The following is a 57,671-nucleotide window of genomic DNA, read 5'->3' as shown; positions in this document are numbered from 1 at the left end:
CTGAGCGATCCCGGCCCGCAAAATCCCATCATCGCCGGCCAGTTCCCATCATCGCAATTGCCGCCAGCGACCGATGTCGGCGGCATGGCGCTGCCATGGGCGACGTTCAACAATGCACCGCGGCGCATCCAGAACGGCGGCTGGGCACGGCAGGTGACGCAAGCAGACTTTGCGATCTCGACCACGATCTCCGGCGTCAATATGCGGCTCACCGCCGGTGGCATCCGCGAGATGCATTGGCACCAGGCCGGCGAATGGGCGATCATGACTTACGGGTCGTGCCGGGTGACCGTGCTCGACAATCAGGGCCGGCCTTATGTCGCCGACGTCAGCGCGGGCGATCTCTGGTACTTCCCCTCCGGCGCGCCGCATTCGCTGCAGGGCCTCGGCCCCGATGGCTGCGAATTCGTGATCTGCTTCGATGACGGTCAGGCCAACGAGTTCAATACGCTGCTGCTGTCGGACTGGATCGCGCATACGCCGCCGGAAATCCTTGCCAAGAATTTCGGTGTGCCAGTCGAAAGCTTCGCGAAAATCCCGCTGCAGAATCTCTGGATCTTCCAGGGCACGGTTCCCGGTTCGCTCGCGGCCGATCAGGCCTCGTCCTATCGCGATGCGGATGTTGCGCTCTATCCGTTCACCTATTCGCTGGGATCGTCCAAGCCGGTCAAATCGACACGCAACGGCGAGATCCGGATTGCCGATACCAGCAACTTCACCGCTTCGGCGACGATTGCGGTGGCGCTGGTGACGGTGAAGCCCGGCGGCATGCGCGAGATGCACTGGCACCCGAATGCCGACGAGTGGCAGTATTATCTTGCGGGCCGCGCGCGGATGACGCTGTTCAATTCCGGCCCGAACGCCACCACCATCGACTTCACGCCGGGCGATGTCGGCTACGTCAAACGCAACTTCGGCCACTATATCGAGAACACCGGCGACACCGACCTGCAATTCATCGAGGTGTTCCGCGCGGCGCATTACGAGGAAGTGTCACTGTCCGACTGGCTAACACACACACCGCCGGCTCTCGTCGCACAACATCTCAACGTCGCGCCTGAGGTAATCGCCAAATGGCCGCGTCAGGCACCGGGCATCATGCCGGTATGAGCCGCAACATGCACGGGAGGCCACAGAGCTTCCCGTGCCTTTCGGCGATCAACCGCCCGACTGTCCGTCGACAGCGACATCGACACCTTCATAGTTCTTGCCGCGAAGACTGACCTTGTCGCCATCGAATGACAGCGTCCATTTCCGCGGGCGGCCGTCCTCGCCGAGGGTCCTGCGCTCGATTTCGAACGCATGTTCGTCGAGCCACCTTCCCTTCACGGCAATAACCCCAAATGCCATTGGCGTCCCTCTGCGATACAGTCCGTCGAGCCCGAGAGGGCCACTGATTTTCTCCGCCCCTCTCGTGGGATCGCGACTATAGATTTCGAAATCATAGTGCGGATGGGAGCCCACGAATGTCAGCGACAGCGACTTCACACCGAGAGGATTAGGCGAAAAGGTGTAGGTCTTGCCTGATACCGCGGAGGCAATCGGAGGTGCTTCCTTAACTTCCACCTGTGCCTCGGTTGAAATGGCGCGAACAACGCTTGCGAGTCGCGCAGTGCCTGCAGGGTCCGGCTGTATTGCCGTCTCGGACCTGACAGCCTTTGGGATGGCGTCCACGATGTCGGTCACCGGGCAATTGTCTCGGCCGGTCGTCACGGCAACGAGGTCCAGTGCTGGATAGACCATCACAAGCTGACAGTGCAGCCCGCTCGCCCAATAGACATTGCGGTCAGGTCGCGCCCAGAAGAAGTTCGAATAGCGAAACTCCGGCGCAAAGGAGAGCTTCATGTCCACCGTGGCGTGGCTCACTCTGTCGATCCAGGCGGGCGACACCAGCGGTTTGCCCTCCCACGTCCCGTTGTGCAGATATAGATAGCCGAATTTCGCCATGTCGCGCGGATGCAGCGCCAAGCCGTATCCGCCGGTCGAGATGCCCTGCGGATCGCGCCGCCATTTCCACGCCGTGATGCCCAACGGACCGAACAGCTTCGCTTTCGCGTAATCCTCCGCGCTCATGTCGGTCACTTTGGCAAGGATGGCCGATAGCAGATGTGCATTTCCACTATCGTAATTGAAGCCGTCTCCCGGCGAAGCCGCCATCGGACGATCGAGAATGTACTGGATCCAGTCCCGGCTCCGCTCCATGCCGGCCGTCGACTCCAATGAACGGTTGACACCGGCCCGGCCATCCCGCGCCAGTCCGGACGTCATGTCCAACAGACTTTGAAGCGTGATCGTCTTCTTGTTGTCATCAAGGTTAGCAGCACTGCGCTCGCCGAAGAATGCCAACATCCGCTGGTCTGTGCCCTTCAGAAGACCATCCTGCAACGCCATCGATGTCAGCGTGCCGATGACGGCCTTAGTGACGGAATTGACCACGTGCGGCAGATCGGCAGTGTAAGGCGCGTAATAGGCATCCAGAACGATCTTGCCATGACGCACGATCAGCAGGCTGTCGAAGTCGTTGCGGCTTCCGAGCTCCAGCAGCGCGGCGAGCGCTGCCGAATCGACGCCCTGCTCTTCCGGCGTGGATGTCTGCCAGCCCTGGGTCGGCCACACGACGGCCCGTCCCTCCTCTGCGATGACGCCCGCACTGCAAAACGCGGCGGCGAACATGCCCAGGCCGAGCACAAACTTCAGAACGGGAATTCGTGAAGATCGCATGACAGCCTCGCTGTGAGTTTTAACGCTGCGCGAGGACCATATCTCCAGCTACAGATTGTTCAACCGAATTGCAGCTTCATTCCGCCCGCGGACTTGCAGGTGCACAATCGCCTACACGGCAACAGGAACAAGCTTCGCGACGGCGCTGAGCAAATCGGTCTGGGTGATCAGCCCCTGAATCATGCGGTCCTGATCAACGATGATGACGGCGTGTGTTCGTCCATCGGTCAGCGTCGGCAGCAAGGTCACCGCGGGCGTCTGCATCGTCGCCGTCGCTGCGGGCGACATGGATTTTCCGACATCGCCCGATTCTTTCATCAGCTCGCGGAGACCGACCGTTCCGACGAGCTGTCCCTGCTTGCCCAGAACGGGGAGCGTGCGGACATTGTGCAGGAGCAGCCGCGAGCGGGCCAGCTCGGCACTATCCCGCAATCCGACCGTGACGACATCGCGCGACATGATGTCTCCGCACAGGATCGTACCGTGCGAACGCAGCATGGCTTGCAGTTCGACCTGCCGCATCAATGTTTCGAGATCGTCGGGGCTGATATCGAAGGTCTCGCTGAGCGCTTCCAGCGCCTTGTCGATATCCTCGGCGCGAAAGCCAACCCGGAGCTCCGGGCTGATGTCCGATGTCTGATGCGGATTTGCTGATGGCACCGGCGCCCTGTGCGGATAGGTCCGCCGCGAGATCTTGTGGAACAGATAGCCCAGCCCGACCAGAAGCACCGAGTTCAGGCCAACGGGCACGAATGGAAACAGATATCCCGATGCGGTCACGATGGGCCCGCCGATGATGGCCGTCAGCGCCGTGGCGCCGCCGGGCGGATGCAGGCAGCGCGCAAAGGACATCGCGGCGATGGCGAGTGATACGCCGAATCCGATCGCCAGAATCTGATCGGGAATGAGATGCGCGACAGCAACGCCGATCAGAGCCGAGATGGTGTTACCGCCGATGATCGCCCATGGCTGGGCCAGCGGACTGGTGGGAACCGCGAAGAGCAGGACAGCGGAAGCGCCCAGCGGCGCCACGATCAGCGGCAGGCTGGAGCTGTCGCCCAGCACAGATCGGCAGATCAATCCCGTGAGCACGATGCCCAGCAGTGCACCCAGGCAAGCAATCATGCGCTCGCCGAGCCGCGCGCCCGCCAGGATGGGAACGAACAGCCGAATACCTGACCTGCGAGGAGCAACGTCGCTCGAAACGTCCTTTGGGTCTTTTCTTTTTGTCATTGAATCGGGACCAACGCGCAGCTCTGCCAGAATGGCGGGCGCCCTTTTGATCACTATGCGCAAGCGCCTGCAATGTTGAATACGACACGCAGGCCTGACGATCGCGATCTGGCAGAGCTAGCCCTGCTCGGCTACAACGGCACGGCCATTCGCCCGAACGCGCCCCATCAGGAGGGCGCGACGGCGATCTCAAGGGAGGACCCATGGCCCGCATCGACTACAGCGATCCCGCCACAGCCAGCGAACGCACCCGCGAGATCCTCGGCAAGAACCGCAATGCCAACATCTTCCGCATGATGGCGCATTCGCCCAGCTACCTCGAACAATATTGCCGACTCGGCGGCGCCATCCGCAACAAGGGCGAGCTCGATCCCGTCATCCGCGAACTGGCGATCACCCGCACCGGCATTCTCTGCGAGGCGCCCTATGAAGTCGCCGCGCACAAGCGCATCGGCGGCTATGTGGGCGTGTCAGACGAACAGAACGCCGCGCTGGACGACTGGCAGGCCGCGACTTGTTTCGACGACACGCAGCGCGCGGCGCTGGCGTTCACCGATGAGATCGTCGCGCTGCATCGCCCAACCGACGCGACCTTCAAGGCGATCGCAGCCAGGCTGACGCCGGGCGCGTTGGTGGAATTGCAGTTGTCAGTCGGCTTCTACATCATGACCTCGAAATTCCTCGAAAGTTTTGCTATCGACATGCAGCCCGTGACCGAGGTCGTCTGAATTCACCACCGCTTGAGCACTCCATGTCGAAAACCACCCGCGCGACGCAGACGCTGAGCAAGCTCGGCGCCGCGTTCACCCTGCATACCTACGACTACGACCCTGACGCCGAGAGCATCGGTCTGCAGGCAGCGGAAGCGCTTGGCATTGCGCCGCAGCGCATGCTGAAGACGCTGATGGCCGAGGTCGACGGCAAGCCGGTTTGCGTCGTGGTGCCCTCCGACAAAGAGGTCAGCATGAAGAAGCTGGCCACGGCCTTTCGCGGCAAGAGCGCGAAGATGATGCGCCCGGCCGATGCCGAACGGACGACCGGCTATCACGTCGGCGGTATCAGCCCGTTCGGACAAAAGAAGCGCGTGCCCGTCGCCATGGAGCAGGCGGCATTGTCGGAAAATACGATCTATCTCAATGGCGGCCAGCGCGGGCTGCAGATCGAGATTGCGCCGGAGGCCGCACGGGCAGCGCTGGATGCGATGGCAGCCACACTGACGGACTGATGCGCATCACCGCGGTTTGAAGTCCCGGTAGGACGGAGTGATCACGACGCGCTGTCGCAGGCGGGAACGGCGATGTAAGCTGCGCATTATCGATTTCAGACCTCAAGGGAGAATCGACATGCGCTCAATCCTGGCAGCAGCTGCACTTCTGATCGTGATGGGCGCCACGCCCTCCATGGCCCGCGAATATCCATGGTGCTCGCGCACCTCGGCCACCGGCTTCAATCCGAGCTGTACGTTCACCTCCTATAACCAGTGCATGGCCACCGTGAGCGGCCAGCGCGGCGACTGCATGCAGAACCCGATGCTGGCCTATGGCGACCAGCGCCGCGGCCAGAGCCGCGCGATGCGCGGTCAGCCCGACGACTGGGACAATGGATGGAACAACGGCTGGAACAACAACTGGGATCGGCGCTGGTAGCCTCGTATGCCAGCGGCGGATTAGCCGAAGGCATAATCTGCCGTTGGCGTTGCGGCGGATTACGCTTCGCTGATCCGCCCTGCTTTCTCAGTCACTTCCGGCAATACGCCCATGCCGCAATCGCGATCGGCAGCCCGACGCCGAACCACGCAAAATAGCGGCCGGGATCGCCGGCGAGCAGCGCCGATAGCAAGCCTGCCAGCGATAAGACGCCGACAACGATCGGCGCGCCGAACACGCGCCACCAGCTAGCTCTGTGCTGCGGCACCTCGCTCATGACGATGGCCCGATCGCTGCCGTCACGCCGGCAGACAGCCGCGCCCCGCGCCTGACCTTGCTGCGCTTCACTGCCCACAGATACAGCCCGCTGCCGAGCACGATGATCGTGAAGACGGTGAGCAGCGCCCAGATGATCTTCAGCGGCATGCCGCCATAGTCGCCGAAATGCAGCGGCTGCGAGACCAGCACGGCCTTCAGATAGGTCGGCAGCTCACTGGTGTCGGACACCTCGCCGGTCTCGCCATCGAGCAGCACGGGTTTCACCAACCGCGATGTCAAAGGCGTGTCGCCGCGCAGAAAAACGGCGAAGTGATGCGTCGATGTGAACGGCGTGCCGGGGAATGCGATGAAGGCTGGATCCATGCCGGGCGTCGTCTTCATGGCATTGCCGACGACCTTGTCCAGCGACGCGAGCTGCGTCGGCGTGGGCTTGCCGGCATAGGGTGCGGCCATGGCCGCCAGCTCATTACGCTGCCAGATGCCGAGCATGACTTCGGCATAGGCATTGATAACGCCGGTGCCGCCGACCACCAGCGTCCATACGATGGTCACCACGCCGAGCAGATTGTGCCAGTCGAGCCACAACACCCGGCGCGATTTCTGTTTGCGGATCGCCGCGAAATTCAGACGGCGCGTGAACGGCCAATACAGCACCACGCCGGAGATGATGGCGATCATGAAGAGGAAGCCCATGACACCCATGAACCACTTGCCGGGGAGACCGAGATACATGTCGGTATGTAGCCGCAACATCACCAGCATCGGGCCGGTGCCGAGCAGACCCACCGGCTTCGCCGTATAGGCATCGAATGCCTTCACCACCGTGGTCTGCGGATCGGAGGTCACCGACGTGTTGGTGAAGGTCGAGACCATCCCGGGCTCGTCCTTGTCCCAGGCCATATAGAGCAACACACTGCCGGGATGATCCGTGATCGCGGCGCGGCCGATGGCATCGAGACTGAGCTTCGCCGCGCCCGGCACATGCACATCCATCTTCGGCGCATAGCCGAGCGCCTCGTCGATCTCATGATGAAAGATCAACGGCAGGCCCGTGAGGCACAGCAGCAGCAGAAAGACGGTCGAGACAAGGCTGGTCCATTTGTGGATCAGCGACCAGATGCGGGCAGTACGCGCTTTCAGGGGATCGATCCTTCTTCAACTACTGAAAATGTCGTCCCCCGCGAGCCGGAGACGACATGAGCAGATCATTTCGACGTGGCGACCGTGCGGCGAGCGTGACGTACAGCGACCTATTGTCGTGCTGTCTCGCTCGCCCGTACCGTTACCACTTGTAGCCGATGCTGCCGGTCACGCGGCGGCGATCGCCGTAGAAGCAGGACGTAGGGCCCGCGCAGCTCGCCACATAGATTTCATCGGTCACATTGTTGGCATTAACGGCGAAGCGCCAGTTCTGCCAATCGTAGTGGACCGCGAGATCACCCAGAATTCGCGATGGCACGGCGAGCGTGTTGGCCTGGTCGGCAAAGGATCCGCCGACATAACGCACACCGCCGCCGAAGCCGAAGCCGCGCAGCCAGCCATCCTGGAAAGTATAGTCCGCCCAGCCGGATGCAAGTTGCTGCGGCGTGTTGGTCGGCGTCTTGCCGATCAGCGTCGGATCGAAGTCCTTGCTGACGAACAGATGGTAGTGGGTGAACGACCCGAGCACCTTGAAGCCGGGCGCCAGATTGGCCACAGCCTCGAGTTCAATACCGCGCGACGTCACTTCGCCGCTCTGGGTCGGAATCAGCACGTTGGTGGGATCGGTCGTGAGCGCATTCTGCCGCTTCAGGTCGAAATAGGCGAAGCCGAAGTGACCGTCAAAGCCGACCGGCTGGAACTTGACACCGACCTCGGTCTGTTGACCCGTTTCCGGCAGCAGTAGCTGTCCCGAACCATTGACCCCGATGACCGGATTGAAGCTCGTTGCATAGGAGATGTAGGGCGCGAGGCCGTTGTCGAAATTGTAGATCAGGCCGGCACGCCCGCTGAACGCGCTGGCACTGCGTCCAAGCGGTGCGGTGCCGGCAATGCGGCTGACATCATTGGTATCGACCCAGTCATTACGGCCGGAGAGCACCAGCGTGAAGCGATCGAGCTTGATCTGGTCCTGTAAGTATACGCCGAGCTGCTGCTGGGTCAGCTGCGAGTCGCGGTACGGCGCGGCAGTGAGCGTCGCACCGGTATATACTGGATTGAGGACGTTGATCGGACCGCTGGTGAAGGCGAAGGCCTGACGATCACTGATCTGATAATATTTCAGATCGAGGCCGTACAACGTGGTGTGGCTGAGGATGCCGGTGTTGAATCGGTATTCGACCTGGCTATCCATCTGCGCTTGGTTGGCGATACCGCGTGTGCCGAATGGAAAACGAGCGAGATCCCCCGTGGTCTGATTGGCGTAACCGCTGCCGGTGACACCGGTGTAGTTCACATCCACATGGGCGAAGCGCGCGTTCTGCCGGAAGGTGACGCTATCCGACAGCTTGCGCTCGAACTGGTAACCGAGCATTTCCTGCTCGCGCTTGAACTTGTCGAAATTCGGTTCGCCGCCGAAGAAGCTGGTCGGGATGCGACCGAAGGGAGCTCCGGTGACGGTTCCGACGTAAGGCAGGAACTGCGCTGCACGCGTCTCGTTATACGAGGCCGAAGCGAGGATCGTCAGCGTGGTGTCAACATCCGGCTTCCAGGTCACCGACGGCGCGATGAAGTAGTTGTTGTTCGGCGTAAAGTCGGTCTGCGTTCCGCCGTTCTGCACTTGGCCAACGACGCGAGTGTAGAGTTCGCCATTGCCCGGCGCCAGCTTGATCGGTGTGTTGATGTCGAAACCAATATAGGCATTGCCAAAGTTATCGACGCCGGTCTCGATGTAGCGGATCGGATCGGCCTGCGGCGTCTTGCTGACGACATTGACAATGCCGCTCGGGCTGGAGCCGCCATACAGGATCGCCGACGGGCCGCGCAGGATTTCGACGCGCTCCATGTTGGAGGGCTGCAGCTTCCAGCTCGCATAGGACGTGTAGAACAGCTGCATGCCATCGAGAAACACGCTGTTGTCGTCGGACTTGAAGCCGCGGATCAGAAACCAGTCGTTGCGGAAGTCGGAGCCGAAGGTGCCGGCCAACACGCCCGGCGCATAGCGCAGGACGTCGTCGAAGCTACGGGGCTTCTGATCGCGGATTTGTTCCGCACCGATCACCGAGATCGCCTGCGGCGTTTCATTGATCGGCGTATTGGTCTTGGTGCCGGTCGAGCTGCGATTGGCGACATAGCCCTGGATCGGACCGCGCGGGCTTTCCACGAATACATTGGTCTGGCGCGGAGCAACCGGACGCGGCGCGACTGCCGTGCGGACACGCGGCGCGCGGCTCGGCGCAGCTGTGGCACGGCGACGCTGCTGGTTGGGCTGATTGACGACCACAGGCGGCAGCGGCTGCGCGCCGCTCTGCGTGGAACTGGACTGCGCCAGCGAAGTATCGAGCGTGACGACGCTGAGCGCACAGACCGACGACAGAAGCGCGAGACGCGACAGACGAATGGTGTTGTTCAAGGTGATCCCCAAAATCTCATCCACATCGACATATGCGATGATGGATGCCTCATATGATGGATCGGGGTTAGAGGGACGGCAGCGTCACCGCCAATAGAAGCGTTCCAAACAACAAGCATTCTGCGGCAGTGTGACATCACTGCCGCAGATTTTAATGGTTCTAAACTCAGCGGGTATTTTTCTCAGCAAGATGCAGCCAAGGCGCGACGATTATTTCTGCCCGGAAATAATTGGGACGCCTTCGCGCATGCCATTTTTTCTTTCGCGGTGGATAGTTACGCGGCACGCACCGAGCGTAGGAAGTTGCCGACCTCATGCTTCAGTCGCGTGCTCTCGCTCGACAGCGACTGCGCTGCGGACAGGACCTGCGACGAGGCGGAACCTGCTTCTTCGACACCGCGCTGCACGTCGGTGATGTTCGAACTCACCTGCATGGTGCCTGCTGCGGCCTGCTGCACGTTGCGCGAAATCTCCTGCGTGGTAGCGCCCTGCTCTTCAACGGCCGATGCGATGGCCGACGCGATCTCCGACATCTGACCGATAGTCATGGAGATCTCCTTGATAGCCGACACCGAATCCTCGGTCGCCTTCTGGATGCCGCTGACCTGCTGGCTGATCTCGCCAGTGGCCTTCGCGGTCTGCTCGGCCAGCGCTTTCACTTCCGCGGCGACCACCGCAAAGCCGCGGCCGGCCTCACCGGCGCGCGCCGCTTCGATGGTCGCATTGAGCGCGAGCAGATTGGTCTGCCCCGCGATATTGTTGATCAGCTCGACGACATCGCCGATGCGCGCCGCGGCCGTCGCCAGTTCGCTGACGCGGTTGTTGGTATTGTCAGCCTGCGCAACAGCCTCGCTGGCAATGCGCGCGGCGCCCTGCACCTGGCGGCTGATCTCGTGCACGGACGACGACATTTCCTCGGTGGCGGATGCGACCGACTGCACATTGGTGGCAGCTTCTTCCGATGCCGCCGACACCGCGATCGCCAAAGCCTGCGAGCGATCCGACGTTGCCGTCAATGTGGTGGCCGAACCTTCCAGTTCCTTCGAGGCGGATGACACGGTCTCGACGATCTGCCCGACGGCGCCTTCGAAATCGGCGGCGAGCTTCATCATATCCGCCTTGCGCTGTTCGGCCGTGCGGCTTTCCGTAGCGATCTGCGCGACCTTCATGCGCTCGACTTCGAGGCCGTTCTCCTTGAATACACTCAGCGCCGCCATGATCTCCCCGATCTCGTCGGCGCGCTTGCTTGCCGGAACGTCGACGGTGAGGTCTCCTTTGGCGAGCTTGTTCATCGTGGCGATGCTTGCCTTCAACGGACGCACCACGCTGCTGCGCGCCACAACATAGCTGACAATGATGGCGAGCAGCATCACGCCGAGCGTCGCATAGATAATGGTCCAGAGCGTGTCGTTGGCGGTTTCGAGAAACTCGACCTTCTTGATGCCCACATAGAGGATGCCGATCACGTTGCGGCTGGCGTCGAAGATCGGATCATAGACAGTCATATACGGCTCGCCGAGGATAGCCACTTCACCACGGAACGCGGTCTTGCCATTGAAGACTGCGTCATAGGCCGGCCCTTTCGCCAGTTGCGTGCCGATAGCGCGGGTGCCATCCGGCTTCATCACATTGGTCGAGATGCGGGTGTCATTCATGAAGATCGTCGCGGTGCCGCCGACCAGCATCTTGATCTTGTCGACCGCTGCAAAATTGCCGTTCAGCGGCTTGCCATCGGCAAGCAGCTTGCCATCCGCGATGCTGTATTTGTCACCGCTCTCGCGCAGCACGTTCCAGGCGACGCGCATATTGGTCTCGACCCGCTCCGTCGCGGATTTGGCGGCGCCCTGTTCGAGCACATATTTGGCGACTAGCGTGATGCAGATGCCGAGGATGAGAATGCCGGAGACCGTCATCAACATGATGCGCGGGCCAAGACCGAGACCCCGGCGACGGCCGGGTTTGGGTTGGGAGGCGGACAATGGCATTGCGATCTCCTGTCGCGCCGACCCCTCGGTCGTGCGCTCAAAGCCGAACGGCTCCAGACACACTCACTGCACAACGTCGACGAGGTATCCGGACCCGCAACTCAAGAAACAAGTTCCATCATTGTGATTCAGTTCTATCGGCTAGCCGTTCGAAAGCAGTTAATGTTCGCCTGGCGGAAAAGGTATAATCGTCTGATTTTGCGTGTTTTTCGGCATCTAAATACCTGAATCGAGGCTCCTTCCTGGCGTCCATTCGACGCATCTACCGATGCGCGCTCCGTTGCCGCGCATGGTGCCCGCGCGCCAGCGTGACTTGTGCCACCCGGCGAACTGCCGCCTATGGAAAGCTGCATTGACCATCGAGCCGATGACCCCTTCCGCTCCGCCGCGACCAACGATCGTCGGCTGGTTCGCCAACCAGCCTTATCTCCTGCTCAGCCTCACCTCGCTGTTCTGGGCCGGGAATATCGTGCTCGGCCGCTATGTCGCCGGCCACGTCCCGCCGGTGACGCTGGCCTGCGTGCGTTGGATCGGGGCCTTTTTCCTGTTGCTGCCCTTCGCCTGGACGCATCTGCGCGCAGACTGGCCGGTCCTCCGCGCCCAGCTTTCTCTCATGACCATGCTGGCGCTGACCGGCTTCGCTGCCAATACGGTACTGGCCTATTGGGGCCTGAAATACACGCAGGCCCTAAATGCGCTGCTGATCCAGTCGTCGGGCCCGCTCTGCGTCGCGCTGTGGACGCTGATCCTGTTCGGCGTGAGACTGACGCTGGCGCAACTGCTCGGCATCGTGGTTTCCATGGCCGGCGTGCTGATCATCATCCTGCGCGGCGATCTCACCGCGCTGGCCAGTATCCAGATCAATAAGGGCGATGCGATGCTGTTCGCAGCGCTCCTGGTGTTCGGCATCTATTCGGCGCTGATGCTGCGGCGACCGGTGACGCACCCGATGTCGCTGATTGCTTTCACCACCGCCGGCGGCGCGATCCTGACCCTGCCGGTCAGCATCTGGGAACTTAACTCGGGCTCGCCGCTGATCTTCGACACCGTGACGCTGCTGACGCTCGCCTATGCCATGATCTTTCCGTCCGCGCTGGCCTATCTGTTCTTCAATCGCGGTATCGCGCTGATCGGCCCGAATCGCGCGGCACCATTTCTGCATCTCATGCCGGTGTTCGGATCGGTATTGGCCATCGCGTTTCTCGGCGAACAGCCGCAACTGTTTCACCTTATCGGTTACGTGCTGGTGCTGTCGGGCGTATTCATCGCATCACGGCGATAGACCGAACATCCGCTCCGGCCAGCCTGACATCGGGAGTAGAAACATCACATGACCGTTTTCTCGCTTGCCCACCTCACCGTGCTATCGCTGGCGCCGCCAGAGATGATCGATGTTGCCGCGCGCTGCGGCTACCGGAGTGTCGGACTGAGACTGATCGCCGTGACCGCGGAAAGCCCTGGCTACCCGCTGATGAACGACAAGGCGATGATGCGGCAAACCAAGGCGCGTCTCGCCGATACCGGACTGCACGTGCTCGATATTGAACTCGTCAAGATCACGCCCGGGATCGACGTCGCGGCGCTTGAGCCGATACTCACCGCCGGCGCGGAGCTCGGAGCCCGCCATGTCATCGTCGCGCCCTATGATCCCGACTTGTCCCGCCTCGCCGACCGACTGGCGGCCATCGCCGATCTTGCGGCGCGATACGGCATCATGCCGGTGATGGAGTTCTTTCCCTGGACCAATGTGTCGAACCTGCACAAGGCGCGCGCCATCGTCGAGACCGCAGGCTGCGCCAATGCGGGTATCCTTGTCGATACGCTGCATTTCGACCGCTCCGACAGCAGCCTCGCCGAACTCGACGACATGCCATCGCGCTTGCTGCCGTTTTTCCATTTTTGCGATGCTCCGGCGGAGAAGCCTGGCACGGTGGAAGGACTGCTGCACACCGCGCGCGCTGAACGGCTGCCACCCGGCGACGGCGGCATCGACCTCTGCGCCATCGCCGCGCACCTGCCGAAGCATATTCCGGTCGCGCTCGAAGTGCCGATGGATGCGCTGACCCGGGAGCGCGGCCCCGAAGAAGTCGCGCGCCGCGCAATCGCCGGCGCGAAGCGCCTGCTGGGAGATTGAGAATCTAGCGAGTAATCTACGCGCACATGCCACCGTCCGGCATAGCACCTGTCTCGCGCGCGTTATGCCAACGTATGAGCGATAACCGGCCCGGCTATCGCTGTAGCTGGTCCAATCAGCAAGGGCGCCAGATTCTGTTCGCTCCATGCGAGCCCGCGTCGGTTCGACTCCTCGGCGCCCGCGAAATTGTTGAAGATGCTGATCGCCGTCACCGTATCGTCGGACGCATAGACCACATAATAGGCCATGAAACCTTCGACATCACTGATGATCGGAATGGCACCTTCCTTGATCCTGCGCGTCAGTTCCTCAGCCATGCCGGTCTTTGCCTTGCTCTGACGAATGGCAGCGTACATGGGACGCTCCTTCACCCGTAAGCTGCCCGCGATCGCACCTGCCGCGATCATGCATCGCACACACTCATCATCGGCGGGACGAGCAGCAGGGTTTCCCGCGCATAGAACCTACGCCATCCCGCGCAGCGACGCCATCTGACGCCTCCCCACCCACTACGCGCCTCCGATCAATATTCCCACCGCCAGAACGATGACGCCGCCAAGCACCACCTGAAAGACGGCCTGCAGGAACGGCGTATCCATATAGCGCGCCCTGATATAGGCGATGGCCCAGAGTTCGAAAAAAACGACAACACCCGCGATGGCCGTCGCGATCCAGAATGCATTCGGCCAGCTGTCCGGCACGAGATAAGGCAGAGTATGGCCGAGACCGCCCAGCGTCGTCATCAGCCCACAGATGCCGCCACGTAGCCACGGCGAGCCGCGTCCGGTCATGGATCCATCGTCCGACAGTGCTTCGGCGAAACCCATGCTAATGCCGGCGCCGATCGACGCGGCGAGGCCAACAAGGAATGTCTGCCAGTTGTGATGTGTTGCAAACGCGGCCGCAAACAGCGGCGCCAGCGTCGATACGGAGCCGTCCATCAAGCCCGCAAGACCTGGCTGGACATACTGCAGGACGAACATCCGGTGGCGGGTGTTGTCCTCCACCGTACGAACGTCGGACGTCAGGATGGCATCCGATAATTTGGCCGCGAGATGCTCGTGTCCTTTTTCCAGCTCGGCCAGATCGCCCAGCAACTTGCGAACGCCGACATCCGTCGCCTGCTCGGCGGCCCTGGCGTAAAAGCGCTCGGCCTCGAACTCCATCCTCTCGGCCTCCTTGCGGATGGTGTCGAGCGACAGGTTACGCGTGAGCCAGATTGGTCGGCGGCGGATGAAGCCCTTGACGTCTTCGCGCCGGATCGGCGGAAGGTTCGGTCCGAAGCGCTCCTCATACATCTGCAACAGCAGATGCCGATGGCCCTTTTCCTCTTCGGCCATCTCGCTGAAGACTTTCGCGGAATCGGGATAGCGCTCTGCCAGATCCTCGGCGAAGCTGAGATAGATCCGGCTGTCCTCTTCCTCGCTGGAGATCGCAACCGCCAGCACCTCGCGTTCGGTAAGCTCCGAAAACGCCTTCATATCAATACCTTGCTTAGTTTAGAATTATTCTAATTTATATAAGAGCTGCCTTGCATTTGTCAAAGAGCTTTGCGCCTGCGCGGCGCTGAACCTGTCGCTGGTCGGGAAGCAGTAGCGGCGACGAGAAGGATCGCGACGAACCGACCGTGCGTGCTCCGGAGGTCGCCCCGGCATTCGCACCGACCCCGACGTGGAGATGCTGCGGAGATCAGCGACCGTCTGCAGGTGCTGTCGCTCACGAACGCGATAAGGTCGACCCGGTGCAGCAGAAGTCGATGCATGGCCTACACCATCGACAGCGCGCTCACCTGAACTGCATACCTTTCCGCTTCCGTGCGTCACCGACCTCCGCTAGTTTGCCCGCAACAAATATGGGCTACCAAAGCCGATTCAGGGAGAAAAGCGGAATGCACGGACTTTCAGTTCTTCGCGGTGTGGCGAGCGCATCGTTTATCGGAGCGCTGCTGTTGGCGACCCCGGATGCCATCGCACAAATCGCGAACTATCCTAACCGGGCGATCACGCTGGTGCTCCCTTTCGCCGCCGGCAGCGGCACCGACACCACGACGCGCCTGATCGCCAAGGAACTCGGCACCGCACTGAACGCCAACACCGTGATCGACAACAAGGCCGGCGCCAATGGCTCGATCGCCGCCAGTTTCGTCGCCCGCGCCCCCGCCGACGGTTACACGCTGTTCGTCACGACCAACACGACGCATTCGGCCAATCCTTTTCTGCTCAAGACCATGAGCTATGATCCGATCAAGGATTTCACGCCGATCGCGCGCACCGGCGACCTGCCCTTCATGCTGGTGATCAATCCTGAGATTCCCGCCAACTCCGTGGAAGAGCTGATCGCGCTCGCCAAGAAAGAGCCGGGCAAGTACTCCTACGCATCGGGCAGTTCGTCGGCGATCGTCTCGGGCGCGACCTTTGCCCGCCTCGCCAAGCTCGATCTCCTGCACGTGCCTTACAAGAGCTCACCACCGGCGCTCACCGATGTCATCGCCGGCCGTGTCAGCATGATGTTCGTGGACGTCCCGACCGGCCTGCCGCATGTCAACGCCAAGGCGTTGAAGTCGCTCGCGGTGACCACGAAATATCGCTCCAAGCTTCTGCCGGATCTGCCGACCATGGACGAGGCCGGCGTGAAGGGCTTCGACATCACCTCATGGCAGGGCTATCTCGGCCCGGCCAACATGCCGAAGGACATCGTCGTCAAGCTCAACGCCGAAATCCGCAAGATCGTCGAACGCCCCGAGATCCAGAAAGACCTTGCCAACCGCGGCATGGAAGCCTTCTCCGGTACGCCGGAAGAATTCGACGCCTTCCTGAAGGATCAGCTCAAGGTGTGGGAGAAGCTGATCACGGATGCAGGGATCGAGAAGCAGTAGGCGCATTTCAGATAGAACCGCACGGCAGGTATGTTCGTCATGCCCGGCGAATGCCGGGTATCCACGTCTCGGCCACAAAGAAGACGTGGATGGCCGGGACATCCAGCGAAGCCGCGCTTCGCGCTTTGCCCGGCCATGACGATGGTTTTGCGTGGGTTGAACGAAGAGGAACCGCGCCTAACCCGCAGACTCGGCGACTGCATGTCGCAGGGTTTTCCCCTCTCGTCATTTTCTTGTCACGGAACTGTCAGCGCAGCGTAACGCCCGCGCCTCAGAACACGCCGCATGGTCACCACAAGGAGACACACCATGCGCAGCACATTCCTCTGCTCCGTCGCTTCCCTCGTCATGCTCACATCCGCCGCTTTCGCCCAGACCGAAGGTGAATTCCCCGCCAAGCTCGCCGGCCATGCCGTGCTGCCGGCGACGTCGACCATCGATGCGCCTGCGGATGCGCCGAACGACCTGAAGACCTCGGGCAAATACACCACCGGCAAGCGCGTCGACGCGCTCGGCACCGTGATGGGCAAGTCCTACGAGCGCGCCACCGGCATCTCGCTGCCGATGAAGGGCCAGCCGCTGCAGGGCCATTCCGGCATCAAGGTGATGCCAGACGGTTCGTTCTGGGTGCTGACCGACAATGGCGCCGGCTCGCGCTACAATTCGGCCGACTACATGATCTATCTCAATCATCACAAGATCGACTGGAAAAACGGCAAGGTCGAGCGTCAGGCCACCGTGTTCCTGCACGATCCCGACAAGAAGGTGCCGTTCCGCATCGTTCATGAAGACACCGCCAAGCGCTACCTGACCGGCGCCGATGTCGACACCGAAGGCTTCCAGATCGTCGGCGACAATTTCTGGATCGGCGAGGAATTCGGACCCTACATCATCAAGGCCGACAAGACCGGCAAGGTTCTGGCTGTGTTCGACACCGTCGCCGACGGCAAGCCGGTGCGTTCGCCCGACCATTGGTCGGTGCAGTCGCCGGGCGCACCGGGCGCCACCTACACCACGGTCAACCTGCGCCGCTCCAAGGGCTATGAAGGCTTCGCCTCCTCCAAGGATGGCAAGTTCCTCTACGGCCTGCTCGAAGGCCCGATCTGGGATGCCGAGAAGAAGGACTGGGAAAAGGTCGACGGCAAGGAAGCTTCGCGCATCCTGGAATTCGACGTCGCCAACGAGAAGTTCACCGGTCGCTACTGGCAGTATGTGTTCGAACAGAACGGCAATGCCATCGGCGACTTCAACATGATCACCGCCGACAACGGCCTGATTATCGAGCGCGACAATGGCGAAGGCACCAAGGACAAGGCCTGCGCCGACGGCAAGCGCGGTGAAGACTGCTTCCCGGATCTCGCCAAGTTCAAGAAGGTCTACAAGATCGAACTGAACGACGCCAATGTCGGCAAGCCCGTTCGCAAGATTGGTTTCATCGACCTGATGAAGATCCAGGACCCGAACAAGCTGGCCCGCAAGCCGCTGAATGACGGCGTGCTGACCTTCCCGTTCTTCACCATCGAGAACGTCGACCAGGTTGATGCCACCCACATCATCGTCGGCAACGACAACAACCTGCCGTTCTCGTCGAGCCGCGAGCCGAACAAGGCCGACGACAACGAGTTCGTGCTGCTCGAAGTCGCCGACTTCCTGAAGGCGAAGTAAGCAACGCGAGCAGGCCCCCGCCTGAAACGACGAAAGCCCTCCCGCAAGGGAGGGCTTTTCTGTTGAGCGCGGCTCTCTGACTTCCCCTCTCCCCCAGCGCAGCGTAGCTGCGCGCAGTGGGAGAGGGTGCCTGAGCGAAGCGAAGGCGGGAGAGGGGTAGCCCCGCGCTCGGCCGCCCCCTCTCCCGTCTCGAACCCGCTTCGCGTGTTCGACCCACCCTCCCCCGCAAGGGGGGGAGGGAAAGAAATTAAGCAGCACGCACCTTGGTCAGGAACTCGTCCACCGCCGTCCGCAACATGCCGGACTGGGTGTCGAGCTCCCTGGCATTCGACAACACCTGCGAGGCCGCCGTCCCGGTCGCTTCTGCTGCGCTGCTGACGCCCCCGATATGTTCGCTGATTTCACTGGAGCCCGCCGCGACCGACTGAATGTTGCGCGCGATTTCCCGCGTGGCCTCGCCCTGCTCCTGGACGGCCGTGGAGATGCTGGTGGTGATCTCGCTCATCTGCGCGATGGTCCCCGTAATGGCGCTGATCGAAAGCACGGCTTCGCTGGTGGACGCCTGCATGGCGGCGACCTGGGCGGAGATCTCTTCGGTAGCCTTGGCGGTCTGGCTCGCCAATGCCTTCACTTCAGAGGCGACGACCGCAAACCCGCGGCCGGACTCGCCGGCGCGCGCCGCTTCGATGGTCGCATTCAGCGCGAGCAGATTGGTCTGGGAGGCGATGCTGTGGATCAACTGAACCACTTCGCCGATCTTCTCCGCGCCGCTGGACAACAGCTGAACGGTCGCATTGGTGCGCTCCGCATCGCCGACTGCCTTGCTCGCAATTTGGCTCGACTGCGAGACCTGCCGCAGGACTTCGCTGACCGAAGCCGACAATTCCTCGGCGGCGGCTGCAACCGTGCTGACATTGTCCGACGACCGCTCCGACGCGGCTCCAACCGTCGATGCACGCGAACTGGCATCGCTGGCGGTCGCCGTCATGGATTGCGCGGTGGTCTGCATCCCTGCCGCTGCCGTCGATACCGAGCGAACAATCCCGTTGACGCTGCGTTCGAAATCATCGGCGATGCTCTCCATGGTCGAACGACGCTCGGCAGACGCGCGCGCCTGCGTCTCGGCTTCGATCTTGTCGAGCCCGCGAATCCGGACCGCGTTGTCCTTGAAGACCTGAACGGTCGATGCCATCGCACCGATCTCATCGCCGCGCCCGGTCCCGGGAATGTCGTCTTCAAGCGCACCATCGGCCAGCGTGCGCATCCGCGCGCCGAGCTGACCGAGCGGGCGGCTGATGCTGCGACCGATCATCCAGGCGATGCCGCCCGCGACCGCACCAATAGCAAGGATCGCCAAACCGAGCGCCCAGACGATCGGCTTCAACCTGGCGTCGAGGTCTTCCAGATAGGCTCCGGCGCCCACATACATGTTCCATCCCGGGATCGCAGCGGCATAAGCAACCTTACGCAGCGGCTCCGTCTGGCCGGGTTTGACGTAGTCGTAGAACATCGTGTGCTCGCCCTTGGCAGCAACACTGTCGCGCCACTCGCGACCGATCGCCTTGCCATTGGTCACCACATCGAGACGGTTCTGACCGATCTGCTTGGCATCCGGCGACAACACCGTCACGCCGTCCATCATGGAGCCGAACAGGTAGCCCGCGCCGTTGTCGTAGGTCATCGTATTTGCACGACGACCGAATTCTGCCATCGCGGCTTCCTTGGTGAGCTGGCCGGCGTCGACTTGTTTTTGCAATCCGATCGCCACGCTGCGCGCGGCATCGACGAAGTGGCGAAGCTCCTCGATCCTTGAGGTCATCATCTCGCGCTGAACGAAATATCCCGCGAGAACGCCAGACGCGCACAGACCAAGCAACATGACACCCACCAGAATACCTAGCTTGGGCGTGATCGTCAGATTACTTATCTTCACAATGAGTTCTCCAAAAAAGGTCGCGGGTGCAAATACCAATTGAGGAGAAGAATACCGAACAGACCTTTTTTTGTTCTTTACAAACCAAACCCGCAAATCATCGAGCCTGTGATACTTGATGATGAGCAACGATTGCAGCGCTACAAGAGCTCGCTCTCCGCGAGAGAAGAGGAAAGGCTCTACGCTGCGCGAACCTTCGCGAGGAATTCATCCACCGCCTTGCGCAGGATGCTCGACTGGCCATCCAGTTCTTTCGCATTCGACAGCACCATGCCTGCCGCCTGCCCCGTTGCTTCCGCCGCTGCGCTGACGCCGCCGATATGAGCGCTGACCTCGCTCGAGCCAGCGGCAACCGACTGGATGTTGCGCGCGATTTCCTGCGTGGCCGAACCTTGCTCTTCCACTGCCGCCGAGATCGTCGTGGTGATCTGGCTCATCTGCGCGATCGTGCCGGTGATGGCGTTGATCGAGTTGACAGCCTCCTGCGTCGACGCCTGCATCGCCGCAACCTGCGCCGAGATTTCCTCGGTCGCCTTGGCTGTCTGGCTCGCCAGCGCCTTCACTTCCGACGCGACGACCGCGAAGCCACGGCCGGATTCACCGGCGCGTGCCGCTTCGATCGTCGCGTTGAGCGCAAGCAGATTGGTCTGCGAGGCGATGTTGTGGATCAGCTGCACGACCTCGCCAATCTTCTCGGCGCCGCTAGAGAGCTGCTGCACCGTCGCATTGGTGCGCTCCGCATCGCCTACGGCCTTGCTGGCGATATCGCTGGAGGCTGCGACCTGACGCAGCACTTCGCTGACCGATGCCGATAGTTCTTCAGCCGCGGCGGCAACCGTGCTGACATTGTCAGATGAACGCGCCGATGCCGCACCGACCGTCGATGCGCGCGAGCTCGCGTCGCTTGCCGTCGCCGTCATCGACTGTGCAGTGCTCTGCATGCCGGCCGCGGCGGTGGAGACGGAACGCACGATGCCGTTGACGCTGCGTTCGAAATCATCGGCGAGGCTTTCCATAGCCGCACGGCGTTCGGCAGCAGCACGGGCCTGCGATTCCACCTCGATCTTGTCGAGCCCGCGAATGCGCACCGCGTTGTCCTTGAACACCTGAACCGTTGCGGCCATGGCGCCGATCTCGTCGCCGCGGTCGACGTCGGGGATCGCTTCATCCAGCGCGCCATCGGCGAGACCGCGCATGCGCGCGCCGAGCCGGCGAAGCGGGATGGTGATGCTGCGGCCAATCATCCAGGCAAGCGCGCCGAGAATGACAATGACCGCGAGTGCCGCGATCATCACGGTGCGCGCACTCTCCCAGAGCTGTACCTGCAAGTCGTCGATATAGACGCCGGTGCCGATGACCCAGCCCCAGGGCTCGAAACCGACGACATAAGAGAGCTTCGGCTGCGGTGCGTCCTTGCCGGGTTTCGGCCAAAGATAATCGACGAAGCCAGCCTTCTGCTTCTTCACGACATCAGCGAATTCGACAAACAGCCGCTTGCCGTTCGGGTCCTTGTTGCCGGAGAGATCGCTGCCGTTCATCTCGGGCTTGATCGGATGCATCACCATGCGCGGCTGCAGGTCGTTGATCCAGAAGTAATCGCCATTGCCGTAGCGCAGTTTGCCGATACGCGCCGCTGCGGTCTTGCGCGCGGCCTCGTCCGACACACCGCTACGCTGGATCGTCGCGTATTCTTCCTGCGCGATGCCGAGCGCCAGCTCCGTGAGATGGGTCAATTCGCTCTGGCGCTGCTGCTTGAGGGAGTCGCCGAGGGTGTTCAGCTGCATCCAGGCCAGCCCGGCGAGGCCAAGAAAGCTCAAGCCAATGATGCTGTAGAGGCGAAGGCCGATCGAAATTTTCAAACGATTCATGGGAAGTATCCCTGTAAGGCGCGCTGAAATAAGCGAGTCACCATCGCAGGGTGTAGTTTCGAGTTCGTGAAGTGGTGTGTAGTTCCGTTTCTGCAACCGCGGTTATAGGTTACCTCGAATGCACCAAAAGTCGCGCTACAGGTAGCTGCGCACCACTATGAACTATCATTGTGCAGATTTAAATTCGGTGGTGCAGCGATACGACGCAGCGGCCGAAACTCAATAGTTCAGGCAAGTCCCAGCCCGGTAGCTCCCCGAGCGCAGCTAAGCCGCGCTCGGGGAAGGATTTGACTCAGGCTGCTCTCACCTTGGCGAGGAATTCATCCACGGCGGTGCGCAGCATGCCGGACTGGCTCTCCAGCTCCTTTGCATTCGACAGCACCTGTGACGCCGCGGAGCCGGTGGCCTCGGCTGCGCTGCTGACGCCGCCGATATGATTGCTGATCTCATTCGCGCCGGCCGACACCGACTGAATGTTGCGCGCGATTTCTTGCGTCGCCGTGCCCTGCTGCTCCACCGCCACAGAGATCGTGTTGGTGATCTGGCTCATCTGGGCGATGGTACCGGTGATGGCGCCGATCGATGCAACGGCCTCGCTGGTCGATGCCTGCATGGCGGCGACCTGCGCCGAAATTTCCTCGGTGGCCTTGGCGGTCTGGCTGGCCAGCGCCTTCACTTCGGATGCCACCACCGCGAAACCGCGACCGGACTCGCCGGCACGTGCGGCTTCGATGGTCGCGTTCAGCGCCAGCAGATTGGTCTGGGAGGCAATGCTGTGGATCAGCTGTACCACTTCACCAATCTTCTCAGCGCCGCTCGACAGGATCTGAACGGTGGCATTGGTGCGCTCGGCATCGCCCACCGCTTTGCTGGCGATCTCACTGGAGGCCGATACCTGACGCAGCACTTCACTGACCGACGCCGACAATTCCTCCGCAGCCGCCGCAACCGTGCTAACATTGTCGGACGAGCGCGTCGAAGCTGCACTGACCGTCGCGGCGCGCGAGCTTGCATCGCTCGCCGTCGCCGTCATCGACTGCGCAGTGCTCTGCATGCCGACAGCGGCGGTGGAGACCGAGCGGACGATACCGGTCACGCTACGCTCGAAATCCGTGGCCATCGCCTCCATGGCAGCGTGACGCTCCGCGGCGATACGGCCCTGCGCATCCGCCTCGACCTGTTCCAGCGAGCGGATACGCAACGCATTGTCCTTGAACACCTGAACCGTCTTGGCCATCGCACCGACTTCATCGCTACGGCCAACGCCGGGAATTTCCTCATCCAGCGCACCATTGGCGAGCGACTCCATGCGCGATCCCAGCATGCCGAGCGGCTTGGTGATGCTACGGCCGATCAGCCACGCGATCGCACCCGCCACTGCGGCAATGGCCAGCATGGCCAGGCCGAGCGCCCAGATGATCGGTTTCAGATGGGCGTCGAGGTCATCGAGATAGGCGCCGGTGGCAATAAACATGTTCCAGCCGGGAAGCGCCGCGGCATAGCCCATCTTGCGCGACGGGACTTGCTCATTGGGCTTCTGGAATTCGTAGGTCAGAATCTTCGTGCCGTTGGCTGCGACGCCGTCGCGGAATTCACGCGTAATGGCAACGCCGCTAACCTTGACGTCGAGCCGGTTGGATCCCGCCTTGAAGCCCGGCAGATGAACCACTTCGCCGTCCATCGTGTAGATGAATAGATAGTTGCCGTTGTCATAGGTCATCGGCTCGATGCGGCGTACCAGCTCGGCGGTCGCGGCTTCCTTGGTGAGCTTGCCTGCTGCGACATCCTTCTGGATGCTGGCCGCTACGTTGGTCCCGATTTCGACGATCGACTTCAGCTGCTCGGTTCGCGCGGAGAGCATCTCGCTCTTGACCATATAGGCGGCCAGAATGCCCGCGGCGCAGAGGCCGATCATGGTGACGGCCACCAGAACGACGAGCTTGTACGTAATACGGATATTGGCGAGCTTCACGGCTGTATTCCCCCGGGCGTGCGATTTTCGATCGCTGATTCCTCGGGGTAAAATGTATCGGGGTAGTGTTCCCAAATCCTTACACGTGCGGGGCGGGGGCAAACCTGCCGCGCCGACCTGAATGTGAACATTTTCCGCAAAACGAAAAAATCCCCGCCTTTCGGACGGGGATTTCGGCAATGTCAGTTCGGGTAAGAGACACTCAGAATGTCAGCGCCTTGGCCTGTTTCACCTGCGGCAGCGCCTGCACCTTGCTCAGCACATCGGCCGGCACAACGCCGTCGATCTCCACCAGCGCGATGGCGTCACCGCCCTGTTCGTTGCGGCCGAGATGGAAGGTTGCGATGTTGACCTTGGCGTCGCCGAGCAGCGAGGCGAACTTTCCGATGAAGCCCGGCTTGTCCTCGTTGGTGACATAGATCATCGACTTCCCGAATTCGGCATCGACGCGGATACCCTTGATATCAACCAGCCGCGGCTTGCCGTCATGATAGACGGTGCCGGACACGGAGCGTTCCTGCCGTTCGGTGATAACCGTAACGGTGATCAGGCTTTCGTAATCGCTCTGCGCCGCGCGCACCACTTCATCGACTACCATGCCGCGCTCCTTGGCAACGGCCGGCGCGGAGACGACGTTGACGTCGCCGAGCATCGGCCGCAGCAACCCGCTCAATGCAGCAGACGTCAGGGCCTTGATCTTCATTTCGGCCACCGCGCCTTCATAGGTGATCTGCACCTTGGCAATGCCGGTCTCGGTGAGCTGCCCCGCGAACGAGCCGAGCTTCTCGGCGAGTTCGATGAACGGCTTCAGCTTCGGTGCTTCTTCCGCGGTGATCGACGGGAAGTTGACCGCGTTGGAGATCGCGCCCGACAGCAGATAATCCGACATCTGCTCGGCGACCTGCAGTGCGACATTCTCCTGCGCTTCGGTGGTCGATGCGCCCAAATGCGGCGTGCAGATCACATTGGGATGGCCGAACAGCACGTTCTTGGTGGCCGGCTCCTCGACGAACACGTCGAAGGCAGCGCCGGCGACATGCTTGCTATTCAGCGCATCGACCAGCGCCTGCTCGTCGACCAGACCGCCGCGGGCGCAGTTGATGATGCGCACGCCGGGCTTCATCTTGGCGATGGCAGCGGCATCGATGATGTTCTTCGTCTTCTCGGTGAGCGGCGTGTGCAGCGTGATGAAGTCGGCACGCTTGAGGAGGTCGTCGAGTTCAACCTTCTCGACGCCAATATCCTTGGCGCGCTCCGGCGACAGGAACGGATCGAAGGCGATGACCTTCATGCGCAGGCCAAGCGCGCGGTCAGCCGCGATGGCGCCGATATTGCCGCAGCCGATCACGCCCAGCGTCTTGCCGGTGATCTCGACGCCCATGAAGCGGTTCTTCTCCCACTTGCCGGCCTGCGTCGACGCATCGGCCTGCGGGATCTCGCGGGCGAGCGAGAGCATCAGTGTGATCGCATGTTCGGCGGTCGTGATCGAATTGCCGAACGGCGTGTTCATCACGATGATGCCCTTGGCGGTCGCCGCGGGAATTTCGACATTGTCGACGCCGATGCCGGCGCGGCCGATCACTTTCAGGCGCGTCGCCCTTTCAAGGATCTTCGCGGTTGCCTTGGTGGCCGAGCGAATGGCGAGGCCGTCATAGTTGCCGATGATCTCGGCGAGCTTGTCCTTGTCCTTGCCGAGGTTCGGCTGGAAGTCGACGTCGATGCCGCGATCCCGAAAGATCTGCACGGCGGCGGGAGAGAGAGCGTCGGAAATGAGAACTTTGGGGGCGGTCATGGATGTGATCCTCGAAATGGGAGCCGGTGTAGGCGCGACAAACGCAGCAGGCTCCTTCTCCCCGTTCTTACGGGGAGAAGGTCGGGATGAGGGGCCGCTTTCGACCCGAGAATGCAGGAGTGAGGAGAGTTGAGTGCCATGCCCCTCACCCGAACATCGCGCTCGCGCGATGTCCGACCTCTCCCCGCCCGCGCACAGCGAAGCTGTGCTAGGCGGGGAGAGGTTAAGAGCAACTACGCCGCCTTGGCGAGCGAAGCCTTGGTCTCGGCAAAGGCCCAGTCGATCCACTGCGTGAGGATCTCCACGTCCTTGGCTTCAACTGTGGCACCGCACCAGATGCGCAGACCAGCCGGCGCATCGCGATAATGCGCGAAGTCGAAACCGGCATTTTCCTTCTCGACGGCTGCGACCAGCTTCTTGGCGAAGTCAGCCTGCGCGTCCGGCGAGAGCGCGGTGATCGCGGGATCGATCACCTTCATGCACACCGACGTGTTGGAGCGGATCGCCGGATCAGCCGCCAGGAAGTCGATCCACGGCGTCTTCGCTTTCCAGTCGGCGAGCGCCTTGGTGTTGGCATCGGCACGCGCAATCAGCGCCTTGAGGCCGCCAACCGACTTGGCCCAGCCGAGCGCATCGAGATAGTCCTCGACACACAGCATCGACGGCGTGTTGATGGTCTCACCGACGAAGATGCCTTCATTCAACTTGCCGCCCTTGGTCATGCGGAAGATCTTCGGCAGCGGCCACGGCGGCGTGTAGCTCTCCAGACGCGCCACAGCGCGCGGCGACAGCACGAGCATGCCATGTGCGGCTTCGCCGCCGAGCGCCTTCTGCCAGGAGAAGGTGACGACATCGAGCTTCGCCCAGTCGAGCGGCTGCGCGAAAGCGGCCGAGGTCGCGTCGCAAATGGTCAGGCCTTCGCGGTCAGCCTTGATCCAGTCGGCATTCGGTACGCGCACGCCGGAAGTGGTACCGTTCCAGGTGAAGACGATGTCCGAGTTCGGATCGGCCTTCGACAGGTCGGGGAGTTCGCCATAGCCGGCATGCAGCTTGGTGACGTCCTTGAGCTTCAGCTCCTTGACGATGTCGGAGACCCAGCCCTCGCCGAAGGATTCCCAGGCGATGGTGGTGACGGGACGCGGCCCGAGCAGCGACCACAGCGCCATCTCGACAGCGCCCGTATCCGATGCCGGCACGATACCGATGCGGTAATCTGCGGGCACTTCAAGCACTTCACGCGTCAGATCGATCGCGAGTTTGAGCTTGTTCTTGCCGATCTTCGCACGGTGCGAACGGCCAAGGGCTGCGTCGGTGAGTTTTTCGGGGGTCCAGCCGGGGCGCTTGGCGCAGGGGCCGGAGGAGAAATGCGGCACGTTGGGCCGCGAAGAAGGCTTCGCTGCAGTCATAATCTATCCTTCCAGATAGCTAGCCTCCCGTTGGGGGGAGGTGTCCCGCTGGCGTGGATATGGGAACCGACCCGGAGCGTCAAGCGACTTCCGGGCTATCACGCGTGATTGATGGCCGGATGACGTCGCCCGTCCCGGCGTACCACCGCCGGTTTTGCTGATGCCTTCAACGAACGGCGCCGCGCGGCGTCCGCCGGACGACATGATGATGACGCGTTCTAGAACCGCAACGTCATGCCTACATGGCTGTCAGCAAAACCGAGCCGCTTGTAGAAGCGCTGGGCATCGACCCGGGTCTGATGCGTCAGCAGCTCGACGAGTTTGCATCCACTCGCCTGTGCCTCGCCAATGGCCCATCGCACCAGCTGTTCGCCGGTGCCCTGGCTGCGCAGCGTCGTCGACACACGAACATCCTCGATGAGCGCTCGCGAGGCGCCCTGCGAACTCAAGCCCGGCAGGATGCAGAGCTGCAGGCATCCGACCACGCTGCCGTCACCGCCTTCTGCAACCATCAACCGGATATTTGGATCATGCGCGAGTTTATCGAAGGCCTCGTAATAAGATTGCGGCAGCGGATCCTCGATACGCTCGCGGCCACGGCCGAGCGCATCATCGGCCAACATCGCCACGATTGCAGCGACGTCCTGGCGCTGCGCCGGCCGCAGTACGACCTTCGTGCTCATACGAGGCCCAATGCCTTCTCGCTGTCGGCGATCCAGCGCCTGATCGACGCGTAACCGTCGAGATGGAAGCCCCCCTCATGGGCCACGCGCGTATAGGCCAGCAACGATGCGTCAGCCAGCGAGACGCGATCTCCCACAAGGAAACGCGATGTCGTCAGGTGATGCTCCATACGCACCAGCGCGAAATAGCCGCGCTTGAGCTTCTCAGGATCGAGATCCGAAATCGCCCTGCCGAGATAGACGATCTGATAGCGGCACACCGCGATATAGGGCTCGTGGCTGTATTGTTCCCAGAACAGCCATTCATCCATCTTGGCGGCATCATAGGCATCGGTCGGGATCAGATCGCTGCCACGGGCGAGATAGCGGATGATGGCATTGGACTGCGCGAGCGGACGGCCGTCATCGAGCACAACGGTCGGCACCTGGCCGGCGCCGTTAAGCGCCAGAAACTCCGGCGTCCGGCTCTCGCCCTTGCTGGTGTCGATATCAATCCACGTATAGGGAAGTTTAAGGTGATCGCTCACCCACTTCACCTTCAGGCAATTGCCGGAATTCAGATCGCCGTAGATTTTCATGATGACTGCCCCGCATCCTCAGACACGGTAAGGCAGCATTCGTCAAACGGCATGTCAACAGAGATCAAACTCGTGCCAAACGTGCGCGACCTTGGCCGGTCAGAACTTGTAGCCGACGCCGGCTCGCACGGTATTGATATTGGTATCGACCGTTGAGGTGAAGCGGATGTATTCCCACTCGGCGCGCATGAACAGCCCACCGATCAGGTTCACGTCAACGCCGAGGCCAGCAGAGTAGCCGTAGATGAGATGGCTGTATTGGCCTTCGGTCTTGCTGTAGTCGAACGGGAGGTTCTGGAAGCCCGGTGCTGCGGCTACATTGACGGCGACCCCGTGAATACGTGCTGACCGAACGATATCGGCCTGTCCGAGCGCGAGACCTCCGAACATGTAAGGCAAGAACGATCCCACGGCATAGCCGGCGCGGGCACGCAGCGTGCCCATATCCGTAATCGACATCTTCGCAGCGGCATCGTAGGTGACGCCGTTGGTATAGCCGAGAGCATCGATGAAAGAGCGCCCCATCGAACCGCTTGCGTCGCCGCCGAACTTGCCGTGCATGTAGCTCATTTCGACGCCAATCACGACGTCGTCCCACTGGCTATTGTAGCCGATGAAGCCACCCCAGCCCTCGCCTCGCCGCGACGTCTTGCCGAGCAATGGCCATTGCGAGACCTGGCCGGCTGATTCCATTGCAAGGCCATCCAGCAGGCTGCCTGCGAGGGTACGTGTCGCCCCGGTGAAATTCATGTCGGACTGTCCGACGCCAGCTTGGGCGCCGATATAGTAGCCCTCCCAGACCGAGCGCGTTGAGCTTAGTCCTTCGGGGAACGAGCCGCGCAGCGCCGGGAATTCTGGCATATCGGCGGCTTGAGCGGTTTGCACTGCGCCCAGCAGCGCTGCAGCGATCAGAAGTCTACGCATCACGACAATTCCTCAACTCACCGAACTGTCCCGATCATCCGCTGTTAACCTTAATCATTGGTTGCGATGATACTACCCGTGCAAAACAAAACGGCGCGGGAATCTCCCGCGCCGTTAAGGTCTCTTAAGATAGTTGAGGCAATCCGCTTAGCTTTAGCCCTTGCGGATCAACGGCGGCGGCGCATAGGCCGGCGGGCTGTCGAGGTTCCAGCGCACGCCGAGCTTCAGGTCATGCGAGGTGATGTCCTTGAACTGCATCGCCACGCCGCGGGTGAAGCCGTCATAGGTCGAGACCGGTCCGGTCTGGCCATCGCCGAGGTTCATGTAGCTGTAGCCGAGTTCGACGGTCATTGCCGGATTGACCTTGTAAGCAAGACCGGTGTGCAAGGCCCATGCGAAGTTCCACTTCGATGCTGCCGGCGCGCTGGCATAGCTCGGGAACGGGCCGCCGATGAATGGCACGCCGCCGGCGGAGCCGACATTGATCGCACCGTTATCCGTGTAGTTCCCGATATTGACGCGAGCCATGCCGACGCCGGCGCCGACGAACGGGGTCACGCACCACCAGGTACCGAGATCGACGTAACCATTGGCCATCACCACCCATTCGGACTTGGTGGCGTTGTAGTTGTTCACGCCGGTACCAACGAGGCCGCTCGACGGGAACGTCACGTGATCGGTGCCCTTGAAATTCGAATTGCCGCGATACTGGCCGGTGATGTCACCGCGGAACCAGTTGTTGAACTGATAACCGACGCCGAGCTGGAAGATGCCAGCCGTATCGAAGGCAGTGGTCTGCTGAAGCGAGAGCAGATTGGCGTTGCGACCATCACCCATCTCGATGTTCTTGACGTGCTGGTTGCTGAAACCGATATCGCCGCGCAGGTACCAACCGCCGAAGTCTTCAACCGGCGGCGGCGCATACATCTGAGGCGGTGGAGCAATGGGCATGTCGGCAGCGAGAACGGCGGTCGACATCAGGGAAGCCGCGCCCGCGGCCAGAATGAATTTAACGCTACGCATTGGCTTCGTCCTTTTGGGCCAAAGAGGCAACTAATGGAGGCCTCACACTCGGAAACTCACAAACGGACGATGACACCAACTCCTTAAGCGGCGCTTAACCCTAACTTTTAAGGTTGATATTTGGTGACGAAAATGCACGCGAATTCCATCACGCCGCTGCGTCGCCACAGTTACTAACAATGTCTTGCTATCAAACCGCGCTGCAATGCGCCGTGGCATCGCCAGGTGTTAACGAGGACTTACCTGCCCGGAGCCTTCGGCTCTGACCGGATCAAAACCAGGCTCCAGCTTTTTGTTGACGCGTTTCCTTGATTCGAACCGGTGCCCACTTCGCTCCAAAGCGCTCCAACGCGAACTATCAAAACGCAAAAGAGCCGCCTCGCCCGATCAAATTCGGACAAGACAGCTCTTCATGTCAATTCGCAGGCATCGCGCGCTGGCGCCTTGGCCAGGGCGAACGAACAGGAAGCTTACGCCGCGGCTGCGTGGCCCAGCGCGTCAACGATGGAATCCACCACTTCCTCGACCATCACGCGGTCATCGCCCTCTCCCATTACGCGGATGACTGGCTCCGTACCCGACGGGCGGATCAGGAGACGACCATGACCATTGAGGCGCTGTTCGCCGGCAGCGATGGTGGATTTCACTTCTGCATCATCAAGCGGCTTGCCGCTGCGATAACGCACATTCTTCAGAATCTGCGGCAACGGATCGAACAGGTGGCAAACTTCCGACACCGGCCGACCGAGCTTGGTCACCACGGCCAGCACCTGCAGCGCGGCTACGAAACCGTCGCCTGTCGTCGCATGGTCCGACATGATGATATGGCCGGAGGGTTCGCCGCCGACATTGTAGCCATGCTGCAGCATCTGCTCGAGCACATAGCGATCACCCACTGCCGTGCGGATGAGATCGATGCCCTGCCCCTTCAGGAAGCGCTCCAGACCGAGATTTGACATCACGGTGGAGACAATGCCTGGCTTGGCAAGCCGCCCGTCTTCCTTCCAGCTCTGCGCGATAACGGCGAGCAACTGATCGCCATCAACCAGATGGCCACGCTCGTCGACCATGATCAGCCGATCGGCGTCGCCATCCAGCGCAATGCCGATATCGGCGCGCATCTCGCGCACCTTGCGGCTCAGCGCTTCCGGTGCGGTCGATCCGCATTCCTTGTTGATGTTGAAACCATCCGGCTCGACGCCGATGGAGATGACGTCCGCGCCGAGTTCCCAGAGCGCCTCCGGCGCCACCTTGTAGGCGGCGCCATGGGCGCAATCGATGACGACGCGCAAACCATCAAGGCTGAGATTTCGTGGCAGCGTGCGTTTGGCGAATTCAATGTAACGATCATGCACCCCGTCGATGCGGCGCGCCCGACCGAGGCTGGCGCTCTGCGACAGTCTCTTGTCGAGATTCTCGTCGAGCAGTTCCTCGATCTGCTTCTCGACATCGTCCGACAGCTTATAACCGAGCGGTCCGAACAGCTTGATGCCGTTGTCCTCGAACAGATTGTGCGATGCGGAAATCATCACGCCGAGATCGGCGCGCATCGACTTGGTCAGCATCGCCACGGCGGGCGTCGGCATCGGCCCGACCAGCAGCACATCCATGCCGACCGACGTGAAGCCTGCCACCATCGCATTTTCGATCATGTAGCCGGACAACCGGGTGTCCTTGCCGATCACGACACGATGACGATGTTCGCCGCGCTGAAACACAAGACCTGCGGCCTGCCCAACCTTCAGTGCCAGTTCCGGCGTGATCAGACCATTGGCGCGGCCGCGAATGCCGTCTGTCCCGAAATATTTACGGCTCATGGTAACCCCCAATGCCCTCGCGCTTCGCGCGAGGGCTCAAAACCCTGTCTCAGGCGACTGACCCATTGGCTGCGCCATATATGTGACGGACTTATAAGGCTCGGGCCCCTAAAATCGCTTCAAAAAATATGATGAATCATTACCAAGGCCCGGAATACGTAATTAACGACAAGCCATTGATATTACTTATATACCTTAACCTTTCATGTAATGCCTTCGATGGAGCATCAGCTGACCGGAACCCGGCCCGCTCAGCCCTTTCGCTTGATATGCGCGTCCGCCTTTGAATGGGCAGGCTGGGTCACACTGACCGGATCGGAGCCCGGAAAAGTCTCCTCCAGTCCTTCGTCCAGTGCAACTTCCAGCTGTCGCTTTTCTTCGTCCTCGGCTGCCTTGCCGGGAGCCTTGCCGGCCCCGTGGCCTGCTGGATTTGTCTTGGAGCCGGACATTCTGGCCTCCTTCAATTTCGACGACATTCCAATGACAAGGATGATATGGCGGACCGCCTAACCATGCTAGATGACACCGAAACAAGCAAATACAAGCAAAGACAAGAACGGCTGGGACATCTCATGAAGCATATCACCTGCATCGAAGATCTTCGCCTCGAGCACAAGCGCAACGTGCCGAAGGCGTTCTTCGATTATGTCGACCATGGCTCCTATAGCGAAGACACGTTCCGTGCGAATTGCGAGGATCTGCAGAAGCTGAAGTTCCGCCAGCGTATTCTGGTCGACATCGCCAATCGCGACACCTCGACGACCATCCTCGGCGAGAAGGCCACCATGCCGCTGATCTGCGCGCCGGTCGGCTCAACCGGCTTGCAATATGGCGACGGCGAAATTCACGCCTGCCGGGCGGCGCAGGCGGCGGGCATTCCCTATACGCTCTCGACGATGTCGATCAATTCCATCGAAGACGTCGCCGAGAATGTCGAAAAACCGTTCTGGTTTCAGCTCTATGTCATGAAGGATCGAGGCTTCATCAAGGAATTGATCGAGCGCGCCATCAAGGCGAAGTGTAGCGCGCTGGTGCTGACCGTCGATCTGCAGGTGATCGGCCAGCGTCATGCCGACATCAAGAATGGCCTGTCGGTGCCGCCTCAGATCTTGAATGTGAAGAACCTGATCGATTTCATGAGCAAGCCCGGCTGGCTGGTGCGCACGCTGAAAGCCAAACGGCGCAACTTCGGCAACATCGCCGGCTTCGTGAAGAACACCGACGATCTCGGCTCCGTCGCGCAGTGGACAGCATCGCAATTCGACGCGTCGTTGAACTGGAAGGATCTCGACTGGATCCGCAGCATCTGGCCCGGCAAGATCGTGATCAAGGGCATTCACGATATCGAGGATGCCCGCGAAGCCGTGAAGGTCGGCGCGCAGGCGATGGTCGTGTCCAACCACGGCGGACGTCAGCTCGACGGCGCGCCGTCGTCGATCTCGGTATTGCCGGGGATCGCCGATGCGGTCGGCTCGGAGATCGAAGTGATGTTCGACAGCGGCATCCGCTCGGGGCAGGACGTGATGCGTGCGCTCGCCCTCGGCGCCAAGTCCTGCATGATCGGCCGCGCCTATATCTACGGTCTCGGCGCCTATGGCGGCCCCGGCGTGACCAAGGCGCTGGACATCCTGCGCAACGAACTCAGCGTCACCATGGGCCTGTGCGGCGTGAATTCGATCGCCGAGATCGACAGGCACGTTTTGGTGAGCTGAATGCCTCTCTCAGTCGTCATGGCCGGGCTTGTCCCGGCCATCCACGTCTTTCTGCCTTGCCCAAGACGTGGATGCCCGGCACAAGGCCGGGCATGACGATGGTGTTCTAGTTCAAGCTTTCTAGCTCACATCGGCGGCGTCAACCCATCCAGCCCAACATTGACCCGCGCCGTCTCGAAGGTGCCGTCATCCTTCTTGGTAGCGCCCATGATGATGATCTTGGCGCCAGGCTTGAGTTCATCCTTGTTGCCCGGCACGAATGTCACGATGGGTGTGTCAGGCGTCACGATCACTTTCTTTTCCCCGTCCTTGTACTTCACCGTCACCGTCTGGCCATCGGAGGCCTGGACCTTCTGATCGACGGTGGCATTGGTCATGCTGCTGTTGGGGCGCAGATCCCACGGGCGCGAGCCTTCGCCGGTGCCGCGCATCGCTTCTGGAAAGATATGGATCGCGATGGCCTTCTGCGACCCATCGGTCTGCGGCATGCCGGTCACGCCGATATAGGAGCCGGGCTTCACCTCGGCCATTGTCGTTCTGGCAATGCCGGTGACGGTGACATTGTCCGTCATCTTCACTTTGCGCTCGTCGCCGTCGCGCGTCTTGATCGTCAGCACCGCACCATCGACGGCTTCGATGGCACCACGGATGCGCAGGGGTTGCGGCTGCTGCGCTGATGCAGCGGAAATCAGCAATGAACCAGCGAGAAGTGAGCCCACGAACAAGCGAGCCGAAGTCGATACAATCTGAACCATAGGGGAATTTCCTTTGAAGGCGGCGCCCACCGCTGCAGATGGAAACCCCAAGGCCAAATAGCTATTCCCCGCTCACGCCACTGTGAGATCGGCCTCGACGAGGCGACGCAGTTCCGGCGTCACATCGGGGCGCTGCCCGAACCAGAGCTCGAAGCCACGCACGGCCTGATACAACAGCATGCCGAGTCCGTCCGCCGCGCGGAGGCCCCGCGCGCGGGCGGCGGCGAGCAGCGGCGTATCGAGCGGCACGTAAACGAGATCGGCGACGACCGCCTGGTCAGGCAACAGATCGAGGTCGATGATCAATGGCGGCTGGCCGCCCATGCCGAGCGACGTGGTGTTCACCAGCAAGGATGCGCGCGGCAACATGCTGGCGACATTCTCCCACGCCAACGGCACCACCTGCGAACCGAATTGCGCGGCCATCGCCTCGGCGCGATCGAGACTGCGATTGGCGACATAGACATGTTTGATGCCGCGTTCGAGCAATCCGAACACCACTGCACGCGACGAACCGCCCGCGCCGAGCACCAGCGCGTCGTCGGCGTGGTCCCAGTCGGGCGCGCAATGATCGAGATTGTCGATGAAGCCCTCGATATCCGTATTGGTCGCGCGTAGCGTACCGTGGTCATACCATAACGTGTTGGCGGCCCCGACCGCGCGCGCGCGGCGATCCGGTGAGGTCAGCTTCAGCACACGCTCCTTGTGCGGGATCGTGACATTGGCGCCGATGTAACCGTGCTTGGAGAGGTTCATCACGAATTCGGCCACGCCTTCCGGCGGGATCGACTCGATGCTGTAACCGCCCGGAATATCCATGCTGCGCAGCCAGTGATGGTGGATCAGCGGCGAGCGCGAATGCGCGGCAGGCCAGCCGATCAAACAGGCGGCGCGGGGCGTGGTCTCGTTCGGCATCATTCATCCTTCGCTTCAGGCGGAAGCGTGCGTAGCATAAAAATCATGCAGGGGCTCTTAATCATCAGACAGTTTTGCGGCGCACAGCAAGTCCGACAACCATGCAGACGATCAATACTGCAGCTGCGAGCAACTGCCGATGCCATCAGCTCGACGTCTCCTGGATCGCTGCAGCGCGTCGGATCTTGATCTCGCTGACGGCCACTGCAACATCAGCACGGTATTTCACCAGTGGTGGTCGCGCGCCGTGGGTCAGCAGCGCCCGGCGCACGCCCTGCGAGGTGCCGGTGAGAATGACACGGACGCCTTGTCGCTTTGCCTTCTCGGCAATGCCCTTGATCGCATTCGCAGCAGTCGAATCCAGGAAGGGGACCGCGGCAAAATCGATCACAAAAGCCTTGTGGCGATCCGAGAAGCCCTCGAGCACAGATCCGATGGTGGAGGCCGCGCCGAAGAAAAATGCGCCGGTGATGCGATAGACAACGACGTCGGGATCGGTAGCGAGACCGGGATCATAGGGTTTTCGGTCGCCATTGGCGTCGTCGGCCTTGTCGGCCACGACCAGCGGCTTATCCGCCTCAATGCCGGTTGTTTGCGCCATGCGGTTGATAAACAGAATCGCGCCAAGCGCGAAGCCGACCACAATGCCTTCGGTAAGATCGCGGAAGATCGTTAGCAGGAAAGTCGCCGACAGCACGGCCGCATCGCCCCATGATGACCGCAGTAACGTCGCGAATTCATGCTTCTCCGCCATGTTCCAGGCGACCACGGCAAGCACCGCGGCGAGCGCCGCCAGCGGAATGTAACTTGCCAATGGCGCCGCGACGAGAATGAATACCAGCAGGAATACCGCATGCAGCATGCCCGAGATCGGGCCGTGCGCGCCGGCGCGGACATTGGTGGCGGTTCGCGCGATGGTGCCGGTCACGCAGATTCCACCGAACAGCGCCGAGCCGATATTGGCGATGCCCTGCGCCACCAGTTCGCAATTGGAGCGATGCCGCCGGCCGGTCATGCCGTCAGCGACGACAGCTGAGAGCAAAGATTCAATCGCGCCCAGCAGCGCAAAGGAGATGGCGTCCGGCAGAATGGCCTGCAGCTTTGCCAGGGAAATCGCGGGAAGCGACGGCAGCGGAAAGGATTGCGGAATGCCGCCGAACTTGGTGCCGATGGTTTCAACCGGCAGCGCAAAGTACCATGCCGCGACCGCGCTTGCGGCAACCGCGATCAGAATGCCCGGCCAGGAAGGCCGCAGCTTCTTGAGCAGAAGGATGATCGCAATGGTCGCGATGGTGATCGCGGCGGCCGACAGGTTGACGGTGTGGATCGCACTTCCGAGCACCTGCAGCTTCGGGATCAGTTCGCCAGGCTCCTTGCCGGTGAGTGTGAGCCCGAGGAGATCCCTGATCTGGCTGGCGAAAATAATGACGGCAATACCGGCGGTAAATCCCACCGTGACCGGATAGGGAATGAACTTGATGTAAGTGCCGAGCTTCAAATAGCCCGCCACCATCAGGAACACGCCAGAGAGCATGGTCGCGAGGATAAGACCGTCGATGCCATTGCGGCTCACCGTGGCCGCCACCAGCACGATGAAGGCGCCGGCGGGTCCGCCGATCTGAAACCGGCTGCCACCCAGCGCAGAGACCAGGAAGCCGCCAATCACGGCGGTGATCAGCCCGCGGTCAGGTGATGCGCCCGAGGCGATGGCAATCGCCATCGACAGCGGCAGCGCCACGATCGCCACCGTCAGACCGGCGAGCACATCATCGCGAAATGCCGCAAGATTGTAGCCTTCGCGCAGCACCGTGATCAGTTTCGGTGTGAACAGCTCCGCGAATGTCGGCTGATGTGGGCGCCGCATGCCCCCGCCAGAAATGCCCATACTCGGCTCGCCTCTGTCGCACGCAGCGACTCGTCTCGATCTGCCAGTTTTATCCATCCACCTTAGGCGGCGGACCGGGCTGCTTCAGACGCACACCTCGGCCACCGGAGTCGCTGCGGGTGTGTTCGCCGATCAATTCGACGCCGGCACGATTGAACGCGTCCACCACCTTGATCAGCGAATCCACCACGCCCCTGACATTGCCTTCGCTCGCTTCCATGCGCTGGATGGTCGGTAGCGACACGCCGGCCATTTCGGCCAGCCGCTTTTGATCGATACCCAGCAGCGCACGGGCGGCCCGCATCTGAAACGATGTAATCAAGGGCGGTTTCCAGTTTCACGAGTCTTATATCATATGTGAGATATCTTCAATGATGTATAAAACATCACTTGATTGCCGAAGCCGCCATGGTCGCCACGAACTGGGCGACAGCGGCGCGCGATGTCAGGCGTCGTTTGACGCCGCCGAAGTCGTCGAACAGCGCCAAGTGGCCAGCGAACGAACTCGACGTTTTGCGCTGCCAGTAGGCCTCGGCCCAAGCCAGAAAATCTGCATGTTCCTTGGCCGTCGCGCCACGCCAAGGGCTCCGGAGAGCGAGGCTATCACGACAAACCTCCGGGCTCATGTCGAGCCAGATCAATGCTGTGGCGCGCGGCAATGCCGCTTCGACCAGCCAGCCGTAAACGCCTTCGATGATCCAGTTCGACTTCACGGCAAGGGCGGCCACCAGTTCTTTGGCCTGCCCCTCGTCTCGCTTCACACCGACCCTGTCCAGCCAGTGGATACAGTCGAGATCCGTGCGTTCGCCACCGACGCGGCTTTCAAGCTGCCGCGCCAGCGTGCTCTTGCCCGAGCCGCTATTGCCAATGATTACAACCCGCGGTCCAAGCGTCATGGGCCACTGTACTAAGCCGCCACCCGATGCGCCGCAACGATCTGGTCGGCGGCGCGGCCCGAGACTTCGGCCATGTGGTCGAAGCTGCGGGTGAAGCTGCCGGCACCCGCAGTGGCCGAACGCAACTCGACGATCAGGTCGCCGATCTCCGCTTCCGGCAACATCGCGCGCACCGTGTCCCAGCCCGGCCAGTTGTCACGGGTATCGAAGCCGAGGATCTGGCCGCGCCGTCCTGACAGGATGGCGTTGACCTTGGCCGTGGCCTCGGTGGGACAGACGATCTCCACCGTATGCATCGGCTCCAGCAGCACCGGTTGGCATTGCGGCAGCGCCTCGGTGAAACCGATCCGGGCAGCCGTCCGGAACGCCTGATCGGAAGAATCCACGCTGTGATAGGACCCGTCGGTGAGCGTCACCTGCACGTCGATGACAGGAAAACCAAGCGGGCCACGCTGCAACCCGTCGACGACGCCTTCCTGCACCGCGGGAATGTAGTTGCGCGGCACCGCGCCGCCGACCACCTTTTCCTGGAATGCAAAGCCTTCGCCGCGCGGCAACGGGCCGATCTCCAGCACAACGTCGCCAAACTGGCCGTGACCGCCGGACTGCTTCTTGTGCCGGCCGCGCTGGGTGATCGGTTTACGGATGGTCTCCTGATAGCCGATCACCGGCGCATGCGATTTGACGTTGATGCCGAAGCGTTCGTGCAGGCGCTCCATCGCCACGCGCAGATGCATCTCGCCCTGCCCCCACAACACCACGTCATGGGTCTGCGCGTTATTGACCACCGCAAGCGACGGATCCTCCTCGGTCAGTCGCAACAGCGCCTGGCCGAGCTTGACGTCGTCCTTCCGATCGGCGGACGCAAGCGCCATGGCCAGCACGGGCGACGCGGCCACGACATTCACCAGAGACGCCGGCACGATCTTGCCGGTCGAGATCGTGTCGCCGGTCCTGACATGATCGAGCTTGCCGAGCGCGACGGTCTCGCCCGCTTCGGCCGATGCGCGCTTGCTGTCATGTCCTCCGCTCGCCGCAAGAATGCCGGAGACACGCCCGCTTTCGCCCGACGAGGACAGCAATGTTGCGCCATCATCGAGATGACCACTCAGCACGCGCGCGTAAGACAGCTTGCCGCCGTGCTGTAGATGGCTGCTCTTGAACACGTAACCGATCGCATCCTTGCTGTCGGGCACGCCGAGGCGCTTAGCCGTCTCGGCCACGCCGGGTGCCTCGTGGCGTAGCGCCTTCATCAGCCGCAGCACGCCATTCTCGCGCATCGCCGAGCCCAGCAGCACCGGACAGATCAGACCTTCGCGCAATTCGCGCGCGAGATCGTCGAACACGGCGTCGGCCGGCGGCGCGATGTCGTCAAGCAACTGCTCCATCAGCGCGTCGTCATGATCCGCAAGCTTCTCCAGCATGGAGAAACGCGCTTCCTTCTCGCGGTCGAGATCGCCGCCTTCGAGCTTGATGACTTCGGACGCCTTGTGCTCGCGATAGACGAAAGCGCGCTCCAGCGCGAGATCAACGAAACCGGCGACCAGGTCGCCGTTCCAGATCGGGATCTGCCGTAGCACCAGCGGCACGCGCGAGGCCGGCTGCAATGTCGCCAGCGTCTCGCGCACGCGCTTGTGGGCGCGGTCGATCTTGTTGAGAAACAGAAATCTGGGAATGCCGAGGTCTTCGAGTTCGCGCAGGATCAATTGCAGCTGCGGCAATTTTCGCGCATCCGCCTCGCAAACCACGATGGCTGCATCGACGGCGGGTAATGCCGCGCGCATGTCATGTGCGAATTCCACCGAGCCCGGACAGTCGATGAATGTGTAGCTGTCGCCCATGAAGGTGGTGGTCGCAGCCGTCAGGCCGACGCCCATCTTGTGGGCTCTGGCTTCCGCATTGGCATCGCCGATGCTTGTCCCATTGTCGACGCTACCGGCCCGCGGGATCGCCCCGGTGCGGGCCATGATCGCTTCAAGCAGTGTGGTTTTTCCGCTCTGGAAAGGGCCCACCAGCGCAATGCACTTTGCGGCATTGCCTTGTGGACCGCGGGGACTTCTCAGGTCTTGTCCCATTGCCGCCTCCTCATGTGGAGCTCGGCCCATGATTGGGTCGGCGGTCAATGCTCCGCCCGGTCCGGATATTTGGCAAGATGGAAAAGTTGCTGCGCTGCGATGAACGTGATCGGATTGCGCCATAAAAAATCCGGCTCCGCCATGGGCGAAGCCGGATGAATTTGTGCGAGCGATCGCCGCGGGATCAGCGACCGGGGCGCAACTCCAGGCTCTGCAGACCGGCGGCGACATTCAGTCCCACCGACCCCTGCAGACTGAGCGGCTGCAGGGAGAAGGCGTTTTGCGAACCGCCAACCAGGACATTCGCGCCGACGCCGACACCAACCGACGCGCTGCCCTGCGCGCCCGCATAGTTGCCGGACAGATCGCCGGGACCGCTATAGTTCACCGGCACGAACACGGCCCAGGATAGCGCGGTCTGTTCGGTAATACCAAGATCGATGCCCACCTTGCGGATCGTGGCGACATAAGGCTGATCCGGACGACCGGTACCGGTGAGCACGCAGCCGAGATTGGTCACCGAGCCCACGACGAATCCGACGCTGGCTCCGCCCCGGCAATTCAAGACACCGACCTGCACGCCTTGCTGCGACTGCGCTTGCGATGCAGTGAAAAAGGCGGCGGCAGCGATACCGAGAACGAGCGATGAGAGGCGGACCATCAGGAATCTCCGGGTGATGAACGGAAGTAAGGATGTGGATCGACTATCCATAGCTAATGATACCGCCCAATGACAGCGGCGCACGCGCAGCGCACGCAACAAAAAAGGCCCGCTCGCGCGGGCCTTTTCGTTAACCTTGCCGGATCGCTTACGCGATCACAGCGATCGCTGGCGATCGTAGCGATCGCTTAGCGATGGCTGCGATGACGGCGCTTCTTGTTGTAGCGATGACCGCTGACCGGACCGGTCGCTTCCAGTTCGAGCTGAACGATGCCGCTGGCGACGTTCAGACCGGTCTGGCCCTGCACCGAGATCGGCTGCAGCGAATAGGTGTTGCCCGGACCGCCAACGAGGAAGTTGCCGCCGAAACCGAGGCCAACCGATGCGTTGGTACCGACGCCGCCGTAGCTGCCGGCCAGCGCGCCGCGCGGCACGCGGGTGGTCGGAGCGAATGCAGCCCACTGCACCGTGGTGTTTTCGGTGAAGCCGAGATCAAGGCCGAAACGGCGGATGTTGGCGACGTAACCTTCGGCGCGGCCACCGGCGCTCTGGAAGACGCAGTTGAGGTGCGCATTCGAACCGACCACGTAGCCGACGTTCTGGCCGCCACGGCACTCCAGCACGCCAACCTGAACGCTGCCAGGCTGCTGTGCATTTGCGGTCGCAACCGACGCCGCAAAGGCCACGGCCGTCAGGCCGAACATCTTGGAAAGTCGCATAGTGTTACTCCACCTTGGGGATTTTGATAGCGAGGGGACAAGAAGGAAGCGCCGTGTCGAAAAGAAGGCGCTTCCCGGAATAAGCCCCGAAACCGTCAAAAGTTTCGGAGCGGGTTTTGTTACCGAAGATTTCCGCAGAAGCGCTGGATGCGCTTGCAGGCATCTTCGAGATCGGACGTTTTCGTCGCGTAGGAGATGCGGAATGCCGGGCCAAGGCCGAAGGCCGAACCCTGCACCACAGCTACGCCTTCGGTTTCCAACAGTTCTGTGACGAAGTCTTCGTCATTGGCGATAACCTTGCCCGAAGGCGCAGTCTTGCCGATCGTGCCGGCGCAGGACGGATAGACATAGAATGCGCCTTCCGGACGCGGGCAGTTGATGCCCGAGGCCTGATTCAGCATTGCCACCACGAGATCGCGGCGCTCCTTGAACACGGCATTGTTCTTCGGGATGAAATCCTGCGGACCGTTCAAGGCTTCCACCGCCGCCCACTGCGCGATCGACGACGGGTTCGAGGTCGATTGCGACTGGATCGTCGCCATTGCCTTGATGAGCTCGGCGGGACCACCGGCGTAACCGATGCGCCAGCCGGTCATGCAGTAAGCCTTGGAGACGCCGTTCACGGTCAGCGTGCGATTGAACAAAGACGGTTCGATCTGTGCCGGCGTGGTGAATTCGAAGTCGTCATAGACGAGGTGCTCATACATATCGTCGGTCATCACCCAAACGTGAGGATGCTTCACGAGGACATCGGTGAGCGCCTTGAGCTCCGACTTCTTGTAGGCGGCGCCCGTCGGGTTCGACGGCGAGCACAGGATGATCCACTTGGTCTTCGGCGTGATCGCCGCTTCCAGCGCGGAAGCCTGCAGCTTGAAGCCGAATTCTGCGGTGCAGACCACGGACACGGGCGTGCCGCCGGCCAGCGCCACCATTTCCGGATAGCTCACCCAATACGGCGCCGGGATGATGACTTCGTCACCCGGGTTCAACGTCGCCATCAGCGCGTTGTAGAGCACCTGCTTGCCGCCGGTGCCGACGATGATCTGGTTCGGCTTGTAGGTCAGGCCATTCTCGCGCTGAAACTTGCCGATAATGGCTTCCTTCAGTTCGGGAATACCGTCCACCGCGGTGTACTTGGTCTTGCCGGCCTCGATGGCGTGAATCGCTGCCAGCTTGATGTTCGCCGGGGTGTCGAAATCGGGCTCGCCCGAACCAAGACCGATGACGTTGCGGCCGGCTGCTTTCAGCGCACGTGCTTTATCCGTCACCGCGATCGTCGCGGACGGCTTCACACGGTCGAGCGCAGCGGACAAAAACGACATCATCTTCTCCTGAGAAAGGTCGCGGACCCGCGGTCGGCGACGTCAAAATGGCTGATCCTGCTGGGATCGGCGCACCCTAGTGCGTGCGACGTTGCATCGCAAGAAGCTTGGGCAAAAACACATCTGGAAGTGATGCAATTCAGCAAGCGTTAAACGGGGGGACGGTAGCGTCAACCGCACGTCGCAATCGACGATTTGGGCCAAATGCACCCTTAAAATGATCTGGATCTGGCAGCACATTGAAAGCGGCGCATGGCTGCCCCTCGAACGCGTGCGGGCTTACAGCCTGATCGTGCTCGCTTTGGGCACATTGACCTTCGCCGGCTGGATTGCGGTCTCGGACGGCGTGATCGACCGCAATGGCAAGCCGATCGGGACCGACTTTTCCAACATCTATGCGGCGGGCCGGCTCACCCTCGAAGGCAAACCCGCCGACGCGTATGATCCCGCCCTGCAACACGCCGCGGAACAGCGGGTGTTTGGCCGCGACGTGCCGTTCTACGGCTGGCACTATCCGCCGTTCTTTCTCGGAATTGCCGCGCTGGTGGCCACGGTGCCCTATGGATGGGGGCTCGGTCTGTGGCTCGTCGCCAGCTTCGCCGCCTACCTCGCCGCGATCCGCACGATCCTGCCCCGCCGGGAAACGCTGCTGGTGGCCGCCGCCTTTCCTGCCGTCTTCATCAATGTCGGTCACGGCCATAACGGATTTCTAACCACCGCACTGCTGGGCGGCGCATTGCTTCTGCTCCGTCGCCGGCCGTGGCTGGCCGGCGTGTTGATCGGGCTATTGGCCTACAAGCCGCAATTCGGTGTGCTGATTCCTCTCGCCCTGCTCGCCGATAGACGCTGGATCACGATGGTATCGGCCGCACTCACCGTCGCTGTCCTCATCGTACTGAGCACGGGGTTGTTCGGCGCCGGCATCTGGCAGGCCTTTGCCGACTCCACTGCTTTCACTCGCGATGTCGTACTCGAACAAGGCGGCACCGGGTGGCAGAAAATCCAGTCGATCTTCGCCGCGACACGGATGTGGGGCGCCGGTCTTCCTGTCGCTTATGCCGCACAATTCAGTCTCGCAGCCGGCATTGCCATCAGTTTGATGTGGCTATGGCGCAGCAACGCAGCATTCGAACTCAAGGCGACAGCGCTCGCGATCGGCAGCCTGCTGGCGACGCCCTATGTGCTCGACTACGATCTCATGGTGCTCGCCATCGCCATCGCCTTCTTCGCGCGGCATGGACTCGATCATGGCTTTCGCGCGGGCGAGATCAGCCTGCTCGCATTGACCTGGATCATGCCGCTGCTGACGCGCAGCATCGCTGGCGCCATCGAACTGCCGCTCGGCTTTCTGGTGATGATCGCTTTTTATATCATCGTGCTGCGGCGCGCACTCGCTGATAACAGCACATCGCGGCACCTTCACACACAGATCGCGGCAGCGTGATCTTCCATTGCCGAATGCTGCCTGACATACATTTTTCTCAATCCAGACTGCCGCAGCCGTTTTCGACTTTTTCCATTCCGTGGGCCTTGCGACAGGCTCGCATCAGCATCATTGTCTAACCGCGATCTGCGCTGGCCAATCGCGCAGTTGCCTTGACCTGAAATGAATTGAACATCTGCGAATGTACAAACTCTATTCGATGCAGCGCTCTGGCAATAGCTACAAGGTTCGCCTTGCGCTGGCGTTCCTGGACGCGCCTTATCGCGCCATCGAAGTAGACATTCTGCGCGGCGAGAGCCGTACCCCGGAATTTCTGGCCAAGAACCCCAGCGGTCAGGTGCCGCTGCTCGAGATCGCCGAAGGCCGCTATCTCGCCGAATCCAACGCCATCCTGTGGTATGTCGCCATCGGTACATCTCTGGCGCCGGAATCGCGGATGGACCGTGCCGAAGCCATGCAGTGGATGTTCTTCGAGCAGCACGCGCTGGAGCCGAATCTCGGTGCCGCCTATTTCTGGCTGTGCCTGGTGCGCGGTGGCCGCGACCTGCAGACCCACGCGCTGGAAGACTGGATGGAGCGGGGCTATGCCGCGCTGCAGGTGATGGAGAATCACCTCAAGATCCATGACTTCTTCGCCGCGGGCCAGCTGACTATCGCCGACATCGCGCTATACGGTTACACCCACGTCGCCGAGAAGTGCGATTTCGACCTGTCCAGCTTTCCGTCGATCCGCCGCTGGCTGCGTCTGGTGGAAACCCAGCCGGGCTTTATCTCCATGGACTGGCACCCGACGTCGTCGGAATACGATACTTTGGACGTGGTTGCCGACGCTTAAGTCCTGAAATAGCGGGCATAAGCGCTGTGAATGCCATTTTCCCGCCATAGTTACGGCCAATCCCGCCCAAATCTCGCCTGCCGCAGCTGCGAATTTGTAGCACGCGGGTGATTCGCCCGCGATTTGAAGGATTTACGGCCATGATACGGTCGCTTCGCGTGGGTGCAGGATTTCAGGCGCGCCCCACGTCCATCGCATCCACCCGGTTGACCCACGCCGTCGCGGCGTCGCTCGCGGTTGGCTGTCTGTCGCTCTGCGTCATCCTCGCCCTCACCGTGATGTCGATCCCGGTGGCGAGTGCGATGCCGCTCTGACGGTCCCCACAACTCATAAACACTCAGCCGCGATGCCGCGCATCGCTTATGCAACCTGCGACTCCGTGATGGAGCCATACCGATGAAAAGGCCCGTGATCTGGGTCACTGTCACGTTGACGGCGGCTATCGTCGTGACCGCGACCCTTCTGATCGCCACGACCACCCGCGGCGAAAACACCTCGTTCGGCTCGTCGGCCGGCAGGCTCGAAGTACAGACTGTCGCCTCCGGTCTCGCTTATCCATGGGCATTGGCCTTCCTGCCCGAGGGCCGCATGCTGGTTACAGAACGGCCCGGTCGCATCCGTATCGTCTCGCCGCAGGGACAGTTGTCGCCTGCGGTCAAAGGCGTGCCCGAGGTGATGGCCGTCGGCCAGGGCGGTTTGCTCGACGTCATCACCGACAAGAACTACGCGCAGAACAACACAATCTACTTCTGCTACTCGGAGCGTTCGGGCAGCGGCGGTCGCACCGCCGTGGCGCGCGGCAAGCTCATCGACGGCACTGCGCCGCGTCTCGACGACATGAAGGTGATCTTTCGCCAGGACGGCCCGCTGTCGTCGGGCAATCACCACGGCTGCCGTATTGTTCAGGCGCCTGACAGCAACCTGTTTGTTACGCTCGGCGAACACTATAGCGGCCGCGATCAGGCACAGAATCTCGATAATCATCTCGGCAAGCTGATCCGCATCGCGCCGGATGGATCTGTGCCGAAAGACAATCCGTTTGTCGGCCGCGACGGTGCCAGGCCGGAGATCTGGAGCTACGGTCATCGCAACCAGCAAGGCCTCGCCATCAATCCGGCGACCGGTGAGTTGTGGGAGACCGAGCACGGGCCGCGCGGCGGCGATGAAGTGAACATCATCGGCAAGGGCAAGAATTACGGCTGGCCGGTGATCGGCTATGGCGTCGATTATTCCGGCGCCAAACTGCACGACACGACGTCGAAGGCAGGCATGGAGCAGCCGGTGAAATACTGGGTGCCGTCGATCGCCCCGTCCGGCATGACGTTCTACACCGGCGATCTCTTCCCGCGCTGGCGCGGCAGCCTGTTCACCGGCGCGCTCGCCGGCCAGATGCTGGTGCGGCTGCAGCTCAACGGCAATACCGTGAGCTCTGAAGAACGCATCCTGCAGAATCTCAACGAACGCATCCGCGACGTCCGGCAAGGACCGGACGGCGCACTGTGGCTGCTGACGGATAGTTCGGCAGGACGAATCTTGCGGATTACGCCGGCCGGGAAGTAAGCGGTCGCTACGACCACTTGTGGAAAATGAAGAACGCCCCGAGCGCGATGAAGGCAAAGCCCAGCGCGTGATTCCAGCCGAGCGGCTCCTTCAGATACAGCACCGAAAATGCAGCAAACACGACCAGCGTGATGACTTCCTGCATCGTCTTCAACTGGGCGGCATTGTAAACTTCGCTGCCCCAGCGATTGGCGGGCACCGCCAGCCAGTATTCGAAGAAGGCAATGCCCCAGCTCACCATGATGACGAGGGGCAACGAGTGATCCTTGAATTTGAGATGGCCATACCAAGCGAAGGTCATGAAGATATTCGAGGCCAGCAGCATCAAAATCGGCAGCAGCAGCGGCGGAATGGTGAAGGGCATTCGATCGGGGTCCTTTTTAAATCCCGGCGCTAACATTCAGGGGCCGGCGCCGGTTCCGGTGGCATCGATAGCATTTGAAGCGAACAAGGGGAAAATGATGCCGGGCTCTTCACACGCCGTTAGCTATACCGCCGGGAAATTGTGGGCCTTTTTGCAACCAGAGGCCAACCTGCGTTTCTTACCTTTGTACGGACACAGGTACAGCCGATGCAGTACGATTGGCGACTGATTCTCGATCCGGGAATTGAAACGGCGATCATTGTGATCGCAGCCGTCGGGATTACTTTGGCAATCCGCCTCTTCCGGCTGCGACGCGCGGCCCGGGCCCGCGAGAACGAGCAGCACGCCACTGCCCAGCGCCTTTCGGCTGCACTTGACCAGATCGATATCGGTGTCGTGCTTCTCAATGCCGACACCCGCGCCGAATTCATCAACCGCGCCTTCCGCGACTACTTCACGCTCCCCGACGAGAAGGCTGACAGCAAGCCGCCGCTGATCGCGCTGATGTATCACGCGCGCGATATCCACGCTTACGCCCTCCCCGACGACGAGGTCGACAGCTTCATCGCCAGACGAGTCGAGATGATCCGCGCCGGCACTTCCACGCCGACGACGTTGCGCCTCGCCAATGGCCGGGTGCTGCGGCTGAGTTGCGCCGTGCTGCCCGATGGCGGGCGGATGCTGAGCTACACTCCGGTGACCGACCTCATTCGTCACACCGACGAGCTCTCCGAGCGCGACTATTATCTGGCGCTACGCGAGGGCGACGTGTTCAGCTCCCACCGGCTGGATGCGGCCGAATAGGGCACAACGCCGCCTGTGGATATCCCGGGTTGTCATGGCGATGTCACTCGCCCCGGCTAGGCTCCTCATGCAGCCGGTTGCTTCCCCCCGTCGCCAATCGGGTGCTTCCCCAGCGGTCTCCGTCAGTTGCCGCGCTGACCGGGACCGCTTCTTTTTGCCTTGGTTTCTCTTAGTTCATGCAACTGACTTTGCCTGCGGAAGACGGCCCCGGTATAACAAACCCATGATCCGTTTCGCCGCCGTCCTGATCTCCTTGACCACGCTGACGCTGCTGCTGGCGCCGTTTCAGCTGATCGCACTGGCCTTCGGCCTGCGCTGGCAGCGGAGTATTCCGCATCTGTTTCACCGCATCCTTTGCGCGCTGATCGGGGTGCGCATTCACGAAGTCGGCAAGCGGACGACGGACACGCCGGTCCTGATCCTCTCCAATCACGTCTCATGGCTCGACATCATCATCATCGGCGCCAGGGCGCCCGTGGTGTTCGTCGCCAAGAGCGAAGTTGCCAAATGGCCGGTGTTCGGCTGGCTCGCCAAACTGCAGCGCACGATTTTTGTCGAGCGCGAACGCCGGCAGAAGACCGGCGCGACGGCGCAGGAAATTGGCGACCGCATGCTGTCCGGCGACGCGGTGGTCCTGTTCGCGGAGGGCACCTCCAGCGACGGCATGCGCGTGCTGCCGTTTCGCTCGGCACTGGTCGGCTCGGTGCATCACGCGCTCGGCGATTCCACGCATCACAAAGAGATCACGGTGCAGCCGATGTCGATCGCCTATGTCGGCTTCGGTGGATTGCCGGTCGGCCGCGCCTTTCGCGAAAACGTGGCGTGGTATGGCGACATCGATCTGATCCCGCATTTCATCGGCATCCTGTCGTCGGGCGCCATCGACGTCGTCGTAAGCTGGGGCGAAGCCGTCGCCTATGACATGTCCGCTGATCGCAAGACGATCACGCGTAACGCGGAAAACGCTGTGCGGCGCATGACGTCCACAGCCTTGCGCGCCGGGCCGCCGCGGAAGACCCCGACCGCCCTGCCCGAGCCCGAAGCTCAACCGCCCGAGTCCGCTTCCGCCATCGCCTGAGCACCCGCGCGACTGCCATGATGCAGCGCGTCTTGCTGCGCGATGAGGCGCGCGCCATAACCTTGGTCCGCGCTTCCCTCACAAGGCACACTCATCATGGAAATCCGCAATCTCGGCCGCTCCGGCCTTCGCGTCTCCGCCGTCGGTCTCGGCTGCAACAATTTCGGCCAGCGCACCGATCTGGAGACCGCGCGCAAGGTCATCCACAAGGCGATCGATCTCGGCATCACGCTGTTCGACACCGCCGACATCTATGCCGGCATGGGCGGCTCCGAGACGGTGCTGGGTGAAGTGCTGGGCGATCGCCGCAAGGACATCGTACTCGCGACGAAATACTGCAAGCCGATGAGCAATGACGGCAGCAAGCAGGGCGCCTCGCGCCGCTACATCATGAGCGCCGTCGAGGCCAGCCTGAGGAGGCTGAAGACTGACTATATCGATCTGTATCAACAGCACGATTACGATGCGCTGACGCCCATCGAAGAGACGCTGCGCACGCTCGACGACCTCGTGCGTCAGGGCAAGGTGCGCTATATCGGCAATTCCAACTTCCCGGCCTGGCGCATCGCCGAAGCCGAGATGGCCGCGCGCCAGATGGGCGTCGCGCCCTTCGTGTCGTGCCAGGACGAATACAGTCTCGTCGTCCGCGACATCGAGAAGGACCTGCTGCCGGCCGCGCAGCATTTCAATCTCGGCCTGCTGCCGTTCTTCCCGCTCGCCGGCGGCATGCTGACCGGTAAATATGCCGGCCTGAAGAACGTCCCCGCCGATACGCGCTTCGGCAAGACCCCCTATATGCAGGAGCGCTATCTGAACCCGCGCAACATCGTCTTGGTCGATCAACTGCAGGCCTTCGTCAGCGCGCGCGGCCATTCGATGCTTGAGCTCGCCTTCTCGTGGCTCGCCGCCCGCCCGCAAGTCTCCAGCGTCATCGCCGGCGCATCATCGCCCGAGCAGATCGAGCAAAATGTGAAGGCGGCGCAGTGGAAGCTGACGGCGGAGGAGATGAAGGAAATCGACGGGATTACGCTGGGGTAGGAAGCGCACAGACTCTTCCCCTCTCCCCCAGCGCGGCAACGCCGCGCGCCGCGGGAGAGGGTGGATCGACCGCGACAGCGGTCGAGACGGGAGAGGGCCCTGTCGTGCTTGCGGCCAGACCCTTCCCGCCTTCGCTTCGCTCAGGCACCCTCTCCCACTGCGCGCAGCTTCGCTGCGCTGGGGGAGAGGGGAAAGTAAGAGCTCCCTCTAGCCGTCGGTTAAGCCACCAATCCTTTCGCCGGCTTCACCAGCGCACTGTCAGGAAACACCTGCTCGGCCAGTGCACGCTCGCTGATGCCGAGATGATCGTGCAGCACGCCCTTGAAGATCGCGCGCAGATCCGTGGTTGGCGCGAGATCGCGGGCTTCATAGAGCTTGCCATTCGCAAGGCCGGGCCAGTCCGCAATCACCCGGCCGCCCTTGACCGCACCACCCGCAAGCAACGCGATCGTGCCGGTACCGTGGTCGGTGCCGGCAGTGCCGTTGATCTTGGCGGTGCGGCCGAACTCCGTGGCCACGACCACCACCGTGTCGCGCCAATGCGGCCCAAGCCCGCTCTCGAATTCCGCCAGTGCGCCATCGAGACCGCCGAGCAATTGCGCGAGGCGCCCGACCGGCCCGCCTTCCTGCGCATGGGTGTCCCATCCATCGAAGGCGAGCGCCGCGATGCGCGGGCCATCATCGGCAGCCATCAGCTTCGCCGCGCCGCGTGCGACCTGGCGCATCGCCGCTACGGCATTTCCGCCGCCCTTCGGTTTCATCTCATCGCCAACGGCGATCTTGTCGAGCTTCAGGCCCTGCGACAGGGCCGTCGCCAAAGCGGGATCGCGGTCCTGATAGAGTTGCATCAGCCGCATCGCTGTATCATCGGCCGCATTGGGCAGATTGACCGGCGCCCATCCGACGGTCGGCGCGGCGCCGCGCAGCACCAGCGGCGTGGTCGGTCCGATCGCAAGACCGGACGAGACGCGTTCGCCACGCGGCAACGATTCAATGGCGCGATTGAGCCAGCCCGACTGCACGCGGCCGGGGCCGGCATAGCCGCTCTCCAGCACGTCCTGGCCGTCGAAATGCGAACGTTCGCGATAGGACGTCGCCACCGCATGGACCACGGCGGCTTTCTTGTCGCCATACATCCGCGCAAATTCCGGCATCGCTGGATGCATGCCGAAGAACGAGTCCAGCGCGATGGCTGCGTTCGGGCCATCCTTCGCCAGCGCGATCGAGCCGTGCAGACCGGCATAATCGGGATCGCCGAGCGGCGCGACGGTGGCCAGACCATCGAGCGCGCCGCGCAGGATCACCACGATCAGGCGCGGATCGCGCGCGTCGGCGGCCCTAGCGAATTTCGGCAGATAGGCCCAGGCGGCAAAGGCCGCGCCTGATAACAGAAGCGAGCGGCGTGTGGGGCCGAGCATGCGGCTTTCACAGCAGTCCATCGTCATCTCCTCTGAAATTCCGGTGACATCAGCAGCAGCGTCAGAGCCTGCTGCCGCGTCTCCGCGCGCGCGATCGTCTGTCGTGTTTCGGATGAGGCCGCCTCGCCGGCGACCACGTCGAGCATCTCACGCGGATCGATACTGTCGGGGATGCGCGACGAAACCTGTGCGGCGAGATCGAGCCGCAGCTTCATGCCTTCGGGCACGGCCCAGGCGGCATTGCCGTCCGGAAAGCCGTTCGGCCCCGGCGGTGTCCAGAGCGGCTGGCCAAGCGTCTGCAGTCCCGCAAAGTAACGGCCGGGATCTTCGGGGATGCGCGCCAGCAGGCGGCCGGTGGAGATAAGATATTCATAGGGCGTGCGCAGCTTGGCCATCGGCATCTGCCAGGCTTCATTGGAATCGAGCAGCGCCAGCGCCAGCGCCTTCAGATCGCCGTCGGTCTTTTTGAACACCCCTTCCAGCCGCGCCAGCAGTGCCGGCGGCGGCGCATCAGCCACGAAATGCTGCGCGAATTTCCTGGCGATGAATGTCGCCGCCGATGGATGGCGTGCGAGATCGGCGAGCGCGGCTTCGCCTTGCGCCACGCCGGTGTCGTCATAGGTCTTGCCCAGCAATTGCTGCGGCCCCGGTTCATGCGCATTGGCGTTGAAGGCAAAACTGCCGGGCGTGCCGATCTTTCCTTCGCGGCCGGCAAAGGTCCAGCCGGTGATGATGCGCGCCAGCGACGTCACATCGGCCTGCGTGTAACCACCGCCGACGCCGAGCGTATGCAGCTCCATGATTTCGCGCGCGAGATTTTCATTGAGGCCGCGCTTGCCCCTCTCACCGGCTTTCGAAGCCGGGCCGATCGATTGCTGGTTGTCGAGAAAGAACAGCATCGCCGGATGCTGTTCGACGGCTTTCAGCATGTCGGCAAATTTGCCCAGCACATAGGGGCGGATCGCCTCGCGTTCGAAGGAGCCAGCCCACATCCGCGCCGGGTCGCCCTTGCTGGCCGAGATGCAGAAATGGTTCGACCAGAACACGACGAGGCGTTCGACAAAGCCACCCTCGGTAATGGTCGCGCGCTGGATCCGCGCCAGCGCTTCTGCACGATAGGTCTTCTGCACCACATTCGGCGGCAGCGCGACGGCCGGCGGCGGCTTCGGTGCGTCAGGCTGCACTGTCATGGTGGTGTTGCCGGTCATCGCGGGAGCTTCCGGCTTCCTGTCCATCGCAGCCGGCTGCGCTTCAACCGGCACCAGCTCCGGCGTCTTCAGCGCCGCCTCGCGCGCCGTCTTCACCTCGAGCTGATAGGCAAACATCGCCTGCCCCAGCTCCGTCGTCGATTGCAGACCCGGCAATTCCAGCAGCGCCGCATTGGGGCGCGCCAGTTCGGCCTTCACGAAGCCGCGGGGATCGGAGGCCGCATTGACGATGTCGCCGGAGGCGCCACCCCGCGCGCCGAAGCCGAAGCGATTCAACGCGATCAGCGCACCTTGCGGGTCGCGGGCCATCGGGTTTCCCTCACTCTGCCTTCGTCCTATGATGCATCTGGCCGTCACAGGCGCCACACCCGATATACGGGTGGAACAGATGAACCCGGCATGAAAATCGCGCTGAAATTTGGGCTGCTTTCATGAATTATCGCACAGAAACTGCACAGCCGCTCAGCCGCCGCCTCACCTGTTCGGACTGCGGGACTGAATTCGGCTGCGACCTGTCGGGCAATTGCTGGTGCGCCGAGGAGACCGCGAAACTGCCGATGCCGACCACAGGCGGCGATTGCCTGTGCCGCGATTGCCTGCGCGCCAGGGCAGCGGCGGTGCACGCCACGACCTGACGGACGTGCCTGATCCGCAGGGCGCGCGATTGCGCATCGGCTCCCGCAGCTTGCCTACACCATGCCCGCGCTGCGCCGGTCACGATCGGGTTGCGCATAGTAGCTGCGTTTGGCCTGCAGCATTTCCATATCGGCGCGCTTGACCACGGCTTCGAGCCGCTCGCCGGTCCGGCTGGTGGCAATCCCGGTGGAGAGGCTCAGCGTCAGATCCGGATAGTACTGGTTGTTGACCTCGATCAGCCGCGCCAGCGAGGCAAGCACCGCCTCGCCGCCGACGGCATCCACTCCGGGCAGCAAGATGGCGAATTCGTCGCCGCCGATCCGCGACACCGTAGCCGGCTTTTCGACCAGTTCGCCAAACACTTCACCGGCCCGGCGCAGCAACCCGTCGCCGGCGGCATGGCCAAGATCGTCATTGGCAGTCTTCAGCGCGTTAAGATCGGCAACGATCACGGTGACCGGTTGCGATCCCTTGCGTTCGAGCCGGTTGAGTTCGTCCACGAAGAACGAGCGGTTCGTCGTGCGCGTCAATACGTCGTGGGTGCCGAGATATTCCAGATAGGCTTCCGCCTTCTTGCGCGCGGTGATGTCGGTCAGCGCGACCTGCACCTGTGACCAGTCGCGCTCATGCCCGGGCAACACCGAGAACTGCAGCAGCAGATGCAGCTTGGTGCCATCGAGCGCGTAGTTGACGACCTCGCGTTGCTGGAACAGCTTGCCCTCCCACAGGTCAATCAACTGTTCGCGGAAATGCGGCTCCATCTCGTCGCGAAACACATCCGACAATTGACGGAGCAACGTGTCCTTGTCGGGCGCGCCGAACAATTCCAGCGTACGACTGTTGACATCGAGCACACGGATCTCGCTCATGCAGCGCAAAACGAATTCCTCGTGCACATCCGTGAACACGCGAAAATCCTCGATGCCGCGCGCGCGAACGTCGTCCACCAGGCGCTTGACGCCGCTGAAATCCTCGACCCACAGCGACACCGGCGAATGCGCGAACAGGCCGAACGCATAATTCTCGCTCTCCGCGAGGCGACGACGCGCGCCTTCACGTTCGGTCACATCCTCGATGGCGATCATCACGCGATCCCAGCGCTCTTCATGCCCGGGCAGAACAATGCCGTGCAGCTGGATGTCGAGGCGCTCGCCCTTCAGCGTGTAGTTGACCGTATGGCTGGAAAAATGATTGCGGCCGCTCCAGAGCTGGGCCAGTTCCGACACATGACTCTTGAACGTATCGTCGCGCATCACCAGGCCGAGACTGAGCGTCAGGTGAGACAGGTCGCGCGCGCCGAACAGTGACAGCGTCTTGCGATTGACCTTGAGAATGCGGATGTGCTGCGAGCACTCACGGACCCGTTCGGGATTAGCGAGCAGGAATGTCTCGATGTCGTCGACGCCCTGCGCCTGCCACTGTTCGAACAGCCCCTTCACATCGCTGTAGTCCTCGATCCAGAGCGAGACCGGGGCAAGATCGAACATCACGGCATCGTCGGCGAGATTGGTAGGCGGAACGGACATAGAGACCTTGGCGCGTGAGACAGCGTGAATCGTTGAGGTATTCCCTTATAGCGAGAGTTACAGGGAATATCCTTGGATTTTCACGAAGGCACCAAGCACCACCGAAACAACGCTGGTATGCGGACATGAATACCAGCGATTGCTCAATTCATCGCCCGTAGAGAGTGGAACTCAGACCGGATAGCCCGCCGAGTTCCGCGCCATGCCGTTAAAAGCATCAAGCATTTTTTCGCGCCATGCATAGATCGCGTCGTCTTCCGCCAGCAGCTTGAACGGCGAGATCGCACGCGCCCACTGGAACGGGCCGAACACGATGTAGTCGGCATAGTTCGGCGCGGCACCACCAAGGAACGGCTGCGTCTTCAGGGTGAGGCGCATCGGATCAAGCGACTTGCGGAAGGCATCTACGCCCGTGTCGCGATTGGATGCGACCTCTTCCAGCGACTTCTTGAACCGCGCTTCGCGGCTCTCGCGGAAATAGGCCTGATCGACCGGACGCAGATGACCATGAATATCCGCGACGATGAACGGAAACATGCCGGCGACCACGACCGTGTCGCCCCACCAGTTCAGCATCCGCGCCATGGCGCGGCCGCCCTCGCCGCCGAACAGTGACGGACGATCCGGATAGGTGTCTTCGAGATAATTGGCGATCGCCCAGGAGTCGTTGACCGCGCGCTCACCATCGAGCAGCACCGGCACCTTGTCGGATTTGTGCTTATTGATCGCGTCCTTCTCGGTGAAGCGCCACGGGATCGATGTGGCGTCGAGGCCCTTATGTGCCAGCGCCATCCGGATGCGCCAGCAGAACGGGCTGAAGGGACGATCTTCTTCGGTGCCGACCAGTTCGAACAGTTGCAGCGCCATGATTGCTTCTCGTAATTCTGAGCTAACTCTTCACCACAGCCGAGGTCTGGCCGAACAGCAGCTTGCGCTCTTCGTCGGTGCGGATCGGCGGCTGGCCGAAATTCGGATTGACCTCTTTGGCGATCTCGTAAGCACGCTTGACCGCCGGCCGCTCGGCGATGGTTTCGAGCCAGCGCTTGAGATGCGGGAAGTCGTTGATGTCCTGGCCCTGGTTCTTGTAGGGCACGATCCAGGGATAGCTCGCCATATCGGCAATCGAATAGTCGCCGGCGATGAATTTGCGGTCCGCGAGGCGCTTGTTGAGCACGCCATAAAGCCGGTTGGTCTCGTTCACATAGCGATCGATGGCGTAAGTGATCTTTTCCTGCGCGTAATTGCGGAAGTGATGGTTCTGTCCGGCCATCGGGCCAAGGCCGCCCATCTGCCAGAACACCCACTGGATCGCATCATAGCGCACAGCGAGATCATCGGACAGGAACCTCCCGATCTTCTCGGCGAGATACATCAACATCGCGCCGGACTCGAACACCGAGATCGGTTTCGAGCCGCTCTTGGGCGCATGATCGAGCAGCGCCGGAATGCGGTTGTTCGGCGCGATGGACAGAAACTCGTCCTTGAACTGGTCACCCTTGCTGATATTCACCGGAATGATCTTGTAGGAGAGCCCCGTCTCCTCAAGAAAGATCGTGATCTTGTGGCCGTTCGGCGTGCTCCAGTAATAGAGATCGATCATCGTTCAATCCGTTTTGCGTGATGAGGCAACCCGCAAACCCGACCGAAGGCCGATTGAATGCGACTGCATGAAATGTTGCCGGATCATCGGATCAAGTCAATGCAATTTGCTCCGCCTCCGATGATCTTCGAAAGATCATTTTCTGCCAGTGGCGCATCCGGTCTGTTATCAAACGGAAACTCCGCACAGGCGGATGATTTCTGGGAGACATGCCATGACCGCAGATATCCGCCGCCGCGACTTTCTCAAGACCTCGGCAGCCTTTGCTGGCATGGCTGCGGCCGGATTTTCCTGCGTGGAGGTTGCCAACGCGGCGCCGATCCAGGTGCCGACGGTCGATCGGCTCTCGATCCGCGTGCTCGTCGATCAGCAGCACGATCAATTCCTGCGCGGCAGCACGGTAAATGGCGTGGTGCATGAGGGGCCAGGACCGGCCCGCAGCGCGGATGCGCGCAACGTGCTGCACAATGAGTGGGGCCTGTCGCTGTTTCTGGAATCGCAGCGTGAGCAGGACAAGCGTAATATCCTGCTCGATTTCGGCTATACCTCGCCGGCGATCATCAACAATATCGGGCTGCTCAAGGTCGACCCGGCCTCGCTCAACGCGCTGATCGTCAGCCACGGTCACATCGACCATTACGGTGGACTGATCGGCTTCCTCGAGCAATATCGCAGCGTATTGCCACCCGACATCAAGCTCTATGCCGGCGGCGAGGATAATTTCTGCCACCGCGTCAGCCGCGCATCGACCGGCCAGTTCGGCGAAGGCGGCATCCTCGACCGCAAGCAGATCGCCGCGCAGAAGGTGCAGACCGTACTCTGCGAAACCCCGACGGTCATCGAGGGCCATGCTTTCACAACAGGCAAGATCAAGCGTAACAGCGTCGAGCGCGTACTGCCGAACACCTTCGTGGACTACAAGCCGGATAGCGCAGGCTGCGACTATGGCCATTACACCGCCGCCGAACTGCAGGGCAATTTTGCACCGGACGAACACGTCCATGAACACGCCACCTGCTTCAACATCCGTGGCAAGGGACTGGTGGTGATCAGCTCCTGCGGCCATGTCGGCATCGTCAATTCGGTGCGGCAGGCGCAGGAGATATCGGGCGTGCAGAAGGTGCATGCCGTCGTTG

The 57,671-nt window shown here is 61.7% G+C and carries 52 protein-coding genes (2 of these 52 running past the window's edge); 18 read left to right on the top strand and 34 right to left on the bottom strand.

Translation table 11 applies throughout. From position 1 onward, the window contains the following. A protein-coding gene (locus AB8A23_RS29205) for a cupin domain-containing protein (RefSeq protein WP_439057400.1) crosses the window boundary here: on the top strand, positions 1-1,110 show its 3' portion. Its footprint begins 138 nt before the window's first position; only the last 1,110 of its 1,248 coding nucleotides appear in the window; its start codon lies off the left edge, out of view; the stop codon is at positions 1,108-1,110. A gap of 48 nt (positions 1,111-1,158) precedes the next feature. On the opposite strand, the gene AB8A23_RS29200 is transcribed toward AB8A23_RS29205, so the two are convergent. After that, on the bottom strand, positions 1,159-2,721 hold the full coding sequence (locus AB8A23_RS29200) for a serine hydrolase domain-containing protein (protein WP_439057399.1): 1,563 nt from the start codon (positions 2,719-2,721) through the stop codon (positions 1,159-1,161). A 111-nt stretch (positions 2,722-2,832) separates the two neighbouring features. Continuing rightward, a complete protein-coding gene (locus tag AB8A23_RS29195) occupies positions 2,833-3,954 on the bottom strand; it encodes an HPP family protein (RefSeq protein ID WP_439057398.1) in 1,122 nt (373 codons plus the stop codon). Between the two features lie 203 nt (positions 3,955-4,157). On the opposite strand from AB8A23_RS29195, the gene AB8A23_RS29190 reads away from it, so the two are divergent. The 3 genes from AB8A23_RS29190 (at position 4,158) to AB8A23_RS29180 (ending at position 5,600) form a co-directional block, all read left to right on the top strand. Further along, positions 4,158-4,682, top strand: coding sequence for a carboxymuconolactone decarboxylase family protein (locus AB8A23_RS29190; protein ID WP_439057397.1), 525 nt, complete (start codon positions 4,158-4,160; stop codon positions 4,680-4,682). A gap of 23 nt (positions 4,683-4,705) precedes the next feature. Continuing rightward, entirely contained in the window at positions 4,706-5,179 is a 474-nt protein-coding gene (gene ybaK, locus AB8A23_RS29185) for a Cys-tRNA(Pro) deacylase (protein WP_439057396.1), read from the top strand. Positions 5,180-5,297: 118 nt separating this feature from the next. Continuing rightward, the gene (locus AB8A23_RS29180; protein ID WP_439057395.1) at positions 5,298-5,600 is read left to right on the top strand and encodes a DUF3551 domain-containing protein; all 303 of its coding nucleotides are present in this window, start codon (positions 5,298-5,300) and stop codon (positions 5,598-5,600) included. A 91-nt stretch (positions 5,601-5,691) separates the two neighbouring features. On the opposite strand, the gene AB8A23_RS29175 is transcribed toward AB8A23_RS29180, so the two are convergent. The 4 genes from AB8A23_RS29175 to AB8A23_RS29160 form a co-directional block, all read right to left on the bottom strand. After that, the gene (locus AB8A23_RS29175) at positions 5,692-5,877 is read right to left on the bottom strand and encodes a hypothetical protein (RefSeq protein ID WP_439057394.1); all 186 of its coding nucleotides are present in this window, start codon (positions 5,875-5,877) and stop codon (positions 5,692-5,694) included. Continuing rightward, positions 5,874-6,941 carry a PepSY-associated TM helix domain-containing protein gene (locus AB8A23_RS29170; protein ID WP_439061209.1) on the bottom strand — a complete coding sequence of 356 codons (1,068 nt, stop codon included), beginning with the start codon at positions 6,939-6,941 and terminating at the stop codon, positions 5,874-5,876. Before AB8A23_RS29170 ends, AB8A23_RS29175 begins: the two co-directional genes overlap by 4 nt. A gap of 220 nt (positions 6,942-7,161) precedes the next feature. Further along, positions 7,162-9,429, bottom strand: a complete 2,268-nt coding sequence (locus AB8A23_RS29165) for a TonB-dependent siderophore receptor (RefSeq protein WP_439057393.1) — start codon at positions 9,427-9,429, stop codon at positions 7,162-7,164. A 275-nt stretch (positions 9,430-9,704) separates the two neighbouring features. Next, a complete protein-coding gene (locus AB8A23_RS29160) occupies positions 9,705-11,414 on the bottom strand; it encodes a methyl-accepting chemotaxis protein (protein ID WP_439057392.1) in 1,710 nt (569 codons plus the stop codon). Positions 11,415-11,781: 367 nt separating this feature from the next. On the opposite strand from AB8A23_RS29160, the gene AB8A23_RS29155 reads away from it, so the two are divergent. Together AB8A23_RS29155 and AB8A23_RS29150 are read left to right on the top strand one after the other, a co-directional pair. After that, entirely contained in the window at positions 11,782-12,696 is a 915-nt protein-coding gene (locus AB8A23_RS29155) for a DMT family transporter (protein ID WP_439060433.1), read from the top strand. 48 nt (positions 12,697-12,744) lie between these two features. After that, entirely contained in the window at positions 12,745-13,548 is an 804-nt protein-coding gene (locus AB8A23_RS29150; protein ID WP_439057391.1) for a sugar phosphate isomerase/epimerase family protein, read from the top strand. Positions 13,549-13,610: 62 nt separating this feature from the next. On the opposite strand, the gene AB8A23_RS29145 is transcribed toward AB8A23_RS29150, so the two are convergent. Both AB8A23_RS29145 and mbfA read right to left on the bottom strand, forming a co-directional pair. Beyond that, positions 13,611-13,904, bottom strand: a complete 294-nt coding sequence (locus AB8A23_RS29145; RefSeq protein ID WP_439057390.1) for an antibiotic biosynthesis monooxygenase — start codon at positions 13,902-13,904, stop codon at positions 13,611-13,613. A 153-nt stretch (positions 13,905-14,057) separates the two neighbouring features. Next, positions 14,058-15,029, bottom strand: a complete 972-nt coding sequence (mbfA, locus tag AB8A23_RS29140) for an iron exporter MbfA (RefSeq protein ID WP_309947304.1) — start codon at positions 15,027-15,029, stop codon at positions 14,058-14,060. Positions 15,030-15,436: 407 nt separating this feature from the next. Here mbfA and AB8A23_RS29135 point away from each other — a divergent pair, with 407 nt between their 5' ends. Continuing rightward, the gene (locus tag AB8A23_RS29135; protein ID WP_439057389.1) at positions 15,437-16,423 is read left to right on the top strand and encodes a Bug family tripartite tricarboxylate transporter substrate binding protein; all 987 of its coding nucleotides are present in this window, start codon (positions 15,437-15,439) and stop codon (positions 16,421-16,423) included. Positions 16,424-16,732: 309 nt separating this feature from the next. Continuing rightward, on the top strand, positions 16,733-18,088 hold the full coding sequence (locus tag AB8A23_RS29130) for an esterase-like activity of phytase family protein (protein WP_093759289.1): 1,356 nt from the start codon (positions 16,733-16,735) through the stop codon (positions 18,086-18,088). A 247-nt stretch (positions 18,089-18,335) separates the two neighbouring features. Here AB8A23_RS29130 and AB8A23_RS29125 read toward each other — a convergent pair whose 3' ends face one another. From AB8A23_RS29125 to AB8A23_RS29075, 11 genes are all read right to left on the bottom strand, one after another. After that, complete coding sequence (locus AB8A23_RS29125; RefSeq protein ID WP_093759290.1) at positions 18,336-20,021, bottom strand: methyl-accepting chemotaxis protein; 1,686 nt, start codon at positions 20,019-20,021, stop codon at positions 18,336-18,338. A gap of 179 nt (positions 20,022-20,200) precedes the next feature. After that, positions 20,201-21,889, bottom strand: coding sequence for a cache domain-containing protein (locus AB8A23_RS29120; protein WP_439057388.1), 1,689 nt, complete (start codon positions 21,887-21,889; stop codon positions 20,201-20,203). A 292-nt stretch (positions 21,890-22,181) separates the two neighbouring features. Next, positions 22,182-23,861 carry a methyl-accepting chemotaxis protein gene (locus AB8A23_RS29115; protein ID WP_439057387.1) on the bottom strand — a complete coding sequence of 560 codons (1,680 nt, stop codon included), beginning with the start codon at positions 23,859-23,861 and terminating at the stop codon, positions 22,182-22,184. A gap of 202 nt (positions 23,862-24,063) precedes the next feature. Next, positions 24,064-25,653 carry a phosphoglycerate dehydrogenase gene (gene serA / locus AB8A23_RS29110; RefSeq protein ID WP_315840882.1) on the bottom strand — a complete coding sequence of 530 codons (1,590 nt, stop codon included), beginning with the start codon at positions 25,651-25,653 and terminating at the stop codon, positions 24,064-24,066. Positions 25,654-25,886: 233 nt separating this feature from the next. Next, a complete protein-coding gene (locus AB8A23_RS29105) occupies positions 25,887-27,059 on the bottom strand; it encodes a phosphoserine transaminase (RefSeq protein ID WP_320447052.1) in 1,173 nt (390 codons plus the stop codon). A gap of 218 nt (positions 27,060-27,277) precedes the next feature. Further along, positions 27,278-27,742: a GNAT family N-acetyltransferase gene (locus tag AB8A23_RS29100; RefSeq protein ID WP_439057386.1), complete on the bottom strand. Its 465-nt coding sequence runs from the start codon at positions 27,740-27,742 to the stop codon at positions 27,278-27,280. Beyond that, the gene (locus AB8A23_RS29095; protein ID WP_439057385.1) at positions 27,739-28,320 is read right to left on the bottom strand and encodes a glutathione S-transferase family protein; all 582 of its coding nucleotides are present in this window, start codon (positions 28,318-28,320) and stop codon (positions 27,739-27,741) included. Before AB8A23_RS29095 ends, AB8A23_RS29100 begins: the two co-directional genes overlap by 4 nt. A 99-nt stretch (positions 28,321-28,419) precedes the next feature. Next, positions 28,420-29,244 carry an outer membrane protein gene (locus AB8A23_RS29090; RefSeq protein ID WP_439057384.1) on the bottom strand — a complete coding sequence of 275 codons (825 nt, stop codon included), beginning with the start codon at positions 29,242-29,244 and terminating at the stop codon, positions 28,420-28,422. Positions 29,245-29,397: 153 nt separating this feature from the next. Then, positions 29,398-30,267 carry an outer membrane protein gene (locus tag AB8A23_RS29085; protein WP_439057383.1) on the bottom strand — a complete coding sequence of 290 codons (870 nt, stop codon included), beginning with the start codon at positions 30,265-30,267 and terminating at the stop codon, positions 29,398-29,400. Between the two features lie 470 nt (positions 30,268-30,737). After that, positions 30,738-32,084 (bottom strand): phosphoglucosamine mutase, encoded by a 1,347-nt coding sequence (gene glmM, locus AB8A23_RS29080; RefSeq protein ID WP_089261706.1) that lies wholly within the window; start codon positions 32,082-32,084, stop codon positions 30,738-30,740. A 251-nt stretch (positions 32,085-32,335) separates the two neighbouring features. Then, positions 32,336-32,533, bottom strand: a complete 198-nt coding sequence (locus AB8A23_RS29075; protein ID WP_141137017.1) for a hypothetical protein — start codon at positions 32,531-32,533, stop codon at positions 32,336-32,338. Between the two features lie 123 nt (positions 32,534-32,656). On the opposite strand from AB8A23_RS29075, the gene AB8A23_RS29070 reads away from it, so the two are divergent. Beyond that, a complete protein-coding gene (locus AB8A23_RS29070) occupies positions 32,657-33,796 on the top strand; it encodes an alpha-hydroxy acid oxidase (protein ID WP_093759299.1) in 1,140 nt (379 codons plus the stop codon). A 125-nt stretch (positions 33,797-33,921) separates the two neighbouring features. On the opposite strand, the gene AB8A23_RS29065 is transcribed toward AB8A23_RS29070, so the two are convergent. From AB8A23_RS29065 to AB8A23_RS29025, 9 genes are all read right to left on the bottom strand, one after another. After that, a complete protein-coding gene (locus AB8A23_RS29065) occupies positions 33,922-34,551 on the bottom strand; it encodes a hypothetical protein (RefSeq protein ID WP_439057382.1) in 630 nt (209 codons plus the stop codon). A gap of 72 nt (positions 34,552-34,623) precedes the next feature. Then, on the bottom strand, positions 34,624-35,469 hold the full coding sequence (locus AB8A23_RS29060) for a shikimate dehydrogenase (RefSeq protein ID WP_439057381.1): 846 nt from the start codon (positions 35,467-35,469) through the stop codon (positions 34,624-34,626). 142 nt (positions 35,470-35,611) lie between these two features. Continuing rightward, on the bottom strand, positions 35,612-37,351 hold the full coding sequence (locus tag AB8A23_RS29055; RefSeq protein WP_439057380.1) for a SulP family inorganic anion transporter: 1,740 nt from the start codon (positions 37,349-37,351) through the stop codon (positions 35,612-35,614). A 49-nt stretch (positions 37,352-37,400) separates the two neighbouring features. Continuing rightward, positions 37,401-37,673, bottom strand: coding sequence for a helix-turn-helix domain-containing protein (locus tag AB8A23_RS29050; RefSeq protein ID WP_068731217.1), 273 nt, complete (start codon positions 37,671-37,673; stop codon positions 37,401-37,403). Positions 37,674-37,737: 64 nt separating this feature from the next. After that, complete coding sequence (locus AB8A23_RS29045; RefSeq protein ID WP_439057379.1) at positions 37,738-38,247, bottom strand: hypothetical protein; 510 nt, start codon at positions 38,245-38,247, stop codon at positions 37,738-37,740. An 11-nt stretch (positions 38,248-38,258) separates the two neighbouring features. Further along, entirely contained in the window at positions 38,259-40,322 is a 2,064-nt protein-coding gene (locus AB8A23_RS29040; protein ID WP_439057378.1) for an elongation factor G, read from the bottom strand. A gap of 184 nt (positions 40,323-40,506) precedes the next feature. After that, the gene (locus AB8A23_RS29035) at positions 40,507-40,983 is read right to left on the bottom strand and encodes a DUF992 domain-containing protein (protein WP_068731211.1); all 477 of its coding nucleotides are present in this window, start codon (positions 40,981-40,983) and stop codon (positions 40,507-40,509) included. 188 nt (positions 40,984-41,171) lie between these two features. Continuing rightward, positions 41,172-41,702, bottom strand: coding sequence for a DUF992 domain-containing protein (locus tag AB8A23_RS29030; RefSeq protein WP_068731210.1), 531 nt, complete (start codon positions 41,700-41,702; stop codon positions 41,172-41,174). Positions 41,703-41,821: 119 nt separating this feature from the next. Beyond that, a complete protein-coding gene (locus tag AB8A23_RS29025) occupies positions 41,822-43,024 on the bottom strand; it encodes a pyridoxal phosphate-dependent aminotransferase (protein WP_068731379.1) in 1,203 nt (400 codons plus the stop codon). Between the two features lie 217 nt (positions 43,025-43,241). On the opposite strand from AB8A23_RS29025, the gene AB8A23_RS29020 reads away from it, so the two are divergent. The 4 genes from AB8A23_RS29020 to AB8A23_RS29005 all read left to right on the top strand — a co-directional run bounded on the left by AB8A23_RS29020 (position 43,242) and on the right by AB8A23_RS29005 (position 46,863). Then, a complete protein-coding gene (locus AB8A23_RS29020; protein ID WP_439057377.1) occupies positions 43,242-44,468 on the top strand; it encodes a glycosyltransferase family 87 protein in 1,227 nt (408 codons plus the stop codon). Between the two features lie 181 nt (positions 44,469-44,649). Next, complete coding sequence (locus AB8A23_RS29015) at positions 44,650-45,303, top strand: glutathione S-transferase family protein (protein ID WP_089261726.1); 654 nt, start codon at positions 44,650-44,652, stop codon at positions 45,301-45,303. A 140-nt stretch (positions 45,304-45,443) separates the two neighbouring features. Next, the gene (locus AB8A23_RS29010) at positions 45,444-45,617 is read left to right on the top strand and encodes a hypothetical protein (protein WP_175367576.1); all 174 of its coding nucleotides are present in this window, start codon (positions 45,444-45,446) and stop codon (positions 45,615-45,617) included. 82 nt (positions 45,618-45,699) lie between these two features. Beyond that, complete coding sequence (locus AB8A23_RS29005) at positions 45,700-46,863, top strand: PQQ-dependent sugar dehydrogenase (RefSeq protein WP_439057376.1); 1,164 nt, start codon at positions 45,700-45,702, stop codon at positions 46,861-46,863. A 7-nt stretch (positions 46,864-46,870) separates the two neighbouring features. Here the strand turns inward: AB8A23_RS29005 and AB8A23_RS29000 are convergent, their stop codons facing one another. Then, positions 46,871-47,227 (bottom strand): DMT family protein, encoded by a 357-nt coding sequence (locus tag AB8A23_RS29000; protein ID WP_068731204.1) that lies wholly within the window; start codon positions 47,225-47,227, stop codon positions 46,871-46,873. Between the two features lie 261 nt (positions 47,228-47,488). On the opposite strand from AB8A23_RS29000, the gene AB8A23_RS28995 reads away from it, so the two are divergent. From AB8A23_RS28995 to AB8A23_RS28985, 3 genes are all read left to right on the top strand, one after another. Beyond that, a complete protein-coding gene (locus AB8A23_RS28995) occupies positions 47,489-48,031 on the top strand; it encodes a PAS-domain containing protein (protein ID WP_439066036.1) in 543 nt (180 codons plus the stop codon). 223 nt (positions 48,032-48,254) lie between these two features. Beyond that, positions 48,255-49,109, top strand: coding sequence for a lysophospholipid acyltransferase family protein (locus AB8A23_RS28990; RefSeq protein WP_439057374.1), 855 nt, complete (start codon positions 48,255-48,257; stop codon positions 49,107-49,109). Positions 49,110-49,205: 96 nt separating this feature from the next. Continuing rightward, entirely contained in the window at positions 49,206-50,147 is a 942-nt protein-coding gene (locus tag AB8A23_RS28985) for an aldo/keto reductase (RefSeq protein WP_439057373.1), read from the top strand. A 218-nt stretch (positions 50,148-50,365) separates the two neighbouring features. On the opposite strand, the gene AB8A23_RS28980 is transcribed toward AB8A23_RS28985, so the two are convergent. Both AB8A23_RS28980 and AB8A23_RS28975 read right to left on the bottom strand, forming a co-directional pair. After that, positions 50,366-51,592, bottom strand: a complete 1,227-nt coding sequence (locus AB8A23_RS28980) for a DUF1501 domain-containing protein (protein WP_439057372.1) — start codon at positions 51,590-51,592, stop codon at positions 50,366-50,368. Next, positions 51,589-53,082 (bottom strand): DUF1800 domain-containing protein, encoded by a 1,494-nt coding sequence (locus AB8A23_RS28975; protein ID WP_439057371.1) that lies wholly within the window; start codon positions 53,080-53,082, stop codon positions 51,589-51,591. The genes AB8A23_RS28980 and AB8A23_RS28975 overlap by 4 nt, the downstream gene beginning before the upstream one ends. A 122-nt stretch (positions 53,083-53,204) precedes the next feature. On the opposite strand from AB8A23_RS28975, the gene AB8A23_RS28970 reads away from it, so the two are divergent. After that, positions 53,205-53,408 carry a hypothetical protein gene (locus tag AB8A23_RS28970; RefSeq protein ID WP_309947285.1) on the top strand — a complete coding sequence of 68 codons (204 nt, stop codon included), beginning with the start codon at positions 53,205-53,207 and terminating at the stop codon, positions 53,406-53,408. Positions 53,409-53,462: 54 nt separating this feature from the next. Here AB8A23_RS28970 and AB8A23_RS28965 read toward each other — a convergent pair whose 3' ends face one another. The 3 genes from AB8A23_RS28965 to AB8A23_RS28955 form a co-directional block, all read right to left on the bottom strand. Next, positions 53,463-54,935, bottom strand: a complete 1,473-nt coding sequence (locus AB8A23_RS28965; protein ID WP_309947283.1) for a sensor domain-containing diguanylate cyclase — start codon at positions 54,933-54,935, stop codon at positions 53,463-53,465. A gap of 171 nt (positions 54,936-55,106) precedes the next feature. Continuing rightward, positions 55,107-55,802 carry a glutathione S-transferase family protein gene (locus AB8A23_RS28960; RefSeq protein WP_309947282.1) on the bottom strand — a complete coding sequence of 232 codons (696 nt, stop codon included), beginning with the start codon at positions 55,800-55,802 and terminating at the stop codon, positions 55,107-55,109. 22 nt (positions 55,803-55,824) lie between these two features. After that, complete coding sequence (locus AB8A23_RS28955; protein WP_309947280.1) at positions 55,825-56,535, bottom strand: glutathione binding-like protein; 711 nt, start codon at positions 56,533-56,535, stop codon at positions 55,825-55,827. 214 nt (positions 56,536-56,749) lie between these two features. Between AB8A23_RS28955 and AB8A23_RS28950 the strand changes: the two genes are divergently transcribed. After that, a protein-coding gene (locus AB8A23_RS28950; RefSeq protein ID WP_089261748.1) for an MBL fold metallo-hydrolase crosses the window boundary here: on the top strand, positions 56,750-57,671 show its 5' portion. 191 nt of this gene lie beyond the right edge of the window; only the first 922 of its 1,113 coding nucleotides appear in the window; it begins with the start codon at positions 56,750-56,752; its stop codon lies off the right edge, out of view.

Origin of the sequence: Tardiphaga sp. 619_E2_N8_4 (genome assembly GCF_051810905.1) — a bacterium.
GTDB classification, from domain to species: domain Bacteria; phylum Pseudomonadota; class Alphaproteobacteria; order Rhizobiales; family Xanthobacteraceae; genus Tardiphaga; species Tardiphaga robiniae.
This window is presented reverse-complemented; position numbering and strand designations above follow the sequence as displayed.

Coding starts and splice junctions, on each gene's coding strand:
- AB8A23_RS29200 (WP_439057399.1), bottom strand. CDS start 2,721: ATGCGATCTTCACGAATTCCCGTTCTGAAGTTTGTGCTCGGCCTGGGC.
- AB8A23_RS29195 (WP_439057398.1), bottom strand. CDS start 3,954: ATGACAAAAAGAAAAGACCCAAAGGACGTTTCGAGCGACGTTGCTCCT.
- AB8A23_RS29190 (WP_439057397.1), top strand. CDS start 4,158: ATGGCCCGCATCGACTACAGCGATCCCGCCACAGCCAGCGAACGCACC.
- ybaK (WP_439057396.1), top strand. CDS start 4,706: ATGTCGAAAACCACCCGCGCGACGCAGACGCTGAGCAAGCTCGGCGCC.
- AB8A23_RS29180 (WP_439057395.1), top strand. CDS start 5,298: ATGCGCTCAATCCTGGCAGCAGCTGCACTTCTGATCGTGATGGGCGCC.
- AB8A23_RS29175 (WP_439057394.1), bottom strand. CDS start 5,877: ATGAGCGAGGTGCCGCAGCACAGAGCTAGCTGGTGGCGCGTGTTCGGC.
- AB8A23_RS29160 (WP_439057392.1), bottom strand. CDS start 11,414: ATGCCATTGTCCGCCTCCCAACCCAAACCCGGCCGTCGCCGGGGTCTC.
- AB8A23_RS29155 (WP_439060433.1), top strand. CDS start 11,782: ATGACCCCTTCCGCTCCGCCGCGACCAACGATCGTCGGCTGGTTCGCC.
- AB8A23_RS29150 (WP_439057391.1), top strand. CDS start 12,745: ATGACCGTTTTCTCGCTTGCCCACCTCACCGTGCTATCGCTGGCGCCG.
- AB8A23_RS29145 (WP_439057390.1), bottom strand. CDS start 13,904: ATGTACGCTGCCATTCGTCAGAGCAAGGCAAAGACCGGCATGGCTGAG.
- mbfA (WP_309947304.1), bottom strand. CDS start 15,029: ATGAAGGCGTTTTCGGAGCTTACCGAACGCGAGGTGCTGGCGGTTGCG.
- AB8A23_RS29135 (WP_439057389.1), top strand. CDS start 15,437: ATGCACGGACTTTCAGTTCTTCGCGGTGTGGCGAGCGCATCGTTTATC.
- AB8A23_RS29130 (WP_093759289.1), top strand. CDS start 16,733: ATGCGCAGCACATTCCTCTGCTCCGTCGCTTCCCTCGTCATGCTCACA.
- AB8A23_RS29120 (WP_439057388.1), bottom strand. CDS start 21,889: ATGAATCGTTTGAAAATTTCGATCGGCCTTCGCCTCTACAGCATCATT.
- serA (WP_315840882.1), bottom strand. CDS start 25,653: ATGACCGCCCCCAAAGTTCTCATTTCCGACGCTCTCTCTCCCGCCGCC.
- AB8A23_RS29105 (WP_320447052.1), bottom strand. CDS start 27,059: ATGACTGCAGCGAAGCCTTCTTCGCGGCCCAACGTGCCGCATTTCTCC.
- AB8A23_RS29100 (WP_439057386.1), bottom strand. CDS start 27,742: ATGAGCACGAAGGTCGTACTGCGGCCGGCGCAGCGCCAGGACGTCGCT.
- AB8A23_RS29095 (WP_439057385.1), bottom strand. CDS start 28,320: ATGAAAATCTACGGCGATCTGAATTCCGGCAATTGCCTGAAGGTGAAG.
- AB8A23_RS29090 (WP_439057384.1), bottom strand. CDS start 29,244: ATGCGTAGACTTCTGATCGCTGCAGCGCTGCTGGGCGCAGTGCAAACC.
- AB8A23_RS29085 (WP_439057383.1), bottom strand. CDS start 30,267: ATGCGTAGCGTTAAATTCATTCTGGCCGCGGGCGCGGCTTCCCTGATG.
- glmM (WP_089261706.1), bottom strand. CDS start 32,084: ATGAGCCGTAAATATTTCGGGACAGACGGCATTCGCGGCCGCGCCAAT.
- AB8A23_RS29075 (WP_141137017.1), bottom strand. CDS start 32,533: ATGTCCGGCTCCAAGACAAATCCAGCAGGCCACGGGGCCGGCAAGGCT.
- AB8A23_RS29070 (WP_093759299.1), top strand. CDS start 32,657: ATGAAGCATATCACCTGCATCGAAGATCTTCGCCTCGAGCACAAGCGC.
- AB8A23_RS29065 (WP_439057382.1), bottom strand. CDS start 34,551: ATGGTTCAGATTGTATCGACTTCGGCTCGCTTGTTCGTGGGCTCACTT.
- AB8A23_RS29060 (WP_439057381.1), bottom strand. CDS start 35,469: ATGATGCCGAACGAGACCACGCCCCGCGCCGCCTGTTTGATCGGCTGG.
- AB8A23_RS29055 (WP_439057380.1), bottom strand. CDS start 37,351: ATGGGCATTTCTGGCGGGGGCATGCGGCGCCCACATCAGCCGACATTC.
- AB8A23_RS29045 (WP_439057379.1), bottom strand. CDS start 38,247: ATGACGCTTGGACCGCGGGTTGTAATCATTGGCAATAGCGGCTCGGGC.
- AB8A23_RS29040 (WP_439057378.1), bottom strand. CDS start 40,322: ATGGGACAAGACCTGAGAAGTCCCCGCGGTCCACAAGGCAATGCCGCA.
- AB8A23_RS29035 (WP_068731211.1), bottom strand. CDS start 40,983: ATGGTCCGCCTCTCATCGCTCGTTCTCGGTATCGCTGCCGCCGCCTTT.
- AB8A23_RS29030 (WP_068731210.1), bottom strand. CDS start 41,702: ATGCGACTTTCCAAGATGTTCGGCCTGACGGCCGTGGCCTTTGCGGCG.
- AB8A23_RS29025 (WP_068731379.1), bottom strand. CDS start 43,024: ATGTCGTTTTTGTCCGCTGCGCTCGACCGTGTGAAGCCGTCCGCGACG.
- AB8A23_RS29020 (WP_439057377.1), top strand. CDS start 43,242: ATGATCTGGATCTGGCAGCACATTGAAAGCGGCGCATGGCTGCCCCTC.
- AB8A23_RS29015 (WP_089261726.1), top strand. CDS start 44,650: ATGTACAAACTCTATTCGATGCAGCGCTCTGGCAATAGCTACAAGGTT.
- AB8A23_RS29010 (WP_175367576.1), top strand. CDS start 45,444: ATGATACGGTCGCTTCGCGTGGGTGCAGGATTTCAGGCGCGCCCCACG.
- AB8A23_RS29005 (WP_439057376.1), top strand. CDS start 45,700: ATGAAAAGGCCCGTGATCTGGGTCACTGTCACGTTGACGGCGGCTATC.
- AB8A23_RS29000 (WP_068731204.1), bottom strand. CDS start 47,227: ATGCCCTTCACCATTCCGCCGCTGCTGCTGCCGATTTTGATGCTGCTG.
- AB8A23_RS28990 (WP_439057374.1), top strand. CDS start 48,255: ATGATCCGTTTCGCCGCCGTCCTGATCTCCTTGACCACGCTGACGCTG.
- AB8A23_RS28985 (WP_439057373.1), top strand. CDS start 49,206: ATGGAAATCCGCAATCTCGGCCGCTCCGGCCTTCGCGTCTCCGCCGTC.
- AB8A23_RS28980 (WP_439057372.1), bottom strand. CDS start 51,592: ATGACGATGGACTGCTGTGAAAGCCGCATGCTCGGCCCCACACGCCGC.
- AB8A23_RS28975 (WP_439057371.1), bottom strand. CDS start 53,082: ATGGCCCGCGACCCGCAAGGTGCGCTGATCGCGTTGAATCGCTTCGGC.
- AB8A23_RS28970 (WP_309947285.1), top strand. CDS start 53,205: ATGAATTATCGCACAGAAACTGCACAGCCGCTCAGCCGCCGCCTCACC.
- AB8A23_RS28965 (WP_309947283.1), bottom strand. CDS start 54,935: ATGTCCGTTCCGCCTACCAATCTCGCCGACGATGCCGTGATGTTCGAT.
- AB8A23_RS28960 (WP_309947282.1), bottom strand. CDS start 55,802: ATGGCGCTGCAACTGTTCGAACTGGTCGGCACCGAAGAAGATCGTCCC.
- AB8A23_RS28955 (WP_309947280.1), bottom strand. CDS start 56,535: ATGATCGATCTCTATTACTGGAGCACGCCGAACGGCCACAAGATCACG.